51 protein-coding genes and 1 tRNA gene (1 of these 52 running past the window's edge) are annotated in these 55,955 nt (G+C 70.2%); 28 read left to right on the top strand and 24 right to left on the bottom strand.

Annotation, left to right across the window (positions count from 1 at the left end; genetic code table 11):
• Positions 1 to 135: 135 nt before the first annotated feature.
• The 5 genes from CQ393_RS08365 to CQ393_RS08385 all read right to left on the bottom strand — a co-directional run bounded on the left by CQ393_RS08365 (position 136) and on the right by CQ393_RS08385 (position 4,851).
• Positions 136 to 1,056 carry an RDD family protein gene (locus tag CQ393_RS08365; RefSeq protein WP_153191106.1) on the bottom strand — a complete coding sequence of 307 codons (921 nt, stop codon included), beginning with the start codon at positions 1,054 to 1,056 and terminating at the stop codon, positions 136 to 138.
• Positions 1,057 to 1,091: 35 nt separating this feature from the next.
• Positions 1,092 to 1,802: a pilin gene (locus CQ393_RS08370; protein ID WP_153191107.1), complete on the bottom strand. Its 711-nt coding sequence runs from the start codon at positions 1,800 to 1,802 to the stop codon at positions 1,092 to 1,094.
• Positions 1,803 to 1,969: 167 nt separating this feature from the next.
• Entirely contained in the window at positions 1,970 to 2,443 is a 474-nt protein-coding gene (locus CQ393_RS08375) for a DUF494 family protein (RefSeq protein WP_153191108.1), read from the bottom strand.
• Between the two features lie 44 nt (positions 2,444 to 2,487).
• Positions 2,488 to 3,636, bottom strand: coding sequence for a DNA-processing protein DprA (gene dprA, locus CQ393_RS08380; RefSeq protein WP_153191209.1), 1,149 nt, complete (start codon positions 3,634 to 3,636; stop codon positions 2,488 to 2,490).
• Positions 3,637 to 3,714: 78 nt separating this feature from the next.
• On the bottom strand, positions 3,715 to 4,851 hold the full coding sequence (locus CQ393_RS08385; protein ID WP_153191109.1) for a LysM peptidoglycan-binding domain-containing protein: 1,137 nt from the start codon (positions 4,849 to 4,851) through the stop codon (positions 3,715 to 3,717).
• Positions 4,852 to 4,982: 131 nt separating this feature from the next.
• Between CQ393_RS08385 and def the strand changes: the two genes are divergently transcribed.
• The 4 genes from def to CQ393_RS08405 all read left to right on the top strand — a co-directional run bounded on the left by def (position 4,983) and on the right by CQ393_RS08405 (position 8,858).
• A complete protein-coding gene (gene def / locus CQ393_RS08390; protein WP_153191110.1) occupies positions 4,983 to 5,498 on the top strand; it encodes a peptide deformylase in 516 nt (171 codons plus the stop codon).
• Positions 5,499 to 5,587: 89 nt separating this feature from the next.
• The gene (fmt, locus tag CQ393_RS08395) at positions 5,588 to 6,511 is read left to right on the top strand and encodes a methionyl-tRNA formyltransferase (protein WP_153191111.1); all 924 of its coding nucleotides are present in this window, start codon (positions 5,588 to 5,590) and stop codon (positions 6,509 to 6,511) included.
• Between the two features lie 4 nt (positions 6,512 to 6,515).
• Positions 6,516 to 7,862, top strand: coding sequence for a 16S rRNA (cytosine(967)-C(5))-methyltransferase RsmB (gene rsmB / locus CQ393_RS08400; protein ID WP_153191112.1), 1,347 nt, complete (start codon positions 6,516 to 6,518; stop codon positions 7,860 to 7,862).
• 231 nt (positions 7,863 to 8,093) lie between these two features.
• Entirely contained in the window at positions 8,094 to 8,858 is a 765-nt protein-coding gene (locus CQ393_RS08405; protein ID WP_194269623.1) for a glycosyltransferase family 25 protein, read from the top strand.
• Between the two features lie 43 nt (positions 8,859 to 8,901).
• Here the strand turns inward: CQ393_RS08405 and CQ393_RS08410 are convergent, their stop codons facing one another.
• Positions 8,902 to 9,825 carry a glycosyltransferase family 2 protein gene (locus CQ393_RS08410; protein WP_153191114.1) on the bottom strand — a complete coding sequence of 308 codons (924 nt, stop codon included), beginning with the start codon at positions 9,823 to 9,825 and terminating at the stop codon, positions 8,902 to 8,904.
• Positions 9,822 to 10,760: a UDP-glucuronic acid decarboxylase family protein gene (locus CQ393_RS08415; RefSeq protein ID WP_153191115.1), complete on the bottom strand. Its 939-nt coding sequence runs from the start codon at positions 10,758 to 10,760 to the stop codon at positions 9,822 to 9,824. The genes CQ393_RS08410 and CQ393_RS08415 overlap by 4 nt, the downstream gene beginning before the upstream one ends.
• A 173-nt stretch (positions 10,761 to 10,933) precedes the next feature.
• Here CQ393_RS08415 and CQ393_RS08420 point away from each other — a divergent pair, with 173 nt between their 5' ends.
• Entirely contained in the window at positions 10,934 to 12,205 is a 1,272-nt protein-coding gene (locus CQ393_RS08420) for an O-antigen ligase family protein (RefSeq protein WP_228114371.1), read from the top strand.
• Here the strand turns inward: CQ393_RS08420 and CQ393_RS08425 are convergent.
• A complete protein-coding gene (locus tag CQ393_RS08425; protein WP_153191116.1) occupies positions 12,196 to 13,008 on the bottom strand; it encodes a glycosyltransferase family 2 protein in 813 nt (270 codons plus the stop codon). The genes CQ393_RS08420 and CQ393_RS08425 overlap by 10 nt on opposite strands.
• A 1-nt stretch (position 13,009) precedes the next feature.
• On the opposite strand from CQ393_RS08425, the gene CQ393_RS08430 reads away from it, so the two are divergent.
• Complete coding sequence (locus tag CQ393_RS08430) at positions 13,010 to 14,068, top strand: CDP-glycerol glycerophosphotransferase family protein (protein WP_343199903.1); 1,059 nt, start codon at positions 13,010 to 13,012, stop codon at positions 14,066 to 14,068.
• 64 nt (positions 14,069 to 14,132) lie between these two features.
• On the opposite strand, the gene CQ393_RS08435 is transcribed toward CQ393_RS08430, so the two are convergent.
• The 4 genes from CQ393_RS08435 to CQ393_RS08450 form a co-directional block, all read right to left on the bottom strand.
• Positions 14,133 to 15,638, bottom strand: a complete 1,506-nt coding sequence (locus tag CQ393_RS08435) for a PH domain-containing protein (RefSeq protein WP_343199877.1) — start codon at positions 15,636 to 15,638, stop codon at positions 14,133 to 14,135.
• On the bottom strand, positions 15,635 to 16,153 hold the full coding sequence (locus tag CQ393_RS08440; protein WP_153191118.1) for a PH domain-containing protein: 519 nt from the start codon (positions 16,151 to 16,153) through the stop codon (positions 15,635 to 15,637). The genes CQ393_RS08435 and CQ393_RS08440 overlap by 4 nt, the downstream gene beginning before the upstream one ends.
• 55 nt (positions 16,154 to 16,208) lie before the next feature.
• Complete coding sequence (gene ribA, locus CQ393_RS08445; RefSeq protein ID WP_153191119.1) at positions 16,209 to 17,330, bottom strand: GTP cyclohydrolase II RibA; 1,122 nt, start codon at positions 17,328 to 17,330, stop codon at positions 16,209 to 16,211.
• 85 nt (positions 17,331 to 17,415) lie between these two features.
• Positions 17,416 to 18,336 (bottom strand): lauroyl acyltransferase, encoded by a 921-nt coding sequence (locus tag CQ393_RS08450; protein WP_153191120.1) that lies wholly within the window; start codon positions 18,334 to 18,336, stop codon positions 17,416 to 17,418.
• Between the two features lie 116 nt (positions 18,337 to 18,452).
• Between CQ393_RS08450 and dtd the strand changes: the two genes are divergently transcribed.
• From dtd to CQ393_RS08470, 4 genes are all read left to right on the top strand, one after another.
• Positions 18,453 to 18,893 (top strand): D-aminoacyl-tRNA deacylase, encoded by a 441-nt coding sequence (dtd, locus tag CQ393_RS08455; protein WP_153191121.1) that lies wholly within the window; start codon positions 18,453 to 18,455, stop codon positions 18,891 to 18,893.
• A gap of 93 nt (positions 18,894 to 18,986) precedes the next feature.
• Complete coding sequence (rpoD, locus tag CQ393_RS08460) at positions 18,987 to 20,840, top strand: RNA polymerase sigma factor RpoD (RefSeq protein ID WP_153191122.1); 1,854 nt, start codon at positions 18,987 to 18,989, stop codon at positions 20,838 to 20,840.
• Between the two features lie 165 nt (positions 20,841 to 21,005).
• The gene (locus CQ393_RS08465; protein WP_228114380.1) at positions 21,006 to 23,315 is read left to right on the top strand and encodes a GH92 family glycosyl hydrolase; all 2,310 of its coding nucleotides are present in this window, start codon (positions 21,006 to 21,008) and stop codon (positions 23,313 to 23,315) included.
• 70 nt (positions 23,316 to 23,385) lie between these two features.
• Positions 23,386 to 23,461, top strand: a tRNA-Ile gene (locus tag CQ393_RS08470).
• A gap of 634 nt (positions 23,462 to 24,095) precedes the next feature.
• Here the strand turns inward: CQ393_RS08470 and CQ393_RS08475 are convergent.
• Both CQ393_RS08475 and CQ393_RS08480 read right to left on the bottom strand, forming a co-directional pair.
• Entirely contained in the window at positions 24,096 to 24,386 is a 291-nt protein-coding gene (locus tag CQ393_RS08475; RefSeq protein ID WP_153191124.1) for a hypothetical protein, read from the bottom strand.
• 191 nt (positions 24,387 to 24,577) lie between these two features.
• Positions 24,578 to 24,823, bottom strand: coding sequence for a hypothetical protein (locus tag CQ393_RS08480; protein ID WP_153191125.1), 246 nt, complete (start codon positions 24,821 to 24,823; stop codon positions 24,578 to 24,580).
• A gap of 681 nt (positions 24,824 to 25,504) precedes the next feature.
• On the opposite strand from CQ393_RS08480, the gene CQ393_RS08485 reads away from it, so the two are divergent.
• Positions 25,505 to 28,192, top strand: coding sequence for an EAL domain-containing protein (locus CQ393_RS08485; RefSeq protein ID WP_153191126.1), 2,688 nt, complete (start codon positions 25,505 to 25,507; stop codon positions 28,190 to 28,192).
• A 6-nt stretch (positions 28,193 to 28,198) separates the two neighbouring features.
• Here the strand turns inward: CQ393_RS08485 and CQ393_RS08490 are convergent, their stop codons facing one another.
• Positions 28,199 to 29,041, bottom strand: coding sequence for an SAM-dependent methyltransferase (locus CQ393_RS08490; protein ID WP_153191127.1), 843 nt, complete (start codon positions 29,039 to 29,041; stop codon positions 28,199 to 28,201).
• Between the two features lie 166 nt (positions 29,042 to 29,207).
• Between CQ393_RS08490 and CQ393_RS08495 the strand changes: the two genes are divergently transcribed.
• Positions 29,208 to 30,140, top strand: coding sequence for a hypothetical protein (locus CQ393_RS08495; RefSeq protein WP_153191128.1), 933 nt, complete (start codon positions 29,208 to 29,210; stop codon positions 30,138 to 30,140).
• 309 nt (positions 30,141 to 30,449) lie between these two features.
• A complete protein-coding gene (locus tag CQ393_RS08500) occupies positions 30,450 to 31,460 on the top strand; it encodes a chitinase (protein ID WP_343199882.1) in 1,011 nt (336 codons plus the stop codon).
• Between the two features lie 78 nt (positions 31,461 to 31,538).
• On the opposite strand, the gene CQ393_RS08505 is transcribed toward CQ393_RS08500, so the two are convergent.
• Entirely contained in the window at positions 31,539 to 32,003 is a 465-nt protein-coding gene (locus CQ393_RS08505) for a hypothetical protein (RefSeq protein WP_153191130.1), read from the bottom strand.
• 95 nt (positions 32,004 to 32,098) lie between these two features.
• Between CQ393_RS08505 and CQ393_RS08510 the strand changes: the two genes are divergently transcribed.
• A complete protein-coding gene (locus CQ393_RS08510; protein ID WP_153191131.1) occupies positions 32,099 to 34,186 on the top strand; it encodes a gluconolaconase in 2,088 nt (695 codons plus the stop codon).
• 25 nt (positions 34,187 to 34,211) lie between these two features.
• Here the strand turns inward: CQ393_RS08510 and CQ393_RS08515 are convergent, their stop codons facing one another.
• Complete coding sequence (locus tag CQ393_RS08515; protein WP_153191132.1) at positions 34,212 to 34,586, bottom strand: YciI family protein; 375 nt, start codon at positions 34,584 to 34,586, stop codon at positions 34,212 to 34,214.
• A gap of 165 nt (positions 34,587 to 34,751) precedes the next feature.
• On the opposite strand from CQ393_RS08515, the gene CQ393_RS08520 reads away from it, so the two are divergent.
• From CQ393_RS08520 to CQ393_RS08560, 9 genes are all read left to right on the top strand, one after another.
• Positions 34,752 to 35,183 carry a YciI family protein gene (locus CQ393_RS08520; RefSeq protein WP_153191133.1) on the top strand — a complete coding sequence of 144 codons (432 nt, stop codon included), beginning with the start codon at positions 34,752 to 34,754 and terminating at the stop codon, positions 35,181 to 35,183.
• A gap of 22 nt (positions 35,184 to 35,205) precedes the next feature.
• Entirely contained in the window at positions 35,206 to 35,640 is a 435-nt protein-coding gene (locus CQ393_RS08525; RefSeq protein ID WP_153191134.1) for a VOC family protein, read from the top strand.
• The gene (locus CQ393_RS08530) at positions 35,637 to 36,047 is read left to right on the top strand and encodes a VOC family protein (RefSeq protein WP_343199888.1); all 411 of its coding nucleotides are present in this window, start codon (positions 35,637 to 35,639) and stop codon (positions 36,045 to 36,047) included. The genes CQ393_RS08525 and CQ393_RS08530 overlap by 4 nt, the downstream gene beginning before the upstream one ends.
• Before the next feature lie 60 nt (positions 36,048 to 36,107).
• Positions 36,108 to 36,464: a DUF1428 domain-containing protein gene (locus CQ393_RS08535; protein ID WP_153191136.1), complete on the top strand. Its 357-nt coding sequence runs from the start codon at positions 36,108 to 36,110 to the stop codon at positions 36,462 to 36,464.
• Between the two features lie 54 nt (positions 36,465 to 36,518).
• Positions 36,519 to 37,772, top strand: a complete 1,254-nt coding sequence (locus tag CQ393_RS08540) for an RNA polymerase sigma factor (RefSeq protein WP_228114372.1) — start codon at positions 36,519 to 36,521, stop codon at positions 37,770 to 37,772.
• A 337-nt stretch (positions 37,773 to 38,109) separates the two neighbouring features.
• Entirely contained in the window at positions 38,110 to 39,759 is a 1,650-nt protein-coding gene (locus CQ393_RS08545; protein ID WP_343199892.1) for a M28 family metallopeptidase, read from the top strand.
• 210 nt (positions 39,760 to 39,969) lie between these two features.
• Positions 39,970 to 41,241, top strand: coding sequence for a histidine kinase (locus CQ393_RS08550; RefSeq protein WP_153191138.1), 1,272 nt, complete (start codon positions 39,970 to 39,972; stop codon positions 41,239 to 41,241).
• Positions 41,231 to 42,004, top strand: a complete 774-nt coding sequence (locus tag CQ393_RS08555; protein WP_153191139.1) for a LytTR family DNA-binding domain-containing protein — start codon at positions 41,231 to 41,233, stop codon at positions 42,002 to 42,004. The genes CQ393_RS08550 and CQ393_RS08555 overlap by 11 nt, the downstream gene beginning before the upstream one ends.
• A 32-nt stretch (positions 42,005 to 42,036) precedes the next feature.
• Entirely contained in the window at positions 42,037 to 42,381 is a 345-nt protein-coding gene (locus tag CQ393_RS08560; RefSeq protein ID WP_228114373.1) for a hypothetical protein, read from the top strand.
• Positions 42,382 to 42,658: 277 nt separating this feature from the next.
• Here the strand turns inward: CQ393_RS08560 and CQ393_RS08565 are convergent, their stop codons facing one another.
• Positions 42,659 to 43,261 (bottom strand): hypothetical protein, encoded by a 603-nt coding sequence (locus tag CQ393_RS08565; RefSeq protein WP_153191140.1) that lies wholly within the window; start codon positions 43,259 to 43,261, stop codon positions 42,659 to 42,661.
• A 333-nt stretch (positions 43,262 to 43,594) separates the two neighbouring features.
• On the opposite strand from CQ393_RS08565, the gene CQ393_RS08570 reads away from it, so the two are divergent.
• Positions 43,595 to 44,515, top strand: coding sequence for an oxygenase MpaB family protein (locus CQ393_RS08570; RefSeq protein ID WP_153191141.1), 921 nt, complete (start codon positions 43,595 to 43,597; stop codon positions 44,513 to 44,515).
• A gap of 72 nt (positions 44,516 to 44,587) precedes the next feature.
• Here CQ393_RS08570 and CQ393_RS08575 read toward each other — a convergent pair whose 3' ends face one another.
• Positions 44,588 to 46,690 carry a M13 family metallopeptidase gene (locus CQ393_RS08575; RefSeq protein WP_153191142.1) on the bottom strand — a complete coding sequence of 701 codons (2,103 nt, stop codon included), beginning with the start codon at positions 46,688 to 46,690 and terminating at the stop codon, positions 44,588 to 44,590.
• A gap of 314 nt (positions 46,691 to 47,004) precedes the next feature.
• Between CQ393_RS08575 and CQ393_RS08580 the strand changes: the two genes are divergently transcribed.
• Complete coding sequence (locus CQ393_RS08580) at positions 47,005 to 49,938, top strand: EAL domain-containing protein (RefSeq protein WP_228114374.1); 2,934 nt, start codon at positions 47,005 to 47,007, stop codon at positions 49,936 to 49,938.
• Here the strand turns inward: CQ393_RS08580 and CQ393_RS08585 are convergent.
• The gene (locus CQ393_RS08585; protein WP_153191144.1) at positions 49,930 to 50,838 is read right to left on the bottom strand and encodes a LysR family transcriptional regulator; all 909 of its coding nucleotides are present in this window, start codon (positions 50,836 to 50,838) and stop codon (positions 49,930 to 49,932) included. The two genes, CQ393_RS08580 and CQ393_RS08585, sit on opposite strands and share 9 nt — an antisense overlap.
• Positions 50,839 to 50,939: 101 nt before the next feature.
• Here CQ393_RS08585 and CQ393_RS08590 point away from each other — a divergent pair, with 101 nt between their 5' ends.
• Positions 50,940 to 51,740, top strand: a complete 801-nt coding sequence (locus CQ393_RS08590) for a class III extradiol ring-cleavage dioxygenase (RefSeq protein WP_153191145.1) — start codon at positions 50,940 to 50,942, stop codon at positions 51,738 to 51,740.
• A 102-nt stretch (positions 51,741 to 51,842) separates the two neighbouring features.
• Complete coding sequence (locus CQ393_RS08595; protein ID WP_153191146.1) at positions 51,843 to 53,489, top strand: Na+/H+ antiporter; 1,647 nt, start codon at positions 51,843 to 51,845, stop codon at positions 53,487 to 53,489.
• Between the two features lie 118 nt (positions 53,490 to 53,607).
• On the opposite strand, the gene CQ393_RS08600 is transcribed toward CQ393_RS08595, so the two are convergent.
• On the bottom strand, positions 53,608 to 53,853 hold the full coding sequence (locus CQ393_RS08600; protein ID WP_153191147.1) for a DUF3297 family protein: 246 nt from the start codon (positions 53,851 to 53,853) through the stop codon (positions 53,608 to 53,610).
• A 117-nt stretch (positions 53,854 to 53,970) separates the two neighbouring features.
• On the opposite strand from CQ393_RS08600, the gene CQ393_RS08605 reads away from it, so the two are divergent.
• A complete protein-coding gene (locus CQ393_RS08605) occupies positions 53,971 to 54,513 on the top strand; it encodes a hypothetical protein (protein WP_153191148.1) in 543 nt (180 codons plus the stop codon).
• A 111-nt stretch (positions 54,514 to 54,624) separates the two neighbouring features.
• Here CQ393_RS08605 and CQ393_RS08610 read toward each other — a convergent pair whose 3' ends face one another.
• The 3 genes from CQ393_RS08610 to motB form a co-directional block, all read right to left on the bottom strand.
• A complete protein-coding gene (locus CQ393_RS08610; RefSeq protein ID WP_343199897.1) occupies positions 54,625 to 54,900 on the bottom strand; it encodes a DUF4031 domain-containing protein in 276 nt (91 codons plus the stop codon).
• A 14-nt stretch (positions 54,901 to 54,914) separates the two neighbouring features.
• Positions 54,915 to 55,400 carry a hypothetical protein gene (locus tag CQ393_RS08615; protein ID WP_153191150.1) on the bottom strand — a complete coding sequence of 162 codons (486 nt, stop codon included), beginning with the start codon at positions 55,398 to 55,400 and terminating at the stop codon, positions 54,915 to 54,917.
• A gap of 67 nt (positions 55,401 to 55,467) precedes the next feature.
• Positions 55,468 to 55,955: the 3' portion of a flagellar motor protein MotB gene (gene motB / locus CQ393_RS08620; RefSeq protein WP_153191151.1), read on the bottom strand. 475 nt of this gene lie beyond the right edge of the window; the window shows 488 of its 963 coding nt (coding positions 476-963); its start codon lies off the right edge, out of view; it ends in the stop codon at positions 55,468 to 55,470.

The following is a 55,955-nucleotide window of genomic DNA, read 5'->3' on the forward strand; positions in this document are numbered from 1 at the left end:
GCGCAAACGCGCCCTTTAGTGAAGCCGCGACGGCCGATCCGGATATGCCGACGCCCGGGCGGGGGCCCGGGCGTTCAGCTTTCCTGTCCAGAGAAATCACGGAGAGACCGCCGTTGTCAAGCGGCGGCGCGTGACTCAGCTGAAATTGGAGGCGGCGATGCCGATCACCGCCAGGAGCGCGACGATACCCACCACGACCAGCACGCCGAACAGCGACAGGATCACGATGGTCACCGTGCCCAGGCCGCGCTGCTGCCATTCCGGATGGTCGGTGAACGCCCATTTGTCCACCACCAGGGTGTCGCAGATCATGTCGTGCAGGCCCTGCTTGCGCTCGGTGAAGGCAGCCATCAGGTAGCCGATGCACAGGATCAGGCCGCTGAGCATGGCGGCGAAGTAGCGGCCGATGCCGCGGGCTATGGTGATCCGCTCGCCGTTGCTGCGCACCACCTTGATGCCCACCGCCATCTTGCCCAGCGTGGCCTTGCCCGACGAGGCGTGGAAGCCGGCGTAGTAGGCGGCCGACAGGCCGATGGAGATGAGGTTGGTCAGCAGCTGGATCGCGATGAAGCCGGCGCCCATGGCGTCGCTGCCGCCGCCCAGGCCGGCCATGCCGATGCCCAGCACCATGCCGATGACCATGGCGATCACGCCGCCGACCATGCCGACGACCAGGCTGTCGATGAAATAGGCCGCCACGCGCTTCCAGAAGCCGGCGTAGACGATCTCGCCGCCATTGACCACCGCCTCGCCCATCCCGGTGCTGGCGGGGGCGGCGTAGGGCGAATACGGGCTGGCGGCGGCCTTGGTTACGGCGGTGCCGTCCTCGATGGCCTGGTAGTCCGCGCGCAGGTCGATGCCGGTGCCGGCGTCCGCCTGCACCAGCAGCTGCAGTTCCTCGGCCATCGCCGAGAGCGGCTGCCACTGCGACATGCCCTCGCGCCAGACCAGGGTGGCCAGGTCCAGTTCGTTCCTGCGGAACTTGTCGCGGAGGATGTCGGCCTCGACCGGCCCATGCCGCTCGCGCTGGGCATCGGCGTAGTACCACTGACTCATCTAAATGTTCCCCGTAATGTTCTGTTCGTCCTGAATCAGCCGCGACAGTGGGCCGGCAGATGTTTGTCCGCCACGTCGGAGCTGCAGGACCAGGTGGCGGTCTGCGTATCGTAGTCGAGCCAGAGGTGCTTGCCGTCAAGCGCCGCTTTTCCGGGAACGTGGAAGCGCGCTTCCAGGCCGCAGTGGTCGTTGCCGAAGCGGCCGATGCGCACGGCCGCGATATCGCCGCCGGCGTAGCTTTCCGGGCTGTGGAAACCTTCGTCGCCGTTGACCGGGCAATGGCCGCCGGTCGTCAGGGAATGGGCGACGTCGGCGGCCAGCGGCTGCAGCTGGGCGTGCGCGGCCGTCACTTTCGCGCGCAGCAGGTAATCGTTGTAGGCCGGCACCGCGATCGCCGCGAGGATGCCGCCGACCGCCACCACTATCAGGCCGCCCACGGCGGCGACGATGCCGAAGATGGCGCAGCCGGACAATCCGGGCCTGGGCGCCGGTGCCGGTGCGACGACGTGCACATGCTGCACCTGGGGCGGCAGCGGCGGCACGGCCGGTTCCGGCGCGGGGCCGGCGGGCATGTCCAAGCCGAGCTCGGCGGCGAAGTCGCGCAGCGGACGCCAGTCGCCGGCGCCCTCGCGCCAGACCAGGGTATCGCCGGCGATGCGCCCGGAGCGGAACAGCGCGGCGATGTTCTCGGCGGGCAGCGGGCCGCGGCGTTCGCGGTTGCCCTCGGCATAGAACCACTGGCTCATGGGGATTTCCTTATGCGGGTGCCGTGGCGGCGGCGCGCCGCCTGCCTTCGTCATGATGCAGGGGTGGCCTCAGCCGCGACCGGCCTTGCCGCGAAGCGGCCGTTTCAACGGGGGCCATCGGGTGGAGGAGTAAAGGGCAGGCGAGGTGCCGCGGTCGACCCTCGCCCTCAATGCAGCGGTTCGGGCTCGTCGACGAACATCTGGGTTTCCATCCAGGCATAGGCCGCTTCGGCGCCCGGCTGGTTGAACAGCACCATCAATACGACCCACTTGAGGTCGTCCAGGTCCAGTTCGTCCTGGTCCAGCGCCATCGCGCGGTCCAGGACCAGCTCGCGCTGGTCGGCGTCGAGGATGCCGTGCTGTTCCAGGAACAGCAGGAAGCCGCGGCTCTCCACGTCCAGCTTGTCCAGCTCGGGGCCATGGAAGATGCGCACCGGCCCGTCCACGCGCGCCTGGCCCACGGCGGGGCGCTGCTCGGCCAGCGCATCGAGCCAGTCGAACGCCTTGTTGATCTCGGTGGGGCTGAAACCGGCCTGGATCAGGCCGTTCTGCAGCGAATCGCGGTCTCTTATGAGATCGGCGTCCTCGCTGAAATAGTGTTCGAACAGATACAGCAGGACGTCCAGGATGCTCTCTTTCATTGCCCTCGGCCTGCGCCAAGCGGCGCTGTGGAGGTGAAGGAACCTCAGGTTCGGGTGTAGCAGCCGTATGCGGACGACACCTTTCCCTCCAGTTCCATGGCCAGCAGCATGGATGACAGCCTGCTGGCCGTCAATCCGGTGCGTCTGATCAGTGAATCCATACCGGTTGGGTCGTGGCCCAGCGCATTCCACAAGCGCTGGTAGTCCGGGTCCGGTGGGGCGAAGGCCGGGCAGGGGGCGCCCGGCGCATCCGGAATGGGGGTCGACAACCGGTTTTGCAAGGCGCCCGCCAGTTCGCCGGCCAGATTGGCCACGCCTTCAAGGATGTCGGCCGCCTGTGTCACCAGTGTTGCGCCGTCGCGTATCAGCCGGTGGCAGCCGCGCGCCATAGGATTGCGGATGGAGCCGGGTACCGCGAACACCTCGCGGCCGGCCTCGGCGGCCAGCCGCGCGGTGATCAGGGCGCCGGAGCGTTCGGCCGCCTCGATCACCACCGTGCCCAGCGACAGCGCGGCCAGCAGCCGGTTGCGGGCGGGGAACTGACCATTGCGCGGCGGCGTGCCGGGCGGGTATTCGCTGACCACCGCGCCGCTGGCCGCGACCTGTTCCTGCAGGAGGGCATGCCGGCGGGGATAGGCCAGGTCCGGGCCGGTGCCGATCACGGCGAAGGTGGCGCCACCGCCATCGAGCGCGGCGCGGTGCGCCGCCGCGTCGATGCCCGCGGCCAGCCCGCTGCCGATGCACAGGCCCGTCGCCGACAGCGCGCGTGCGAGATCGTAGGCGTTGTCGCGCCCGCCCGCGCTGGGGTTGCGGCTGCCGACGATGGCGATCGCGGGCTGCCAGAGACAGGCCGGGTCGCCATCGACGAACAGCGCCAGCGGGGGATTCGGGCTGCTGCGCAACAGCGGCGGGTAGTCGGCATCCTGCCAGCCGATCAGGTGGTGGCGCGGATGTTCCAGCCAGCGGCGGGCCTGTTCCACGCGCTCCGGCCCGGGGGCGGCAAGGGCGTTGGCCGGGCGTGGGCCGAGGCCGGTCGCGGCCCAGGCCGTGGGGCCTGCCGCCAGCGCATCCGCGGCGTTGCCGAAGCGGTCGAGCAGATCGCGGGCCGCACGGGCCGGGCCGCCGGCCATGACCAGCGCCAGCAGGGCGTCGACTTCAGCGCGGCGGCGGTCATCGTCAGCAGGAGTAGGCATGCCCGGCATGCTGGCGCCGAAACGGCGACGGCGCCCTCGGGCGCCGTCGTGGTGCAACGTCGGTTTCTGCCGCGACGGCTACTGCGCGTCGGGATGCTTGAGCTCGTAACCGACGCGCGCCGGCTTGGTGCCTTCCATCACCAGCGCATAGCTGACCTTGTCGAAGGTGCGGAACACCATGGCATGGGCGGCGTACTCGTCGGGCAGCGACACGCGGCCGGCACCCGGCTTCAGCGCGTCGTCCGTGCGCGAGGTCGCCATGCCGGTCACGCGGTCGTTGACGTGGCGCCCGCTGCGCCAGACCGAGAACACGGTGCCGTTGTCGATGCCGTCGCGGCTGCCGCCGGAAATGGCGATGACGTCGCGCGGGCCGCCGGAGGTAAGAGCGTCGGCTACAGCCAGCACGCGCAGGTGGCCGTCGGTGAACGACGCGGCCGGCGCATGCGGAACGAACTGGAGGTCGTAGGGATTGGCCTGCACCGGCACCAGGCGGTCGCCGGCGCGGACCTCGCGGCCACTGTCCTGCAACAGCAGGGTGGACGCCTCGCGCTCGCCGCTGCCGACATGGCTTACGGTGCCGACGGCGACCTGGGCCAGTTCGTAGCCGAGCAGTTCATGGCGGTCGCTGCTGGCGACATAGCTCTTCCACAGGTTGCCGGTGAGCGGCGTGGTGTCGCCACGGACGTCCAGGTCGTCGCTGGGCTTGGGCTGGCCGTAACGGACCGTGGGCCGCAGCAGCGCGTAGCGCTGGCCCGGCTGGGCGCCCTGCAGGCCGCGCACGTAGGCCTGCTGGCCGGCGCTGCCGCGCAGGCGGTTGTCCTCCAGGCCGACGACATAGGGCAGCTCCTTGAAGCTGTCCATGATGGACAGGTTCTTCAGGAACGGTTCAATCTCGGACAGCGGCACCGCGTTGATCGGCGCCTCGTCGCGCCTGCCCGGCTGGACCGTGGCCCGCGGGGTCACGCGGTCCAGGTAGGCCAGGCTCAGCACGTCGCCCGGATAGATCAGGTGCGGATTGCTGACCTGCGGGTTGGCCTGCCAGATTTCCGGCCAAAGCCACGGCTTCTTCAGGAAACGGGCGGCGATGTCCCACAGCGTGTCGCCCTTCCGCACCACATAGGTGTCGGGATGGGTGGCGCCCGATTCCACCGCCACGGCATAGGTCGTCACGGTCAGCAACGCGACGGCGGCGACCGTACGTAATTGTTTCAGCATGGCTGCGATCTGCCTGATTCCCCAACAGGTTCGCGCACTATAGTGCAGAACCCGGGGCGCCGGGCAAGCGCAGGCGCTAGAATTGGGACGTCCTGCCGGATTGCGCGGCATATCCCCTATCGGTGTACCCCATGGCCCTCCTGCCCATTCTCGAATTCCCCGACCCGCGGCTGCGTACCAAGGCCGCTGCCGTCGACGCCGCCGAAGTGACCACGCCGGCCTTCCAGCAGCTGCTCGACGACATGTTCCAGACCATGTACGACGCGCCCGGCATTGGACTGGCCGCCAGCCAGGTGGACGTGCACAAGCGCTTCATGGTCATCGACGTCAGCGAGGAGCACGACGCGCCGCAGGTGTTCATCAACCCGCGGATCGCCAGCGCCAGCGAAAGCGGCCGCGTCTACCAGGAAGGCTGCCTGTCGGTGCCCGGCATCTATGCCGACGTGACCCGCGCCGACAGCATCGTCGTGCATTTCCTCGACCGCGAGGGCAAGGAGCGCGAACTGGCCGCCGACGGCCTGCTGGCCACCTGCATCCAGCACGAGATGGACCACCTGGACGGCAAGCTGTTCATCGACTACCTCTCGCCGCTCAAGCGCGAGATGGTGCGCAAGAAGCTGGCCAAGCAGCGCAAGCACGTCGCCTGAGGCGGGCCGCCCGGCCTGTCCGGGCCTTCCGTCCGCGCATCGCACGGCGCCGTCCTCGGCGCCGTCGTTCTTTCCGGGAGTTGAATCGCATGAGAATCGTTTTTGCCGGTACGCCGGAATTCGCCGTCGCTTCGCTCGGGGCCGCCGCGCGCCACCATGAAGTGGTTGCCGTCTACACCCAGCCCGACCGCCCGGCCGGCCGCGGCCGCGGCCTGATGCCGTCGCCGGTCAAGCTCGAGGCCATCGCCCGCGGCATCCCGGTGTTCCAGCCGGAGAGCCTGAAGACCCCGGAAGCCCAGCAGCAGCTGCGCGACCTGCAGCCGGACCTGATGATCGTGGTCGCCTACGGGCTGATCCTGCCGCGGGCGGTGCTCGCCATTCCCACCCACGGCTGCTGGAACGTGCATGCCTCGCTGCTGCCGCGCTGGCGCGGCGCCGCGCCGATCCAGCGTGCGATCGAGGCCGGCGACAGCGAGACCGGCGTCTGCCTGATGCAGATGGAAGCCGGGCTGGATACCGGTCCGGTGCTGCTGAGCCAGCGCACCCCGATCGCCGACACCGATACCGGCGGCCTGCTGCACGACCGCCTCGCCGAGATGGGCGCGCGGGTGCTGGCCGATGGCCTGGGCCTGCTGCGCGCGGGCCTCAAGCCGGTGGCGCAGGCCCAGCCGGAGGCCGGGGTCACCTATGCGCACAAGCTCGACAAGGCCGAAGCCCGGCTGGACTGGAACCAGGACGCCGCCGCGCTGGCGCGGCGGGTGCGCGCGTTCAACCCATGGCCGGTGGCCGAGGCGACGCTGGCCGGCGAGCGCGTGCGCATCCATGGCGCCGTGGCCATCGACGGCGACCAGGGCAAGGCGCCCGGCACGGTGATCGGCGCGTCCCGCGACGGCATCGACATCGCCTGCGGACAGGGCGCGCTGCGCCTGCGCGTGGTGCAGCGCGAGGGCGGCAAGGCGATCACCGCCGCCGACTACCTCAACGCCCGGCGCGACCTGCCGGTCGGGGGCTGAGCCGATGGCGGTTTCGGCATCCGGTCCGTGGAAGGGCGGCGCAAAGCAGCAGCCGGGGGTGCAGACGCGCGTACTGGCGGCCAAGGTGCTGGCCGCGGTCATCGGCCGCGGCCGCTCGTTGAAGGCGGAGCTGGCGGCCACGTTGCCCAGGCTGGACGACAGCCGCGACCGCGCCCTGCTCGAGGCGATCAGCTTCGCCACGCTGCGCCGCCGTTCCGTCTACGAACAGGCGCTGCGGCAGTGGCTGCAGAAACCGCTGGGACCACGCGACGGCGAACTGAAGGGGCTGCTGCTGGCCGGCTTCGCCCAGCTCGACGCGCTGGAACTGCCGGCGCACGCTGCGTTGTCGGCCACGGTCGAGGCGGCGCGCGCGCTGGGACGCGAGCGCCAGGCCGGCCTGGTCAACGCGGTGCTGCGCCGCGCCCAGCGCGAAGGATTCCCCGCCGCCCGCGCCGAGGACGCCTGGCCGGATTGGTTGCTGGAGCAGGTGCGGCGGGACTGGCCCGCGCAGGCCGAGGCGGTGTTCGCCGCCAGCCTGCAGCCCGCGCCGCTGTGGCTGCGGGTCAACCGCCAACGCCATGCGCGCGACGCCTATCTGCAGCGCCTGCGGGAGGCGGGCATCGAGGGCGAGGCGTCGGCGCTGGCCGCCGATGCGATCCGCCTGCCGGTTGCGGTACCGGTCGCCAGCCTGCCGGATTTCGGCGAGGGCGGGGTATCGGTACAGGACCTGTCGGCGCAGCAGGTGGCCGATGCGCTGGCGCCGGCGCCCGGCGCCCGGGTGCTGGACGCCTGCGCCGCCCCGGGCGGCAAGTCCGCGCACCTGCTCGAACGTGATCCGGCCCTGCGCCTGCTGGCGCTGGACGTGGACGCGCGGCGTCTGCAGCGGATCCGCGAGACCTTCGCCCGCACCGGCGTGGGCGCGGCGGCGCAGGTACGCGCGGTGGATGCGGCCGACCTGGGCGCATGGTGGGACGGCGAGCCCTTCGACGCGGTGCTGCTGGACGCGCCGTGCTCGGCCACCGGTGTCGTCCGCCGCCAGCCCGACGTGCTGCTGCACCGCCGCCCTGGCGACATCGACGCGCTGGCCGCCCAGCAGGCGCGGCTGCTCGATGCCCTGTGGCGGGTGGTGGCGCCCGGCGGGGTGCTGCTGTACGCCACCTGCTCGATCCTGCGGCGCGAGAACCAGCAACAGATTGCCGCCTTCCTGGCGCGGACTCCGGACGCCCGTATCGACGCGTTGCCGGAGGCTTTCGGCCATGGCGACGCGGGCACGCGCCAGCGCCTGCCGGGACAGCAAGGCGGCGACGGTTTCTTCCAGGCGCGGCTGGTGAAGGCGGCAGCGGACGCCTGATCGACGCCTTCCCTGGCTGAATGGCGGCCTTGCGGCCGGGATTCCCGTTCACATGGGCGCACGGGTGCGTGTGCAATCCTTGTGAAAATTTCCGCCTGTACCGTGACGGTCCCGTCCCGCCAATCTTGGCGGTGGCCACACCGGGATATGCGATTGGGGACGGGGTTGTTCCGTCTCCGTCGGCAGGCGCGTCCCGCCATTCGTGCCTCACCAAACCCAGAAGTGTCCCGCATGCCTCGGCCCACGACCGAACTGCCGATCTACGTGATCAACCTGCCCGCTTCGACCGACCGACGGTCGTCGATGGAGCGCCAGGGGGCCGCTCTGGGACTGCGGTTGCAATTCTTCGAAGCGGTGAACGGGCGCCAGCCGCATCCGTTGTTCGGTCACGTGGCCGAGAAGAAGCGGCTGTTGCGCAAGGGCCGGCCGTTCCGCCCCGGCGAAATCGGCTGCTGGGCGAGCCACTACCTGCTCTGGCGGCGTTGCCTGGAAAGCGGGCAGCCCATGATCGTCCTGGAGGACGACATCGCAATCGATCCGGCGCTGCCCGCGTTGCTGGCCGACCTGCGGCAGTTGCCGGACGAGGTGGGGTATTTCCGCCTGCATGCGGCCGACAGGCCGAGCGAACCCTGGCTCTGTTTCGGCGACCATGTCCTCCACCGCTACTGGCGCAGCCCCCTGTGCACGTTCGGCTATTACCTCGCGCCGGAGGCGGCCGTGCGCTTTCTGCGGCATGCCGACGAATGGGTGGTGGCAGTCGACGACTACATGGACCTGGCCTGGCTGCACGGCGTGGAATGCCTGGGCCTGAAACGCGGCCTGGTGAGCAGCGACGAATCGTTCGATTCGATCATCCAGGCCCGCGAGGGGGAGAAGGAATCCGTCGGGCCGTGGCGCTGGCTGGCGCGGGAGGGCTACCGGTTGAGGCTCGACGTCCGCCGGCTCCTGCACGACCTGCCGGAGCGCTTCCGTACGCGGGCCGAGAGCTGCTCCTGACGCGCCGGCGCGCGCCGCGTCCCGTGGTGACGCTCTGCCGAGATCAGCCGCGCTTGCGCCCGAACAGGATGCTGACGGCGCGTTCGCAGCGCTTCCACCACGGGGCGTCGCCGCGCAGCGCCAACGACGCGTAGCGCTTCCGTTCCTTGCGCGTGGGCGCCGGCTTGGTGCGGTACTCGTTCTTGCTCAGCACGCAGCAACCGTCGTCCAGCCCGCTGCGCCATGCGTAATGGCGGACGATGCCGTAGTTGCGCAGGCCGTTGAGATGCAGTGAGGCCGCCTGTTGCCGGGTCGCCCACCAGCCGTTGCTGCCGTGGGTGCGGTACTCGACGCAGCCGGTGGGCAGGTAGAACTTGCGGGCTCCCAGGATGCTGGCGCCATGCACCACGCAGGCATCGGCGCACAGCTTCCACTGCCTGCGGAAGCTGTGCGGCAGGTCCAGCACGTTGTCCGCCCAGCGGCGGCGCAGGGACAGCGCCGAGGTCGGGGCGCCGTACCAGGTGACGAAGAAATAGGTGCTGATCGCGGTATAGCCCAGGTCGATCGGCGTCCTGCTGTCCTCGTAGAGGATGTCCTGGTTGTCGATGCCGAAGGTCCGCAGGTCGCTGAACACGAAATCGACGTCGCGCCGTTCGTCGTAGACGGTACCGACCTTCTCCAGGTACTGCGGCTTCCAGCGGTCGTCGGCGTCCAGGAAGCAGACCACGTCGGCCGTGGCGGCGCCTACGCCGCGCTGGAACGCCGCCAGCTGCCCTTCGTTCTCGCCGAACAGCAAGGTCACGCGCGGATCGGCGCCGTAGCGCTCCTGCAGCATGGCTGGCGAGCCATCGGTCGAACCGTCGTCCACCACGATGACCTGTGCGGCCGGCCGGGTCTGCGCGAGCGCGCTTTCCACGGCCTCGACGACGAACTGGAGGTAGTTGTAGCTGGTGATGACGACGGAGAAGGTGGTGGTTGCGGTGCTCATGCCGCCAGCACCTGGCGGAAGTAGGCGATGGTTTCCTTCAGTCCGTCGTCCAGCGCCACCTTCGGCTCCCAGTCCAGGGCCGAGCGGGCGAGCGCGATGTCCGGCTGCCGCTGCTTCGGGTCGTCCTCCGGCAGCGGCTGGAAGACCAGCCGCGAGCCGCCTCCGACCAGCGAGATCACCTTCTCGGCCAGTTCCAGCATGGTGAACTCGCCGGGATTGCCGATATTGACCGGCCCGGTGAAGCCGCGTTCGCTTTCCATCATGCGCACCATGGCCTCGATCAGGTCGTCCACGTAGCAGAAGCTGCGGGTCTGGCTGCCGTCGCCATAGATGGTGATGTCCTCGCCCTTGAGCGCCTGCACGATGAAGTTGCTGACCACCCGGCCGTCGCTGGGGTGCATGCGCGGCCCATAGGTGTTGAAGATGCGCACGACCTTGATGTCCAGCCCGTGCTGGCGGAAGTAATCGAAGAACAGCGTTTCCGCGCAGCGCTTGCCCTCGTCGTAGCAGCTGCGCAGGCCGATCGGGTTGACCCGGCCCCAATAGCCTTCCTGCTGCGGATGCACTTCCGGATCCCCGTATACCTCGCTGGTGGAGGCCTGCAGGATGCGTGCGTCCAGCCGCTTGGCCAGGCCCAGCATGTTGATCGCCCCGTGCACGCTGGTCTTGGTGGTCTGGACCGGATCGTGCTGGTAGTGGATGGGCGAGGCCGGACAGGCGAGATTGAAGATGCGGTCCACTTCGACGTACAGCGGGAAGGTGACGTCGTGGCGCATCAGCTCGAAGCCGGGATTGCCCAGCAGGTGCGCGACGTTGCGTTTGCTGCCGGTGAAGAAATTGTCGACGCAGAGCACGTCGTGGCCGTTTCCGACCAGGCGGTCGCACAGGTGCGAGCCGAGAAAGCCGGCGCCGCCGGTTACCAGGATGCGTTTCATGAGGAGGTGGGCGGTACGGGAGGCGGAGCAGAAAGAAATTATACAGGCGTGATATCGTCCGCCCGGTTGCCGCATCCGGCGGCCGTTTCCACAAGCCCGGGGGCCGACATACCCCGCCTCCGTGGTCTGTCTGGTAGGGAATGATTCATGGCTCCGGCCCCAGAGTTGCCACGATGGCACGCAATCTGACGTATACCGGGGCCGCCGGTCTCGAGCGGAACGACGCACTGGGCATGCTGGCTTCGGTGGGGTTGTTCCTGTTGCCGGCCGCGATGGTCAGTACGCCATACAACGTGCTTCCCTTTGCCGTGGTGCTGCTCGTGACCAGCGTTGTGGGCGTTTCAAGCCTGTGGCGGGCGCGGGAGCGCGCCGGTACCTTCGGTTACCTGCTGCTGGCGTTGGCGGTCGCGGTGCTGGTCTCTGCCGTGGTGTCGACGTGGCATTTCGAAAGCGCTTTCAGGGACGAGGGCTACCGCACCCGGTTCCTGGCCATGCCCTGGGCGCTGCTCTGGGTATGCGCGTTCCGTCCGCGCCTGGAAGCCCTGTGGTGGGGTGCGCTGGCCGGCCTGTTCGCCACGCTTGCCGTTGCCGGCTACCAGGTCGTCCAGGGCTGGCCGCGTGCGCAGGCCTGGACCAACTCCATCGTCCTGGCCGACGTCTCCCTGGTATTCATGGCGCTGCTGGTGTTCTGCCGTCCTCCCGGGCGCTGGGGCTGGATCGCGCTGGGCATGGCGGCCGGTGGTGGCGTGATCCTGCTCAGCGGCAGCCGTGGTGCATGGCCGGCATTGCTCGCGCTGCTGCTGGCGATGGCGTTGTCGATACGCCGCGGCAGCGGGCGCGTCCGCCTGGGCGCGCTGGCCGGCCTGGTGGTGGTGGCGGCCGCGCTGGTCCTGGCCGTTCCGCAGCTGCGCGAGCGCACCCGGTTGAGCGAACTGCACGAGGACGTGCAACGCATCGAGGTCGGCGATGTGGACTCCTCTGCCGGCGCACGCCTGGAGCGGTTGCAGGTGGCCTGGGATACGTTCCTGGAACGTCCATGGGCGGGCGTGGGCATCGGTCATTTCGATACCGCCATGCAGCGCCTGCCGGACTGCAGGAAACCGGGCGCGGTCGAGGAGCGCTGCCATCTGGGGCATGCGCACAACGACATCGCCGAGTGGGCCGCTACCCAGGGGATACCCGGCCTGTTGCTGCTGCTGTGCGTCTACGGGCTGCCATTGTGGATGTTCATCCATCTGCATCGCCGCAGCGGCGAAGGGGGATTCCGCGGGCCGGCGGCGGCCGGGGTGATGGTCGTGGTTGCCTATGTACTGTGCGGCGTGACCCAGTCGATGTTCGCCCATCAGATCACCGCGAGCACCTATGCCACGCTGGTCGGCGTGCTGGCCGGCCTGTCGCTGGTCGCCACGCCCGGGCGGCACCGGCCGCACCTGGCTCAGGACTGATCGCGGGGCGGATCGGCCACGTTCCGGCCGTTCTGCAGCAGCCACAGCATGATGGTCTTCTGCCGCACATAGTTGGCGCGCACATAGGCGTAGACCAGGCCGTGCCAGCCATCGCGGAAGCCGCCGCGCAGCAGCCAGCCGCGCCAGAAGCGCCAGGTCGGCGCCAGTACCAGCTTGCCCAGGGTCGCGCGTTTGCCGCGGGCGAATTCGTGTTCGGCCATCATGCGGGCATAGCGCTGGGTCTTGGCCAGCTGTTGTTCGAACGAGCGGTAGGGGTAGTGGATCAGGTCGCCCGCCAGCGTGCGGACGGCGCCGTCGACACTGGCCGCTTCGTGGATCTCGCGCGCGCCGCGCCAGCCACCGTGGCGGCGGTCGAACAGGCGCAGCACGCGGTCCGGATAGGCATTGCCATGGCGCAGGAACCGGCCGAAATACTCGGACAGGCGCGCGAAGCGGTAGCCGGCGGCACCGGAAAATCCCGCGTCGCGTGCCTGTTCGATGGCATGGCGCAGCTCCTGGCTCACACGCTCGTCGGCGTCCAGGCACAGCACCCAGTCGTGGCGCGCCTGCGCGACGCAGTACGCCTTCTGGCTGCGGAACCCGTCGAATGGCCGCTGCAGCACGCGCGCGCCTGCCGCCTCGGCGATCGCCACGGTGGCGTCCGTGGAATACGAATCCACCACCACGATCTCGTCGCAGAACGCCAGCGAGGCCAGGCAGTCGCCGATGCGCGCGGCTTCGTTGAACGCGATAATGCAGGCCGTGATGCGAGGCCGTTCGGTGGGAGCGGTCGAAGAGGACATGGTGATGGCCGGATACCTGCTGTTTGCGACGGAGCGCTATGCGCTGCCTATTCTCGCGCCTCTGGCGCAGGCGTTGCACGCGGGCGGCCACGAGGTCGCGGCCTGGTTCCAGGACGGCGCGGCCGGCGCCGTCCTGGAAGGCGTGCCGTCCATCGGACTGGAGCAGGCGCTGGCGATGCGCCCGCGTGCGGTGCTGAGCGCGGCCAACTGGGTGCCGCCGTTCGTCGCCGGCGCCAAGGTGCAGCTGTTCCATGGCTTCAACGTGCAGAAGCGCGAGGATGCGCGCGGGCACTTCCGGGTGCGTGGCCTGTTCGACCTGTACTGCACGCAGGGGCCGGCGACGACGCGTCCGTTCCAGGAACTGGCCGCGCGCGAAGGCCATTTCGCGGTGAAGGAAACCGGCTGGCCCAAGCTCGACCCGCTGTTCCGCGACGATGGCGGGCAGGCTGCCGCCCTGCGCGCGCCGGCCGGCGGCCGGCCGGTGGTGCTGTTCGGTTCCACCTTCACCGAGCGCCTGAGCGCGGCGCCACACCTGTACGACCGGATCGCCGCGGACATCGCCGGTGGCGGACGCTACTGGTTGCTGACCCTGCACCCCAAGTGCGCCCCGGACCTGTTCGAGCGCTACCGCGCGCTGGCTGGCGACAACGCCCGCTTCGTCGAGCCGGAACAGGTGATGGCCGCGCAGCGCGCCGCCGACGTGCTGGTTTCCGATACCTCGTCGATCGTTTCGGAGTTCATCGTCCAGCACAAACCGGTGGTGACCTTCCGCAACCGCGTACCGCAGCCGCATATGCTCGATTTCGACGATCCGGCCCGGCTGCCGGAGATGCTGGCGCGCGCGTTGTCGCCGGAGCCGGCGCTGATGGCGGAAATCGTGCGTTACGCCGATTCGATCCATCCCTACCGCGATGGGCGTTCGTCCGAGCGGGTGGTCGCCGCGACCGAGGACTTCATCGCCGGCCGCCTCGGAACGCTGTCGCGCAAGCCGCTGGGTGCGCTGTGGCGGGGGCTGCAGATCCGCCGCGATCTTGGCTATTGGGGACCGTCGCGGTCGTAGGAGCGCACCTTGGTGCGCGATGGAGCTTTCCCGGTGAAGCCTCATCGCGCACCAAGGTGCGCTCCTACCAGCGCAGCCGGCGCCGCGCCATTTCCCGTCCCAGCTGCGCCATCAGTTCGCGGGCGCGCGCTTCTTCGAGGAAGCGGAGCCGCAACGGCGGCGCGCCGAAGGCGCCGGCGGTGTCCAGCGTCAGCGTGGCGGTGCCGAAGTGGCGATCCAGCGGCGAGCGGTCCAGCCGCAGCGCCTGCAGCTTGTCCAGTTCGGCGACGCGCCACCAGCGGTTCCACCAGCCGCCGCGCATCGCCACCCGTTGCGGGTCGATGCTGTAGCCCATGCGCGAAACCTGTCGGTGCGCCTTGAATGCGGACCACGGCAGCCACAGCAGGGGCAGCAGGCCCCAGGCGCCGAACTTGTGCCAGCCCAGCGCCGTCGCCGCGGCCACGACGGGCAGCGCCGGCAGGCACAGCCGCCACCAGCCGCGCATGGACACGGCCTGCCACTGCGACGGCGGCCACTGCACGTCGGGCAGCAGGTGTTGCAGCAGGCGGTCGCAGTCGTCGGGCGTGGCCAGGGGCGCCAGCTCCTTCAGCGCGCGACCCTCCTGTTCCCGGCCACCGCCGGCGGCGATGTCCACACGCAGCTGGCGGCGTCGGAACAGGCGGTGCAGCACGCCTTCGCGCAGGGTCCAGGCCTGGATGCGGCGGTGCGCGACGCTGCTGCGCAGCCGCGTGAGCAGCCCACGCTCGACGGTGAGGCGCCGCTCGGCTTCGCCGAGGTGGAAACCGTGGTACTGCACGATCGCCAGGGCGATGGACGCCAGCCACATCAGCAGCAGCGCCAGCAGCAGGAGAACGAGCCCGGTGCCGATCCAGGTGGAGGCGCCCAGCTGCAGCTGGCTGGCATAGCCGAATACCTGGCGGCCCTGGTCGCGGACGAAATCCTCGGCCATGTCGCGCGGGAACATCTGCCAGAGCGCGCCCAGGGCGGCGGCGGCCACCACCAGCGCGCGGTTGGAGATCAGTCCCAGCCGTACCAGTTCCGGCAGCGGCAGCGTGAGCAGCGGGGACGCGCCGTCCTGCGGCTCCTGCCCGCCGGGAACGGTGTCGCCGCCCCGGTGGCGGATCAGCCGTTCCAGTTCGAGCGCCTGCGCCAGCCGCAGCACGCGCATCTGCGCTTCGGGCTTGTCGCCGGCGGCCGACTCCAGGCGCAGCTCGGCCACGCCGAACAGACGGTGCAGCAGGTTCTGGTGCACGACGACGTTGTGGATGCGCGCGAACGGGATCTCGCGGCGCGTGCGTTCGAGGATGCCGCTGCGGATGGTCAGCGCGTCGTCACCGATCCGGTAGCGGTAGGTGAGGTAGTGCAGCAGCGCGCTGGCCGCCATGGCCGCCAGCACGGCCAGGGTGATCAGGTGGAACAGCCACTCGTGGTCCTGGCGGCGGCTGCCGAAGAACAGCAGGGCCACCAGCGGCAGCAGGAACTGCTGCAGATGCTGCTGCAGCTCGAACAGCCACGACCAGGGATGCAGGCGCTGTTCCTGCGCTGGCGTCGGGAGATCGGGAAGGGTCACAGCGCGTCGTCGTGGTCGAGCTGGCGGGAGAGCCGGTCGCGCAGGCGCTCGGCGTCTTCATGGTCGAGGCCGGCGATGGCGACGGTGTTCATCCGCGTGCCGGCGGTATGCACGACCAGCGTCGCCAGCCCGGCGGCGCGCTGCAGCGGGCCGCGGCGCAGGTCCATGTGCTGCACGCGCGATACGGGGACATGGCTTTCGCTCCGCCACAGGTGCCCGCGGCGCACGCCCAGCGCCTGCGCGTCCAGCCGCCAGAAGGTGCGGCGATGGCGCCGCCAGCCGGTCCAGGCGCCGCCCAGCAGGCCCGCGCCGGCGGCGGCCAGCGTGGTCGCCAGCGTCCAGGGATTGTGCAGCGCCAGCGACAGCGCGCCACAGGCCAGCAGCAGGGTGAACATCGACGCCAGTCCGGTACCGATGGCGGCGAACGGCGCGCCGCGGCGCGGCAGCTGTCGCCAATCGCCGGTGGTGGCAGCGTCGGCAGTGGGAATGGAGAGAAGGCTTGGGGGCTCGGTCATGCCGCGACCTTACAGGGGCACCGGGAGTTCCGTCATCCGTGCCGCGTGCCCGCGATCACTGCGCCGACATGATCAGCGCATCGACATCCAGGTGGTGGCCGGCGCGCGCGGCCTTGGTGCGCAGGTACTGTTCGTTCTCGGCGGTGATCTCGCCGGTCACCGGGATGCTGCCCAGCACCTCGATGCCGGCATTGCGCAGGTGCTGCACCTTGGTGGGGTTGTTGGTCAGCAGCTGGATGCGCTCCACCCCCAGGCCGCGCAGCATGGCGATCGCGCTGCCGTAGCGGCGCTCGTCGGCGCCGAAACCCAGCTGCGTGTCGGCGTCGATGGTGTCCAGCCCTTCGTGCTGGTAGCCATAGGCGCGCATCTTGGCGGCGATGCCGGTGCCGCGCCCTTCCTGGTCCAGGTACAGCAGGATGCCGCCGCCCAGTTCCTTCAGCGCGCGCAGGCCGCGCCGCAGCTGGTCGCCGCAGTCGCACTTGAGCGAGCCGAACAGGTCGCCGGTCAGGCACGAGGAGTGCACGCGCACCGGCACCACGCCCTGCAGGTCGGGAGTGCCGACGATCACCGCCACCTGGTCGCGCTGCGCCACGCCGCCGCGGAACACGGCGAATTCGGTCATGCCGACCTCGCGCAGCGGCACCGGCGAACGCGTCACCAGTTCGTAGTCCTGGCCGGCCTGCGCCGCGCCGCAGCGCAGGTCGTCCAGCGTGAGGTGCAGGCAGCCGTCGAACGGGGTGGTGCCGGCCGGCAGGACCGCCGATACCAGCGCCGGCAACAGCAGGCCGAGCCGGGCGACTTCCACCGCGGCGGCATCCAGCGCGTCGCCTTCGGTGGGGATGCCGGCCGGTACCGGGGTGTCGCGCAGGTAGGCCAGCGCTGGCAGGTCATCGAAACCCTGCCCGGCCAAGGCGATGCGGATGCCGTGGGCGCTGTCGACGCCCAGCGTGCGTGCGCGCGGCGTGGTCAGGAACAGGTAGTGCCGCTCGTCCGCGGCCCGGGCGAAGGCGGCGAAGCCCGCCGGAGAGGCACTGTCCAGCGCCATCGTGGCCAGGCGGCGGCCGCCGTCGGCGATCACCACCGGCCGCCCCGCACGCAGTTCGGCGGCGGCACGTTCGCAGCGGATCGCCGCGGTTTCGCCGAAGCTGGGGGAAGCGGATGCAGGGGAGAGGGACATGGCGTTCATCGGCAAGCTAATGGGGCCGGCGGTCGCGGATTCAAACGACCGCCGGGGTGACGCAGTGTTGCGCAAAGGCGCGCGTTCAATGCGGGTGGCGTTCCGTCGCGTAGGGGTCGCCCTCGCCGCTGCCGGGCGGGCGCAGCGTATAGCGCTTGTAGGTCCACTGGTACTGCGCCGGGTCGCGCCGGGCGATGCGCTCGATGCCGGCGTTCAGCGCGCCGGCGGCGACCAGCGGGTCGGGATCTGCGATCCGCGCCGACGCCGGCTCAACGTGCAGGGCGAATTCGATGTCCGGGCCGGTCCGCTCGCACCAAGCATGGAGCACGGTGGCGCCGGTGCGCTCGGCCAGGCGGTTGACCAGGGTCATGGTCAGCGCCTGCACGCCGAAGAAGGGGACGAACACGCCATCGCCGTTCTTCGGCTGCTGGTCGGGCAGGATGCCGACCGCGCCGCCTTCCTTGAGCACCTTGAACAGCTGCCGCACCGCCGGGCCTTCGGCCCGCACCTGGCGCACGTTGTCGCCGCCGCGCACCAGCTGCAGGAATTCATCGCCGGCCGGATTCTCCGGCGGCGCGTAGACGATGGCGATCGGTCCGCGCGAGGCCAGCCACTGGTTCAGCAGTTCCCAGTTGCCGTAATGCGGGGCGACCACGATTACGCCCTTGCCGGCGGCCAGCGCCGCGTCGTACAGGTCCTGCCCGTGGCGCTCGCGCAGGTGGCCGGCCAGGTTGGTGGCCGGATCGTGGGTCCACAGGTACAGGGTCTCCATCGCCTGGCGGGCGGTGGCGCGCAGTACGTCGCGGTGCAGGCCGGCACGCTGCGCGGCGGGCAGTTCCGGGAAGGCCAGTTCGAGATTGCGGCGCGTCACCCGGCTCTCGCGGGCGTCCAGGCGCTGCCACAGGCGGGCCAGGGCGTCGGCCAGGGTCCGCTGCCAGGACCAGGGCAGCCGGGTCAGGGCGGTGGCGAGACGGTGGTACAGCTTGGCGGCGCGTTCCGGTTTCATCCGGGCAAGTTTAGTACGCCGGGGCGGACGGCTTCCCGGCGCATCCGCCCGCGGGTGCCGACCGGATACGGCGTCCCCGGTATATGGTGCGGCCTTCCATCCCTGCAGGAGTGCCCATGCTTTCCCTCATCCAGCGCGTCGCCCAGGCTTCGGTCACGGTGGAAGGGGAGGTGGTCGGCAAGATCGGCCCGGGCCTGCTGGCGCTGGTCGGGGTGGAGCCGGGCGATGACGAGGCCGGCTTGGCGCGCATGGCCGATCGCCTGCTCGGTTATCGTGTTTTCGCCGACGATGCCGGCAAAATGAACCGTTCGTTGCGCGATACCGAGGGCGGCCTGCTGCTGGTCAGCCAGTTCACCCTGGCCGCCGATACCCGCTCGGGCATGCGCCCGAGCTTCACCAGCGCGGCGCCGCCGGCCGAGGCTGAACGGCTTTTCAACCGTCTAGTGGCGATCTGCCGCGAAAAGCATGCCCAAGGGGTGGAAACCGGCCGCTTCGGGGCCCATATGATCGTCAGCCTGGTCAACGATGGACCGGTGACCTTCCTGCTCAGACCCTGACGCGCCGTGAAACCACCGCCCGGCAAGCGTTATGCTGCGCTGGTATAATAGTAGGTTCTCTATCTTTCCCCACGCCGGTGGCGCGAGCACTACATGGCCAACGAACGTCCTGCCCAGCAGTCCGATATCAAACAACTGATCAGCAAGGGCCTGGAACAGGGCTACCTGACCTACGCCGAAGTCAATGACCACCTGCCCGACGACATGGTCGACCCGGAGCAGATCGAGGACATCATCGGCCTGATCACCGGCATGGGCATCGATGTCCATGAGGTGGCGCCCGATGCCGACACGCTGATCCTGAGCGACGGCAACACCGGCAACCGCGAGGTGGATGATACCGCCGCCGAGGAAGCCGCGGCCGCGCTGACCGCGCTCGATACCGAAGGTGGCCGCACCACCGACCCGGTGCGCATGTACATGCGCGAGATGGGCACGGTCGAGTTGCTGACCCGCGAAGGCGAAATCGCCATCGCCAAGCGCATCGAGGAAGGCCTGGGCCAGGTGCAGGCCGCGCTCGGCACCTTCCCGCCGGCGGTCGAATCCGTGCTGGCCGATTACGAGCTGCACAAGGAAGGCAAGAAGCGCCTTGCCGAGATCATCGTCGGCTTCAACGACCTGGTCGAGGACGTGCCGGCGCCGGCCTCCGCCGAGAGCGACGACGCCTCGGACGACAGCGATGCCGAGGCCGACGAGGACGAGGACGACGTCGGCGGCGACGAGGATACCGGCCCGACCGGCCCGGATCCGGTCGAGGTCGCCAACCGCATGGAACAGCTGGCCAGCGACATGGCCAAGTTCAAGAAGGCCCATGCCAAGGGCGACACCAAGGCGCAGGCCAAGCTGCGCGAGGAACTGTCGGCGACCTTCGTGACCCTGAAGCTGCCGCTGCCGCTGACCGACGTGCTGGTCCGGCTGCTGCGCGACACCATGGGCCGGATCAAGGCCCAGGAGCGCCGCGTGCTGCACCTGGCCACGGTCACCGCGCGCATGCCGCGCAAGGACTTCATCCGTTCCTGGGAAGGCAACCAGACCAACCTGGAATGGGTCGAGGACGCGATCAAGCGCAAGCAGAAGTGGTCGTCGGCGCTGCGCGACGTCAAGGACCAGATCGTCGCCGAGCAGCAGGCCACGCTCGACGTGGAGAAGGATTCGCACCTGAGCCTGGACGAGCTGAAGGAAATCAGCCGCGTCATGGCCTATGGCGAAGCCAAGGCGCGCAAGGCCAAGAAGGAAATGGTCGAGGCCAACCTGCGCCTGGTGATCTCCATCGCCAAGAAGTATACCAACCGCGGCCTGCAGTTCCTGGACCTGATCCAGGAAGGCAACATCGGCCTGATGAAGGCCGTGGACAAGTTCGAATACCGCCGCGGCTACAAGTTCTCGACCTATGCCACCTGGTGGATCCGCCAGGCGATCACCCGCTCGATCGCCGACCAGGCGCGCACCATCCGCATCCCGGTGCACATGATCGAGACGATCAACAAGCTCAACCGCATTTCCCGCCAGATGCTCCAGCAGTACGGCCGCGAGGCCACGCCGGAGGAGCTGGCCAAGGAAATGGACATGCCGGAAGACAAGATCCGCAAGGTGATGAAGATCGCCAAGGAGCCGATCTCGATGGAAACCCCGATCGGCGACGACGAGGATTCGCATCTGGGCGACTTCATCGAGGACACCAACGTGGAGTCCCCGATCGACAACACCACCAACATCAACCTGTCCGAGACCGTGCGCGACGTGCTGGCCGGCCTCACCCCGAGGGAAGCCAAGGTGCTGCGCATGCGCTTCGGCATCGACATGAACACCGACCACACCCTGGAAGAGGTCGGCAAGCAGTTCGACGTCACCCGCGAGCGCATCCGCCAGATCGAGGCCAAGGCGCTGCGCAAGCTGCGCCACCCGAGCCGCTCCGAGCAGCTGCGCAGCTTCCTGGACATCGACTGACCGTTCCGCAGCGCCATCGCGGTACGGAAGAGAGGCCCCGCATCGCGGGGCCTTTTTGTTTTGCGGTGCCGCGCCATCCCCTGCGGCGACGGCGGGTGGTATTTTCGACGCCTGCATTGGATCGGTCCAAAGGGGCAGGCGATGGCGGTCGGACAGGCGAAGTGGATGATGGCGCTGGTGCTGCTGGCGGGCACCGCGGTGGCGGGCGAGAGCGTCGGCGAGCGCGCGGTGGCGGCGGTCGATCCGTTCATCGGCACCGGCGGCGAGGGCCACACCTATCCGGGGGCGACGGTGCCGCACGGCATGATCCAGCTCAGCCCTGACACCCAGATCAGGTCGCGCAAGGACGGCTACGGCTGGGCGGCCGGCTACCGCCACGACGACACCACCATCGCCGGCTTCTCGCACACCCACTTCTCCGGCACCGGCCATTCCGACCTCGGCGACGTGCTGCTGATGCCGATCGCCGGCGAGGTGAAGTACGAGCGCGGCGACATCGGCAAACCCGGCAGCGGCTACACCTCGCGCTTCCGCCACGAGGACGAGACGGCGCAGCCGGGCTATTACGCCGTCACCCTCGACGATTACGGCGTGCGCGCCGAACTGACCGCCAGCGCGCGCGTCGGCATGCACCGCTACGCCTTTCCCGCGAACCAACCGGCGCATGTGCTGATCGACCTGCGCACCAGCATGTACGACTACCCGGGCAAGATCCTGTGGTCGCGCCTGCGGCTGCGCGCGGACGGCACCGTGACCGGCTTCCGCGAAACACGCGGCTGGGCGCCCGGCCGCCAGCTGTATTTCGCCATGCGCTTCTCGCGGCCCGTCCGCGGGCATGCCTTCCACGACACCGAGACCGACGTCGTCTACCGCGGCTTCCCGCCGCCGGCGGAGAAGGCCCCCGGCGCACGTGCGCAGATCGAAGGACGGCAGCTCGTCGGCAGTTTCGATTTCGGCGCGGACGGGCGCGAGCCGCTGCTGGTGAAGGTGTCGATCTCGCCGGTCAGCGAGGACAACGCCCTCGCCAACCTCGACGCCGAAGCGCCCGGCTGGGACTTCGACGGCATGCGCGCCGCCGCAAGTGCGCAGTGGGTGCAGGCATTGGCTGCAGTGGACGTGGACGCGCCGCCGGCGCAGCGCACCGGTTTCTACACCGCGCTGTACCACAGCATGCTCGGCCCGACGCTGTTCATGGACAGCGATGGCCGCTACCGCGGCCCGGACAATGCCGTGCACCAGGCAAAGGGCTGGACCAACTACTCGACCTTCTCGCTGTGGGACACCTACCGTGCGCTGCATCCGCTGATGACCCTGCTGCAGCCGCCGCAGCGCAGCAGCGACATGGTCAACTCGCTGCTGGCTGCGCGCCGCGAAAGCCCGTACGGCATCCTGCCGGTGTGGTCGTTCCACGGCCTGGAGACGTGGTGCATGATCGGCTACCACGGCGTACCGGTAATCGCCGATGCCTACATGAAGGGCATCGGCGGCTTCGACGCGGACGAGGCGCTGCAGGCGATGGTCGCCAGCGCCGACTACGGCCCCTACGATGGCATCGCCGAGTACCGCGAACTCGGCTGGGTGCCGATCGACGAGGAAGGTGAGGCGGCGAGCAAGACGCTGGAATACGCCTACGACGACTGGAGCATCGCGCGCATGGCCAAGGCGATGGGGCGCGACGACATCGCTGCGGAATTCGCGAAGCGCTCCGGCAACTGGAAACACGCCTTCGATCCGTCCACCGGCTTCATGCGCGCCCGCAGGCGCGACGGCAGCTTCCGCGAACCGTTCGATCCCGCCGCCAGCGGCTACGGCAGCGACTACACCGAAGGCAATGCATGGCAGTACTCGTGGTACGTGCCGCAGGACGTGGCCGGCTTGGCCGCCGCGCACGGCGGCGCGGACAAGCTGCTGCAGCGGCTCGACCAGGTGTTCGAGGCGAAGGTGGATCCGGCGGTGTTCGAGCACATGGAAGACATCACCGGCCTGATCGGCTGGTACGCGCATGGCAACGAACCCAGCCACCACGTCGCCTATCTCTACGCCTACGCCGGCCAGCCGTGGCGTACACAGGCGCGGCTCAAGCGGATCATGGACACCCAGTACGCGCCGCGCCCGGACGGACTGGCCGGCAACGACGACCTGGGCCAGATGTCGGCGTGGTACGTGTTCACCGCGCTGGGGTTCTACCCGGTCACGCCGGGCAGCAACGAATACATCATCGGCCGCCCGTTCCTGCCGCGCGCCACCTTGAACCTGCCCAACGGCAAGCGTTTCACCATCGTCGCCGACGGCTTGGACGACGCCCATCCCTACATCGGCGGCGCCACCCTCGACGGCAAGCCGCTGGACCGCGCGTTCCTGCGTCACGAGCAGATCATGGCCGGTGGCGAACTGCGCTTCATCATGCAGGCCGAACCCAACCGCGAATGGGGCACGCGCCCCGACGCGAGGCCGTACTCGCAGTCGACGCACTGACGCGCCTGCGAGGGCGGAACCGGGCGGTGGCCGCCCGCGCCGGCCTCCACTACACTTGCGCACCGGCAGCGGGCCTATAGCTCAACGGTTAGAGCAGAGGACTCATAATCCTTTGGTTCCAGGTTCGAATCCTGGTGGGCCCACCATATGTATCAGCGGCTTGTGGCGGTTTCCTGCCCTTGCCGCGATGACTGCAAAATTCTTTGGTGTCCGTTTCGTTTTCTCGAAACGCGCAAACCTCGGCCGCGATCCAAGCTTGGATCGCGCTCATCAGCCAGAGGACCGCTTGCCGACATTGATCTGCCGGGGAAAGATCTTCTCCCAGATGCAGCGGGGAACCTGTGCGGCAAGAATGTTCGGGGCGTCGAGTGGACTCGGTCCGAACGAGACGAGGTAGTAGCCGTTACACGACAATGCAAAGCCAGCCCCCGCGGGGAGGGCTGGCTACCGAGCTATAGGGAATTTCAGGGGATGACACACCCTGAGCCTCTCATGCATCGAGAGTAGAGGCCATAGCAGTAGACATCGGTGTGTCCTTTGGCCAGGCAGTTCTGGTAGTTCGTAAAGCAGACATCACACGGCGTGTTGTCTTGAGCGGTTGCGGCTCCGATGCCAAGAGTCAGACCGAGGGTTGCGATAGCAGTAGCCAGCTTGAGCCGAATCTTCATGCCATTCCTCTATTGTTTGCCCTTCAATGGGCAGCCGTGACGCTACACATGCCTCCAGGGCCATTCAATGTGCGCTGCCGCAACCGGTGGAGATGGCGGGGCTTACCCAGCCTCACTCCGCCGACGGCTGTTCCGACGCGGCCTGCTCGCGGGCCAGCGTGGTGAGCAGGCGCACGTGCTGCTTGGCCCAGCGCGCGCCCCAGCGCATGCCGGCGCTGGCCGAACGGACGGCGATGATCGGCAACGGGCGCGAAGGCTCGTGCAGGTACACCTCGACGATCCATCCCTGGTGCCGCCGGCAGATCTCCAGCACCCGCACGCCGCCCAGGCACAGGCGTTTCCGCTCGGGCTCCTCGACCCAGTGGAAGGGCGGAGGCAGGCGGCTCGGGACGGCTTTGGGCATGGAAGGCTCCTTGTATGTCTGCCGGACGGAATCCCAGCGTTTCGTCCGGACCGGTTTGCAGGGTAACGACAGCGCGACCCTCGGATTGCTTCGGCCGAGCCCGTATCGCGCAGCCTTCTTGTGCGCGGTCGATCGCGTGGTCGCGCCGATGTCGCGGCGTGGGTCACGAACGGCGCTGTGGGACGCGCGCGTCAGCTGACGACCAGCACCCAGGACGCGTTCGAATCGTTGAACCGGTAACGCAAGCCTTCGTGGTCGATCTGGCGCGCGAGATTGCCGTGCTCGTCCACCAGGACATGCACGTCGACGAGCACGCCGGGCCGGCCATTGACCGCGCGGCTGACCAGCGTTTCCAGCGGAACCTGTTCGGTGGCCAGCACGGTGACGGCGCGCCGCTCCTGGCCGGGTCCCTGCAGGAACATGTTCACTTCTTTCAAGACCGCTCTCCTTGACGATGGTCCTACGGGGTGGAGCAACGACTCCGCTTCCCTTGCCACGCCGGCCAGGCGGCCGCGTCACGCCGGTCTCGAAGGCGCACCGCTGGAAACCCGGCACCCCTGTGATGGGTGCGGGTGTCGCATGTGTCCTGTCTCGACGCGCACCGGTCCCGCGCGGGCGTCCCCGGACGTGCCCGTGGAGGTCGGTGGCGGTTCCCGGTTGCCGTTGCCGGCGGTGGGCTTCTGGCCTGGCGCTTGCTTGTGCAGGCAGCGCGCAGGTCGCAGGGATGCTTCATCCTGCCGACGAGGTATACACCGGATGAAGTTAAGAGAAAGGGATGAACGCGGAACCCGTGGCGCGGTGCGCGTGCGCGGCGATCTGCGCCTGCGCGGTGCTGCAGTGCGGAATGCGCGAGGGTGCGGACCGGCTCAGGGTAGCGGGCCGGAACGGTGCGTAGAATCGTGGCGTTCCGCGGGTCATGGCTGCCGCATATATGGTTGTGGTGCGGCAGGGGGCCGTTCGTGATGCGCGTCGCCGGGGGCGTTGCTGCCGGCGGCAATCAGGGGACCGGATACAGGACATGGGCCGTATGGACGATGGTGGGGCGATGGCGGATCGGGCAACCATGACGGCGGCGGGAAACCGGCGGCGTGCCGTGGCCGCTGCCCGGGGATGCGTGCATGCAGCGTGAGCGCCCCGCCGCACCTGGCGACGGCGGCGTGCCGCGCTACATGTTCACCACGCCGCTCTGGGCCGTGCTGGTGCTGGTATCGGGCCTGCTGCTGACGGCGTGGATGGCGTGGGGCGAGTGGAAGAGCGAGCGCGACCGCGTGCAGTCCCTGCAGCGGTCGCTGGCCGACGCGGCGCCTGCGCGCCTGCGCGAACCGCTGGCCGGCGCCGCGCTGGGACTGCGCGCCATGCAGACCGTGCTGCTGGCCGGTACGGAGCAACTGGACCAGGCCACCTTCGACAGCTACCAGCGCAACCTGCGCTCGCAGGAATGGATCCACGGCTACGTGCTGATCGCCTTCGCGCAGCGGCGCGGCAACGCCGGCGACGACAGTGAGGCCACCTACCGCTACCAGTACGTCGCGCCGCTGGGCGGGAACGAGGTGCTGGTGGGCTTCGACATCGCCCGGCAGCCGGAGAACATGGAAGCGCTGCGGCGCGCGCGCGATGCCGACGCGCCGGCCATGTCCGCGCCGTTCCCGTTGCTGCAGTTCCGCGGCCAGCAGGGAGCGAGCGACATGGGCATCACCGTGCGGCTGCCCGCCTACGCGGCGGGCGCCATGCCGGCCACGGTGAACGAACGGCGCGCGCGCGAACTGGGGGCGCTGGCGGTCAGCGTGCGCCTGGAGCCGATGGTGCGCGAGGCGCTGTATGGAAGGATCCTGGACTACATGGACGTGGACATCCGCGACCTGGGCGCGCTGCCCGCGCACGCGCGGGTGTTCGCCAGCGCGCCGCTGCCGGCCGACGCCGGCCAGGTGCAGGTGCGCAGGATGGAGTTCGGCGGCAGGACCTGGGAGCTGCGCCTGTGGCCGCGTACGCCGATGGGCGCGTGGGGGCAGCTGCGGCTGATCGTCATCGGCGGCAGCTCGATCAGCGTGCTGCTGGCATTGTTCCTGTGGTCGCAGGCGACCCTGCACCGCCGCGCGGTCGAGCTCGGCCGCCGCATGAGCGCCCGCTTCGGCGAAAGCGAGGCGCGTTTCCAGGCATTGAACGAGATGCTGCCGGCGCTGGTGCTGGTGGCCGATGCGCGCGACGGGCGCATCACCTATGCCAACCGGGCCGCGCGGACGCAGCTGGGCGACGTGGCCGGCGAGCCGCTGGCGGAGCTGTTCGCCGACGCCGCGCTGGGCCGGGCGGCGGTCGCCGCCACGCTCGGGGAGGGCACGTGGAGCAGCCGGGAGGCGTTCGTGGTGCGTGGCGCTGGCGCTGCGCTCTGGGTGAACGCGTCGCTGGCGATGCTGGACATGGACCACGTACCGCACCTGCTGATGGTGGCCGGCGACACCAGCGCGCAGCGCGAGATGACCGAGCGGTTGCGCTACCAGGCCGCGCACGACGAGCTCACCGGGCTGTGCAACCGCCGCGAGTTCGAGCGCTGCCTGCGCCAGGCCCTGGCCGACGGCAGCGACGACGCCGGCGCCAGGCCGTTCGCGTTGATGTACATCGACCTGGACCAGTTCAAGCTCATCAACGATCTGTCCGGACACACCGCCGGCGACCAACTGCTGGTGCAGCTGTCGCAGGCGATGCGCCACCACATCCGCGACGGCGACCTGCTGGCGCGCCTGGGCGGCGACGAGTTCGGCCTGCTGGCGTTCGGCGTGGACCGTGAGCAGGCCGACCTGCTGGCCGAGCAGGTGCGCGCCTGCATCGAACGTTCGACCTTCTGCTGGCTGGGACGCAGCTACACGGTGAGCGCCAGCATCGGCCTGGTGCTGGTCGACCGCCACGGCTGCACGCTGAAGGACCTGCTGGCGTGGGCGGACAGCGCCTGTTACCAGGCCAAGGAGGACGGCCGCAACCGCGTGTGCGTGTACCGCGACGACGCCGACGCCACCCGCCGCATGGGCGAGATGGAATGGGCCAGCCACCTGCGCCGGGCGCTGGAACAGGACCGCCTGCTGCTGGACTACCAGGAGATCGTGCCGCTGTCGGCCGGCGCCAACCCGGTCACGCGCGTGGAACTGCTGCTGCGCATGCGCGCCGACGACGGCAGCGTGATCGCGCCGGGCGTGTTCCTGGTGGCGGCCGAGCGCTACGGGCTGATGCCCGCGGTGGACCGCTGGGTGATCCGCACCGCGCTGGCCAACTTCGCCCACCTGCATCCCTGCGGCGACCGCCTGCAGAGCTGCGCCATCAACCTGTCCGGCGCCAGCCTGGAGGACGAGGGACTGGCCGATTTCATCCTCGACGCCATCGCCCGCCATGGCGTGCCGCCGCAGCGGCTGTGCCTGGAGATCACCGAGACCGTGGCGGTGCGCGACCTGCTGCGCGTGGTGCGGGTGATCGAACGGCTGCGCGCGGTTGGCTGCCGCATCGCGCTGGACGATTTCGGCGCCGGCATGGCCTCGTTCGGTTACCTGAAGAACCTGCCGGTGGACGTGATCAAGATCGACGGCAGTTTCGTGCGCGACCTCGGCCGCGATCCGATGAGCCGGACCATCGTCGATGCCGTCACCCGCATCGGCCACCAGCGCGGCGCCAAGGTGGTGGCCGAATGGGTGGACGATCTGCGCACCCTGGACCTGCTGCGCGAGTTGGGCATCGACAGCGCGCAGGGCTTCGCCCTGCATCGTCCCGAGCGCGTGGTGTTCCAGCGCGGGGATGCGGAGCGGCCGGAAGGGCGCGGCGCCTAGCGCCGGTCAGCCGCGGACGGCGAATACCCCGTCCAGTTCCGGCCGCGCGCGGAAGCCCGCTTTTGCCAGGCGTGTGGCGACCTCGCGGGGAACGTCGCGGCCGCTGGTGAGTTTGTTGGGCGTGCCGGTGTAGTGGAACAACTGGCCGCCCCGGCGCAGCACGCGCGCCAGCTGGTCGTAGAACGCCTGCGAATACAGTTCGCCGGCGATGCCGAAGCGCGGCGGGTCGTGCAGCACGGCGTCGACCGAGGCGTCGGCGATGTCCGCGATGGCCAGCGAGACGTCGCCGTGGGTGAGCGTCAGGCGTCCGCCCGCGGCGTCCGATTCCGGGTCCGGCGACCAGGGATTGAGCGTGCGCAGCCACAGCACTTCCGGGCTCTTCTCGAACGAACGCACCGCCGCCACGCCGGCTTCCAGGCAGCAGGCGGCGAAGTAGCCCATGCCGCCGCAGGTGTCGAGCACCTGCTTGCCGTGCGGCGCGACCAGGGCGACCTTGCGGCGCGCGTCCTCCATCGGCGACAGCTGCGCGCTGACCAGCATCTTGATGCCGTCGATCTCGAAGGTCGGCACGCCCCACTCGGTCGGCACCAGCTTGTACAGGCCGGTGCCGAAGCGCGAGGCCGGCGCGAAATCCTCGCCGTCCCAGTAATAGACGGTGCGGTCCTTCAGCCGCTCCGGCCACGGGTAGTCGCTGCCGCGCCACCGCCAGTGACCCGCTTCCAGCAGCGCCTCATCCTCGCTGCGCCCCAGGTCGAACGAACCGGTCCAGGCCGGGCTGCCGCGCCGGTGCGCGTCGCGCATGGCGTCGAGCAGCGCGTGGGTGAGCAGGGGACCGGAGTAGTGGGTCATGCGCTGGGAGTGCCCGCGTGGGAGCATCGGTGTCGGAAAGGGCGGCCATCGTAACCCGGGCGTCCGCGCGCGACGGCGGCCATGGAACTCGCCGCGCCGGTTCCGGTCTAGTTGCCACGGTGCACCGCGGGGCTCCCGCCCGCGTGCAGGTCTGCGATGGAGAGGCATGCACGATTCCCGCGTCAGTGAACCCCTGTCCCACCGCATCGGCGCCGGCCTGGCGACCGCGGCGATCCTCTGTCTGGTCGGGCGCGTGCTGTGGCAGGTGCCCGAAACCGCCCCGGAGCAGCGGCAGCAGCGCCTGCAGGTACGCTGGCTGCCGCGCGAACCGGGTGCGCCGCCGCCGCCTCCACCGCTCCCGGTGCAGGCCCACGCTCCTGGGACCGCGCCCGTCGTTCCGCTCCTGCCGTCGCCGGCCGAGGCCATGCGCCCTTCCACACCGCCGCCGGCCGCATCCGCGCCGCCGGCTTCTTCCGCCGACTGGTCGCGCCGCCTCTATGCCGCCGATGGCGGGGTCGACCTGCCCGACGCCGTCGCGGGCGACGGGCGCATCCCCGGCAAGGACGAGCGGGTGTTCGAGCACCGCGACGAACTGGCGACGGGCGTGGGCGAGCGCGCCACCGCCGGCCTGTTCTCCAGGCGTGCAGCCGGGACGCGGCAGTCGCGCAAGGAGAAGTGGCTTTATGGCGAGGACATCCAGGCGGCCGAAGCGCGCCGCCCACCGGAGGTTGCGTTCAACCCGTCGCTGCACGAACGCGGGTCAGACCTGGGCAGCGAGGCGACCGGCGATGCCTACAAGGCCGCGCCGATCCGCCACGAGCCGCTGCCCGGCCTCGACGGCGAGGCCAGCCGCCGCCTCCGTGCCGCCATCGGCGAACTGGAGCGGCGCTATCCGCAGTGCGACGGGCAGGCGCGCCGCCGCTGGTTCGCCACCGCGCTGCAGCATCTGGACGCGCTGGAGCGGCTGGAATACCGCTACCGCCACGGCGCCGATCCGGTCGAGGCCGAACACACGCTGCCCTCAGCGGCCGACAGCGCCTATGACCTGGCGCGGCGCGCGTTGTGGGATGCCGAGCGACGCATGAAGACCTGCGGCTGAGCGCGGCCGCCAGCGCGGGGCAGGTCCGGGGCGCCGCGCCCGCGTCCGGCGGTCCGGCGATGTCCTCCGCGACGGGAGCGCCGGTGCGATGCGACAACGCGCCGACAGCCGCCGGGCAGGGCTGCCGGACATCGGCCGGACCGCCCGGGTCATTACCGGACAACTTCGCCAACATCATGTTCCGGAAGGGTTTTTCGCGCCGGCGCCTGTCTAGAATCGGGCTCCCCTCCACCGCATGGGATTGCGATGAAGCCGACCAGCCTGTTGTCGTGCGCGTTTGTCCTCCTCACCAGTTTCGGTTGCCAGGCCGTGCAGAAAGAACCCGCCGAACCGCGCGCCGGGGTGACGCCGGGCTACAGCCACCCGCTTCCGCGCCACGCGCTGGTCGGCTACCTGCACAACTTCGACAACGGCTCGGGCGTGCTGCCGCTCGGGCAGGTGGACGACAGCTGGGACGTGATCGTGCTGGCGTTCGCCGACGACATGGGCGAGGGCCGGATCGCGCTCAACCCCGCGCCGGGGCTGGACCGGGCCCGCCTGGTCGCCGACATCGCCGCCCGGCGCGCGCGCGGCGGGATCGTGGCGCTGTCCTTCGGCGGCGAACTGGGCACGGTGACCCTGCAGACGCAGCGCGACGAGGACAACTTCGTGCGCACCACCGCGCAGGCCATCGATGCCTACGGGCTGGATGGCATCGACATCGACCTGGAGAAGATCGCCGGCGTGGTGCACGGCGCGCCGGTGACCGGCCACCTCGTCTCCGCGGTCAAGCGCCTGCATGCCATGTACCCGAACCTGTACGTGTCGATGGCGCCGGAGCACCCCTACGTGCAGGGCGGCTGGGTGTCGATGGAAGGCATCTGGGGCGCCTACCTGCCGCTGCTCGACGGGCTGCGCGAGGAGCTGGACCTGCTGCACGTGCAGCTCTACAACAACGGCGGCCTGCCCACGCCCTACCGCGCGGACACGCTGCCGGCCGGCAGCGTGGACATGCTGGTGGGCTCGGCGAAGATGCTGATCGAAGGCTTCCAGCTCGCCGACGGCAAGGGCCGCTTCGATGGCCTGCGCCCGGACCAGGTGGCGCTGGCCCTGCCTTCCGGCCCGCGTGCGGCCGGCAACGGCTACGCCACGCCGGCCGACATCAACCGCGCCTTCGACTGCCTGACCCGCGCCACCGCCTGCGACAACGTGAAGCCGGCGCAACCGTATCCGGATTTCCGCGGCGTCATGACCTGGTCGATCAACTGGGACGTGGCCGATGGCGGTGCGTTCTCGGTGCCGGTCGGCACGCACCTGCGCCAGGCGCGCGCGAAGCGGTGACCGCGCGGGCGTGAGGGGTCGCCGAGCCGGGCCTGCACGCGTTCGGCCACGCTTGATGCCAGAAGCCTGCGGCAGGCGTCAGTCCGCCGCAGGCAGCACGCGCAGCGCCGGGAGCCCGACGTGGTGCAGCAGTTCGCGCACCACCAACAGCGCCGCGGCGAAGCGGGGTTGTCCAAGCAGGCCCAGGCTGCGCGCGGGAACGCCGGCCGCCACCTGTGCAAGGCGGTCGAAGACGTCCTCGACCTCGGCGATGGAAAGCGTGGCCGCCGCCAGGGGATCGCGTCCGGCCGCCGGCAGCAACGGCGCCAGCACCGGGTCCGCGCATTCCAGCAGCGTCGCCGGCCGATGGCGCAGGGCGGGGATGGCTGGCATCAGCGCATCCTCGACCTGCTGGATGGCCTGCTCGAGCGCCGCGCCACCCGGCGGAAAGCTCTCCAATCCCGCTGCCAGCAGGCCATCCAGCGACAGCGGCAGCACGACCGCCGCGCCCTGTGGCGGTTGCAGGCGGATCGGATCTTCTTCCAGGTGCAGTCGCAGGTCCATGGGGACTCCATTGGTGGCGGTGCCGGGTGCGGCGGGTGGGTCCGCGCCGGCCGGCGAGCGTCTATGGTGCCGGGTCCGCAACCGCTGGGATGTACATGGAACGCAGGCATTGGGTGATGGTCGTGGCGGCGCTGACGGCGGGCGCGCTGGCGGCCAGCTATCTGTGGGCGCCGCGGACGCCGCTGCCGCAGGCGCCGGCCGCCACGCCGCTGGGCTGGCGCGCGCAGGTCGACCTGCTGGCGGGCGATGGCATCGAAGGCGACAGCGTCGGCGCCGGTGCGCAGAGCCGCTTCAGCGATCCCTGGGGCGTGGCGATGGACGCCGGCGGCACGCTCTACGTGGCCGATGCGGGCGACAACAACCGCATCCTCTACCGCTGGCTGGACGGCGCGTTCCATGTACTGGCCGGCGGCCGCGAGGGCTTCGCCGACGGCCGCGGCGAAGCCGCCGCGTTCAATACGCCCTCGGGTCTCGCGCTGGACCGGCACGGCAACCTGTACGTCGCCGACACCGGCAACCATGCGATCCGCAAGGTCACCCCGCTGGGCGAGGTGAGCACCCTGGCCGGGGACGGCACGCCCGGTTTCGCCGACGGCATCGGGCGGCAGGCGCGCTTCGACGGCCCGATGGGCGTGGCGGTGGACGCGCAGGGGCGCGTCTACGTGGCAGATACCTGGAACGACCGCATCCGCGTGATCGAGCCGGACGGCCGGGTGTGGACGCTGGCCGGCGGCGACCGCCCAGGCTGGGTCGATGGCCAGGGCGGCGCGGCGCGCTTCGATACCCCGACCGACCTCAAGCTCGACGCCGACGGCGTGCTGTGGGTGGCGGACCTGCGCAACGACGCGCTGCGTACCGTCACCGCGTCGGGCCAGGTCGCCACGCGGATCGGCGGACCCGACGGCGAGCGGCGGCTGTGGGGACCGATGACCCTGGCGCTCACCCATGATGGCGTCGCCTACGTCGGCGAGCGCATCACCGGCCGCGTGGTGCAGGTCTCGCCGACGGGACACGTGATGGCCGTGGCCGGCGACGCGCAACGGTTCGCGCGGCCGGCGGGCATCGCGCTGGCGCCGGACGGAAGCCTGCTGCTCGGCGACGCCGATGCCTACCGCATCCACCACCTGCGGCCGCAGGCCGCCGGGACGGCGCAGGCGCAGGCGCAGGCGCAGGTCGGCCCGGCGATGGACAATCCGCTGCCGCGCAACGAAGGGCGCTGGCCGCTGGCGCCGCAGCTGGGCTGGCACGAAGTGGTGGGCACGCTGGGCGAGGTGCGCGGCAACTTCAGCGGCGAGAGCCGCCACCACTTGCACGGCGGCTTCGACATCCGCGGCGACGTCGGGCAGACGGTGCTGGCCGTCGCCGCCGCCAAGGTCGGCAGCCCGGTGGCGACCTGGAGCCTGGGCGGGCAGGCCGAAGGCCTGTCGCTGGACACGCTGGACTACATCCACATGAAGGTGGGCCGGGATGCGGCCGGCCGGCCGCTCGATCCCGCGCGCTTCCAGCTGGTGTACGACGAGGCCGGGCAGCTGGAACGCGTGCGCGTGCGCCGCGGCACGCGCTTCAACCCCGGCGACGCGCTGGGCAGCATCAACAGCCAGGCCCACGTGCACCTGGCGGTCGGGCCATCCGGCTACGAGCGCAACGCCGTGCGGCTGGGCTTCGCCAACTATGCCGACCATGTGCCGCCGCGCATCGACGACATCGCCCTGCTCGATGCCCAGGGCCAACGGCTGCGCGAAAGCCGCGACGGCCGCCTGGCGGTGCCGCGCGATGCCGGTGGGTTGCAACTGGTGGTCGAGGCCTGGGACCAGGTGGACGACAACCTGCCGCGCCGCCGGCTCGGCCTGTACGCGCTGGGCTACCAGATCCTCGATGCCGGCGGGCGGCCGCTGCCCGGCTACGAGCAGCCGCGCATGAACATCGAGTTCAACCGAATGCCGCCGCAGTCCGACGCGGCGAAGGTCGCCTACGCCGAGGACAGCGGCATCACCGTCCACGGCAGCGCGGTGACGCGGTTCCGCTACGTGCTCACCAACACCGTGCGCGATGGGCAGCTGGCGACCGGCGCGTTGCAGACCGAAGCGTTGCCGCCCGGGGAGTACGTGATTCGCATCACCGCCAGGGACTACAGCGGCAACGAGGCGGTCGCGCGCCGGGAGCTGCCGATCACCGTGTCCTGAGCGGTCGCGCGCCGGAGGCGGGTGCTCAGGCGTCCAGCCGCTCCCGCTCGGCCTGCAGGTCCTCGACCTCGCGCACCTCGATGCTGCCGTAGGCCGCCCATGGGAACTGGCGGGCGATGCGCATCGCCTCCTCGGCATTGGCGGCCTCGATCAGGTTGAAGCCGGCCAGGATCTCGCGGGTCTCGGCGAACGGGCCGTCGATGATGCGCGGCTGGCCGCCGCGCGTGCGTAGGGTGCGGGCGCTGGCCGGGGGCTGCAGCTTCTGCGACATCAGCAGGGTGCCCTGCGCCTGCAGGGCATCGGCGTGGACCAGGCACGAACGCATCTGCGCGTCGTACTCGTGCGGCGGCAGCGACTGCAGCAGTTCCGGGTCGATGTAGATCAGCAGCAGGAATTTCATGGAAGGGGCCGGTCGGAGTGAGCCGCCATGATGGCGCAGGGAGCCGGTCGCGCGGCGATCATTAACGCGTTCATGAAAAAGATCTGCCGCATTGTCGATTCCGCCGGCGCCGGTTCGTCGTACCGGGTGTGAAGCGGATCGTCCGGTCCGCAACCGGGAAACACGATGAAAGTGATGGTGATCGTGAAGGCGACGGCCGACAGCGAGGCCGGCGTCATGCCGACCCAGGCCGAACTGGCGGCGATGGGCGCCTACAACGAGCGGCTGGTGGAGGCCGGCATCATGCTGGCCGGCGAGGGCCTGCACCCGAGCCGGCGCGGCGCGCGGGTGCGCTTCGACGGCGCCCAGCGCCGGGTCATCGACGGCCCGTTCGCCGAGACCAGGGAACTCATCGCCGGCTTCTGGCTGTGGCAGGTCCGCTCCATGGACGAGGCGGTGGAGTGGCTCACCCGCGCCCCGTTCGATGCCGACGGCGCGGCGCCGGTGGAAGTGGAGATCCGCCCGCTGTTCGAGGCCGAGGATTTCGGCGAAGCCTTCACCCCCGAGCTGCGCGCGCAGGAGCAACGTCTGCGCGAACGCATCGAACGCAACGACTGATCCGACTACGAGGAGACGCACGATGAAACTGATTCCCTTCCTGGGCTTCAACGGCAATACCCACGAGGCGATGGCGTTCTACGCCAGGGCGCTGGGCGGCAAGGTGGTATCGGAAATGAAATACGGCGACATGCCGCCCGGCGACATGGACGGCGACGGCTGCGGCGGCTTCAGTCCCACGCCCGACCAGGTGGCGCACTGCCAGGTCGAGGCCGGCGGCGCGATCCTGATGGCGGCCGATGGCCCGCCGGCGGAAGGACCGTGCGCCACCACCATCAACGTCGACGTGGACAGCATCGAGGAAGCCGAACGCGTGTTCGCTGCGCTGGCCGAAGGCGGCCAGGTACAGATGCCGCTGGCCGAGACGTTCTGGGCCAGACGCTGGGGCATGCTGGTGGACCGCTACGGCAAGCCGTGGATGGTCAACTGCATGAAGCCGATGGACGGGGGGCAGTGACGATGGCCACGCCGCAGATGATCTTCGTCAACCTGCCGGTGCGCGACCTGGACGCGTCCAAGACGTTCTTCGCCGCGCTCGGCTATGCCTTCAACCCGCAGTTCACCAACCAGGACGCGGCCTGCATGGTCGTCAGCGAGAGCATCTACGTGATGCTGCTGATGGAGCCGTTCTTCCAGACCTTCACTCCGCAGCCGGTGTGCGACGCGCGCCGGCAGACCGAGGTCATCACCTGCCTGTCGGTGGCCGACCGTGCGGCGGTGGACGAGCTGGTGGACAAGGCGCTGGCCGCCGGCGCGAGCGAACCGATGCCGGCGCGCGACTACGGCTTCATGTACCAGCGCGGCTTCCAGGACCTGGACGGTCACCTGTGGGAAATCGCCTACATGGACGGCGAACCGCGCTGATCCGCCGGCGGCCGCGCCCCGCGCGGCCGCTTCCGTGTTCCCCATAGCCAGGAGACGACGATGAGTTACGTGGATGGTTTCGTACTGCCGGTGCCGCAGGCGCGGCTGGCCGAGTACCGGCGCATGGCCCGCCTGGGCGGCAAGGTGTGGAAGGAGCATGGCGCGCTGGCCTATCTGGAAGCGGTGGCCGACGACGTCAAGCCGGGCAAGCGCACCTCGTTCCCGCAGGCGGTCAAGCTCAAGCCCGGCGAAGTGGTGATCTTCGCCTACATCCTCTACCGCTCGCGCGCGCACCGCGACCGGGTCAACGCCAAGGCCATGGCCGATCCGCGCCTGGCCGGCATGGACGCCAAGACCGTGCCGTTCGACGGCAAGCGCATGTTCTGGGGTGGATTCAAGGCCTTCGTCGAGCTGTGACGCACGGCGCGCGCGCTTGCACGCGCCGTGGCGCGGTGGTGTGATCGCGGGTCGATGGAAACCCGCGAACTCCAGCGCAGGCTCGACACGGTGTGGCGCATGGAGTCGCCGCGTCTGATCGCGCGGCTGGCGCGCATGCTGGGCGACCTGGACAGCGCCGAGGAACTGGCCCAGGACGCGCTGGTCGCCGCGCTGGAACACTGGCCCTCGCACGGCGTGCCCGACAACCCCGCCGCGTGGCTGATGACCACCGCCCAGCGCCGGGCGATCGACCTGCTGCGCCAGCGCCGCCTGCATGCCGGCAAGCACGAGGCGATGGCGCAGGAACCGGACCATCGGGGGAGCGTGGTGCGCGACCACGAGCGCGAAGTGGAAGACGACATCGGCGACGACCTGCTGCGCCTGCTGTTCGTCGCCTGCCATCCCGCGCTGCCGGCCGACGCGCGCGTGGCGCTGACCCTGCGCCTGCTGTGCGGCCTGAGCACGGCCGAGATCGCGCGCGCGTTCCTGCTGCCGGAACCGACCATCGCCCAGCGCATCGTGCGCGCCAAGCGCACGCTGGCCGAGCGCGGCGTGGCATTCGAGGTGCCGCGGCGCAAGGCGCTGCCGCAGCGCCTGCGGTCGGTGCTGGAAGTGCTCTACCTGGTCTTCAACGAAGGCTATGCCGCCAGCCACGGCGACGACTGGATGCGCCCGGCGCTGTGCGGGGAAGCACTGCGCCTGGGGCGCGTGCTGGCCGGGCTGATGCCCGCCTCGGCGCCGGTGCTGGGGCTGCTGGCGCTGATGGAACTGCAGGCCTCGCGCATGAACGCGCGCACCGGCGCCGACGGCGCCGCGGTGCTGCTGATGGACCAGGACCGCGGCCGCTGGGACTGGCTGCAGATCGGCCGCGGCCAGGCCGCGCTGGAAAAGGCGCTGGCCCTGGGAGGCGAGGACGACGCCTACGTGCTGCAGGCGGCCATCGCCGGCTGCCATGCGCGGGCGCGCCGCGCCGCGCAGACCGACTGGCCGCGCATCGCGCAGCTATACGCGCAGCTGGCGGCGGTCATGCCCTCGCCGGTGGTCGAACTGAACCGCACCGTCGCGGTGGCGCGCGCGCAGGGGCCGCAGGCTGCATGGCCGCTGCTGGAAGCCCTGCAGGAAGACGGCCGGCTGGACGACTACGCGCCGCTGCAGGCCGTGCGCGGCGACCTGCTCGAACAGCTGGGCCGCCGCGACGAAGCGCGCGGCGCGTTCGAGCGCGCCGCCGGCCTGAGCGGCAATGCGCGCGAACGCGACGCCCTGCTGGCGCGCGCGGCGAACCTGTAATCGCGACACGCGGTTGCCGGTCCGCAGGTGCCGGGTTTGCCGGGCACGGCTTCTGCAAAGCTTCATGCGCGGGCAGGCGCTGCATCCAAGGAGCACGCAGGTTGCGGGAACGCGCCCGCAGGTGCCGTCTCGCCCGGCACGGGGCTTCGCGGGAAGGCCCATGCGGGGCGAGCCCCGCATCTGCGACCTGCAAAGCTCCATGCGGCACAAGCCCCGCCTCTACGGCGGCTGGTTTCCTCCTTGCCGACGCGGGCAACCGCCTGTGCTTTCCGGCACTGCCCGCCTGGCCGCGGTGCTGGCTACACTCCAGCGGTTGTTCGATCCCTTGGAGATGGATGTGAAACGAATCGTGATCAGCCTGCTGGCGATGTCGGTGTCCACCGCATTGATGGCCGCGCCGCCGAAGTTCGACGGCGCGCGCATTTCCGCCGACGTGAAGGAACTGGCTTCCGATGCCTATGAAGGCCGTTCGCCGGCCACCGCCGGCGAGGAGAAGACCGTCGCCTACCTGAGCCGGCAGTTCGCCGATGCCGGGCTGCAGCCCGGGGGCGACCTGCAGGACGGCAAGCGCCTGTGGACCCAGGCGGTGCCGCTGCTCAAGGGCGACATCGTCGGCAAGCCGCAGCTGTCGCTGTCCAGCAAGGGCAAGCCGCAGGCGCTGACCCAGGGCCAGGAGATCGCCGTGCGCGCGGCCATGAACGGCGACAGCGCGGTGGCGATCGAGGACGCGCCGCTGGTGTTCGTCGGCTATGGCGTCAAGGCGCCGGAGCGCGACTGGGACGACTTCAAGGGCGTGGACCTGAAGGGCAAGATCGCGGTGATGCTGATCAACGACCCGGACTTCGAGAGCGGCGTCGGCGATTTCGACGGCAAGGGCATGACCTACTACGGCCGCTGGACCTACAAGTACGAGGAAGGCGCGCGCCAGGGCGCGGCCGGCGTGCTGATCGTGCACGAGACCGCGCCGGCCTCCTACGGCTGGGCGACGGTGGCCGGTTCCAACACCAACACCATGTTCGACGTGGTGCGCGACGACCCGGCCGCGGCGCACCCGCCGCTGGAAGGCTGGATCCAGCGCGACCTGGCGGTGGACCTGTTCAAGCGCGCCGGCCTGGACTTCGAGGCGCTGAAGAAACAGGCGCAGTCGCGCGACTTCCGTCCGGTGGAGCTGAAGGGCGAGACCTTCTCGGCCAACTACGCGGTCAAGACCGAGGTCATCACCTCGCACAACGTGGTCGCGCGCCTGGAGGGCGGCAGCCATCCGGACGAGACCGTGCTCTATTCCGCGCACTGGGACCACATCGGCGTCGGCGAGCCGGACGCGCGCGGCGACCGCATCTTCAATGGCGCGCTGGACAACGCCAGCGGCACCGCCGCGCTGCTGGAACTGGCCCGCGGCTTCGCCAAGGCGCCGCGTCCGCAGCGTTCGGTGGTGTTCCTGGCGGTCACCGCCGAAGAGAAGGGTCTGCTCGGTTCGGAGTACTACGCCAGCCATCCGCTGTACCCGCTGGGCAAGACCGTGGCGCTGATCAACATGGACGGCATGGCGCCGTTCGGCCCGTCGCGCGATTTCGGCATCTACGGCTCGGCGCGTTTCGAGCTGCTGGACCAGCTCAAGGACGTGGCCAAGGGCTGGGACATCCGCTACACCCCGGATCCAAAGCCGGAAGCCGGCCTGTTCTTCCGCTCCGACCACTTCCCGTTCGCCAAGCGCGGCGTGCCGGCGCTGTCGTACTCGGCCGGGCAGGACTGGATCGACGGCGGCGTGACAGCCGGCAAGAAGGCCTCCGACGACTACACCGCCAAGCGCTACCACCAGCAGGGCGACGAATGGCAGGCCGACTGGACCTTCGCCGGCGCCGCGCGCGACCTGGAAGTGGTCTACACGCTGGGCGAGCAGCTGGCCAACTCCCGCGCCTGGCCGAACTGGAGCGCCGACGAGCCGTTCCGCGCCGTCCGCGACGCCAGCGCCGACGAGCGCCGCTGAAGGCGCCACTGGCCGCGCCCATCCCGTGGGGATGGGCGCGGCCACTCTCTGGACGCCGCCCGCAACGGGCGGCGTCCGCGTTTTGCGCCGGTGGATTCCGGCCGCCGGCAGCGGCATTCGTGCCCCCGATTCCTGCCTTCGTCACACACCGCTTGTAAGCCCCGGTCCAGCGCCTATGCTCGCCACCACTGTCCAGCCGGGAACGCCGCCATGATCGCCAGCCTGTGGTTCTGCTTCCGCATCCTCGTGGCCTGGGTGCTGGCGCTGATCGTGCTCGGCGTGCTCTGGTCCAACCTGTTCGGCGGCCCGGGCGCGGTGTTCGTGCTGCTGGTGGTCGGCCTGCTGGTGCTGGCGGTGGTGAACACCGCCAGCCACCTGCGTCGGGTCAAGCTGGTGGCCGGGCGCCTGGACCACGACAGCCTGTCCAGCCGCCAGCAGCGCCGGATCGAACTGCCGCTCGATGCCGGGCAGGCCTTCGCGTTGGTCGAGTCGGTCGTCGCCGGCCTGCCGCGGGTCATGAACATCGAAAGCTCGCCCGGCAGCCTGCAGGTGCGGGCGCGGATCGCGCGCGCCGATTCCCGCAGCGCGCCGCCGTCGCGCTGGAACCCGCTGGCGTGGCTGGCGGTCAAGCACGACCGGGTGCTGGCGACGGTTACGCCGGGCCAGGGCACCAGCAGCGTCGCGCTCCTGTTCGAGCCCGATGCCGGCGCGTGGGTGGACCTGCTGCTGGCCGACGAGGGCAGCAACCGCGAGAACGCCGAGGCGCTCAGCCGGGCGATGAGCCGCCGCGTGGCCGAGCAGCGCCGCGACGAGCGCGAGTCGGCCGCGCGCACCGAGGCCGAGAAGGAACTGAGCGTGGCGCGCCTGAACCTGCTGCACGCGCAGGTCGAGCCGCACTTCCTCTACAACACGCTGGCCAACGCGCAGGTGCTGACCCGCACCGATCCCGAACGCGCCGACCGCATGCTCGGCCACCTGATCCAGTACCTGCGCAGCTCGCTGCCGGGCATCGACCAGTCCGTGTCCACGCTCGGGCAGGAACTGGAGCGGGTGCAGGCCTACCTGGAAATCCTGCGCATCCGCATGGGCGCGCGGCTGGCGGTGCAGGTCGACGTGCCCGAATCGCTGCACGATGTCGCGCTGCCGTCGATGGCCCTGCAGACGCTGGTGGAGAACGCGATCAAGCATGGGCTGGAACCCAAGCCCGGCGGCGGCACGATCTGGCTGCTGGCGCGCGAATCGGACGGGCAGGTCAACCTCACCGTGGCCGACGACGGCCAGGGCTTCGGCGGCACCAGCAGTGGCACCGGCATCGGCCTGAAGAACCTGCGCGAACGCCTGCGCCTGACCTGCGGAGCGGACACCGCCTTCGCCCTGGTCTCCAACTTCCCCAGCGGCGCGGCCGCGACCCTCACCCTGCCGCGCAGGAGCGTCGCACCGCCGGCCGTTCCGCCCATGCTGGAGCCGCGCCATGCACCTTGATGCCCTGATCGCCGAAGACGAACCGCTGCTGCGCCAAGCGCTGGCCGCGCAGCTGCAGCGGCTGTGGCCGGAGCTGCGCATCGTGGCCGAGTGCGAGGACGGCGCCGCCGCGCTGGAAGCGCTGGAAACGCTGAAGCCGGACCTGGCCTTCCTCGACATCCGCATGCCCGGCGTCACCGGCATCGACGTTGCCCGCGCGCTGGAAACGCTCAGCCCGCAGACCCAGGTGGTGTTCATCACCGCCTACGACCAGTACGCCATCGACGCCTTCGAGCGCGGCGCGGTCGATTACCTGCTCAAGCCGGTGGCCGACGAGCGTCTGCTGGCCACGCGCCAGCGCCTGCTCGCGCGCCTGCAGGCCGGCGCGCCGGACCGGCGCCTGCTGGACCAGCTGCTGGAGCAGCTGGCGCGGCGGCCGGCCGGCAAGAGCGACGCGCCGCCGCTGGCCTGGATCACCGCCAGCAACGGCCGCGAGACGCGGCTGGTGATGCTGGAGGAGGTGCTGTATTTCCGCGCCGACAGCAAATACACCGCGGTGGTCACCGCCGGCGAGGAACTGCTGCTGCGCAGCTCGCTGCGCGAGCTGGCCGAAGCGCTCGACCCGCAGTGTTTCCGCCAGGTGCACCGCTCCACCATCGTCAACATGAAGGCGGTGGCGGCGGTGAGCCGCGACGACAGCGGGCGCGGCGTGCTGCGCCTGAAGGACCGCAGCGAGACGCTGGTGGTCAGCCAACCCTTCATGAGCCTGTTCCGCGGCATGTAAGTTCCGGCCGTGGCCGTACAAGGAGAAGTGCCATGCAGTACCTGACTTTCCTGCTCGGCAGCCTGCTGGCGATGCTGGGCTACCGCGAACCGCACGGACAGACCTCGATCGTCCGCGTCAGCGGCGAGCAGTCCGTGCTCAGCCGCACCACGGTGTCCGGCGGCCTGGCCCGCTTCCAGTGCCTGCAGAGCGACAGCGGCAACTGTTTCTACCGGCTCTACCGCGAGCAGTGCAGCGACGAGGCGGCCGGCGAACTGTGCCGGCGGCAACCGCTGGACGATTTCAGCGTGATGGTCGGCGGCGTGCGCGAAGTGCACGGGTTGCCGGCCGGTTTCGGCCAGCAGGTGCGCGCCCGGGAAGCGCAGCGCCGCGATTGAGATCTTCCTTCTCCCATCGGGAGACAGCCCGGCAGGACTGCCGGGCTGCACGGCGAAGCCGCCCGAAGGGTGAGGCACATGGATGTGCCGAATGCAGGTGCCCCGAAGGGGCGGATGTGAGGTACGGGGCCGCGTGCACCCTGCTCATTCAGGCGACGGCGCCCGATTGTTCTCCATCCGGGCGCATGGCGACGCGTTCATCATCGCAATTACCCGCGACTCTTACGGCACCTCACCGCGACCCCTCACCCCGGAGGGAGAGGGGCCTGGTTCCGCGTCAGAACGCCGGCTGCAGCCGCAGCCCGTCGTCGCCGATGTGGTTGAGCTTGCCGACCAGTTCCGAATGCTGCCGCATGCGGCCCAGCTCGCGCATGATTCGGATGTCCTCGTGGCGCAGTTCGCGCCGGGACGCCACCGCCTGCTTGTAATCCAGAACTTCCGGATAGTGCTGGGCCATTTCCAGCGCGTCGGCCACGGTTTCCACGCTGTCGGCGTCGGAACTGATGCGGGCGCGGCTGTTGAAGGCCTTCATCCAGCGCTCGAAGCCGGCGGTGTGGTCGAACATGTTGGCCATGAACCAGATCACGAACAGGATCGACACCCACGAGCCGAACACGATGACCACGCGGGTGAAGGTGATGTGGAAATCGTCGCGCCAGAGGTAGTTGGTGATCAGGCCCAGGATCAGCAGCGAGGACGCCTGCCAGAGCACGATCGACGCCATCAGCCACTGGCACTTGGCCTTGGCCAGCACGCCCACCTCGTCGCGTATCTGCTCGTCGCTCAGGTTCTTCCAGTGCTCGACCTGCTTCTCGAACGGACTGCTGTACAACTCATTGTCCTGCAGCAACAAACCCAAACCCTTGAACAGCGCGATCATGTGGAGCTCCTTGCAGATACCTGGCTGGAACGAGCGACGGATACGGCGTGGAACGATCTGGCGCTTCCAGTTCTAGCACTTTCGTCCGGCTTGGCAATGGGGGCGGCGCGAAGAACCGGCAGCCGTGCGCATGGGGGGCAGGGCGGTGTGGCGCGGCTTTTTGCGCTGCGTCATGGCGCAAGTGGCGGAATTGGAAATCGAAAACGCGCCTGCATGCTGCATGCGCACAAGGCGTGCGTGAATGCCGCGTATTTTCAGTTCGGACACAGGCAGGCGGGGCGATGCACGTCCCGCGCGGGGAGCATGCGCGGACGCTCCGCTAGGATGGCCTCCATGCCGCTCCTGCCCGGACCCGTTTCCGCCATCGCCACCGCCCGGATCCGGCGCTGGGTGCTCGATGCCTTCCCGCGCGACCGCAGCGGCATCGCGTACGACGCGCCGCCGGGCGACCCGGGCTGGTTCGGCCCGGACAGCGTGACCTGGCGCATCCATTCCGAATTCCCGGGCATGCTCGCCGGCGGCCTGTGCGCGCTGATGCTGCAGCTGCTGCACCCGCGCGCGCTGGCCGGCGTGCACGACCACTCCAATTTCCGCGAGGATCTGGTCGGGCGCCTGCGCCGCACCACCGGCTTCGTCGCCGGCACCAGCTACGCACCGGCGGCGGAAGTGGAAAAGCTGGTGGAGCGGGTGCGGCGCATCCATGCGCGCATCGCCGGCACGCTGCCCGACGGCCGCGGCTATGCCGCCGACGATCCGGAACTGCTCACCTGGGTGCACGTCACCGAGGCCTACGGTTTCCTCGAAGGCTGCCGCCGCTACTGCCGCGAGGTGCCGGCGGACATCGCCGACCGCTACTACGACGAATACCGGCGCGTGGCCGAGGCGCTGGGCGCGCGTGAGGTGCCGGCCAGCGAGGCGCAGGTGCGCGACTACTTCGCCGCGCAGCAGCCGCAGCTGTGCATGGATGCGCGCTCGCGCGACGTGCTGGAGGTGCTCGAGGCCATACGCCTGCCGGTGCCGCTGCCGGGCGTGTCGCGCGACCTGTTCCTGTCCGCCGGCGCGGCGCTGCTGCCGGAATGGGCGCAGCGGCTGCTCGGCCACAGCCGCGGCCAGCGCCTGCGCGCGAAGCTGGCCGCGCGCGTGCTGCGCGGGTCGGCGCCGCTGTTCCGCGCCGCGCTCGGCGACGGCATCGCCACCCGCGCCTGCCGGCGCATGGGGCGCGATCCATGCTCGTTGCTGCAGTGGCCGCCATAACGGGGCCTTCTGGCGGGGAAAAGAAAAACGGGCGCCGCGGCGCCCGTTTCCCGCCCGCCTGCCGGCGGCGCGTTACCAGACCTTGACCCGCTTCTCCGGCGTCAGGTACAGCTTCTGGCCTTGTTTGACCTCGAAGGCCGGATACCACGCATCGAGGTTGCGCACGGTCAGCGCGCGGAACTGGCCCGGCGCATGCACGTTGGTCAGCAGCGAGTTGCGCAGCGCCTGCTCGCGCATCTTGCTGCGCCAGGCCTGGGCGAAGCCGAGGAAGAAGCGCTGGTCCGGGGTGAAGCCTTCCAGGTCCTGCGCCGGCTTGCCCTGCTGCGCCATCCGATAGGCGTCGTGCGCGGTCGCCAGGCCGGCCACGTCGGCGATGTTCTCGCCCAGGGTCAGGCGGCCGTTGACGTGCACGCCCGGGAAAGGCTCGTAGCTGCCGAACTGCGCGGCCAGCGCGTCGCCGGCGGCGTTGAACTGCTTCAGGTCTTCGGCCGTCCACCAGTTGTGCAGCCTGCCGGTCTCGTCGAACAGCGCGCCGGCGTTGTCGAAGCCGTGGCTGATCTCGTGGCCGATCACCGCGCCGATGGCGCCGTAGTTGACCGCGTCGTCGGCCGCGCCGTCGAAGAACGGCGGCTGCAGGATCGCGGCCGGGAACACCAGGCGGTTTTCCAGCGGCACGTTCATCGCGTTGATGGTCTGCGGCAGCATCGCCCATTCGCCGTGGTCCACCGGCTGGCCGAGCTTGGCGATGTTGCGCCGGTATTCGAACAGCGCCGCGCGCTGCGCGTTGCCCAGCGCGTCGTCGCGCTTGACCTCCAGCGCGCCGTAGTCGCGCCACGTGTCGGGATAACCCATGCCGACCTTGAGCCCGGCGACCTTGGCCTTGGCGTGCGCCTTGGTCTCCGGCGACATCCATTCCAGCGCGTCGATGCGTCGGGCGAAGGCGGCGATGATGTTCTTCGCCATCTCGTCGGCGCGCGCCTTGGTGGCGGCGTCGAAGTGGCGCTCGACGTAGATCTTGCCGACCGCTTCGCCGATGGCGTTGTTGGTCTCGTTGACGGCGCGCTTCCAGCGCTCGCTCTGCTGCGGGGTGCCGCTCATCGCGGTGCCGTGGAAGGCGAAGTGCGCGTCGGCGAAGGCCTTGGGCAGGTAGGGCGCGGCCTCGTCCAGCGCGTGGAAGGCGAGGTAGTCCTTCCATGCGTCCAGCGGCTCGCTGGCGACCAGCTTCGACAGCCCGGCCACGGCCCTGGGCTGCCAGACGATGAAGTCCTGCTGCGCCGACAGGCCGGCCGCGTCGAGGAACGCGGTCCAGTCCATGCCCGGCGCCCTGGCCGCAAGGTCGGCCTGCTTCCAGGCGTTGGCGCCCTTCTCGACGTCGTTGGTCTCTTCCTGGGTGGCGTGGGCGCGGGCGATCTTCGTTTCCAGCGCGACGATGCGCGCGGCCTTGGCCGCGGCGTCGGCGTCGCCGGACAGTTCCAGCAGCCGCGCGACATAGCCTTCGTAGGCCTTGCGCAGCTCGGCCATGCGCCCGCCTTCCAGGTAGAAGTCGCGATCGGGCATGCCCAGGCCGCCCTGCACCAGATAGGGCGCGTTGCGCTCCGGCTGCAGCAGGTCCACCGACACCCATACGCCGAACAGGTGCGGCGTATAGAAATTGGTGGCGTTGAGCAGGTCCACGTCGGCGCGCAGGCTGGCGCCCAGCGCCGTGGCCAGCGCCTGCCGGTCGGCGATGCCGGCGATGGCCTGCAGCTGCGGCTGCACCGGCGCCGCCCCGCGCGCCTCGATGCCGGCCTCGTCCATGAACGCGGCGTAGTAGTCGCCGATCTTGCGCGCCTCGCCGTCGCCGCCCTTGCCGGCTTCCTCCATGATCGCGCGGGTGTCGGCCAGGGTCTTCTCGTAGATCACGTTGAAGCTGCCGAAGCTGGAACGGTCGGCCGGGATCTCGGTGCGCTGCACCCACTGGCCGTTGGCGAAGTCGAAGAAGTTGTCGCCGGCGGCCACGCTGCGGTCCATGCCGGAGACGTCGAAGCCGAAACTGCCCAGCTGCGCCTTGGCGGCGGCTTCGGCGGGCGCCTTGGCCGGTGTGCCGCCGCTGGCCGCGGGCTTGTCGCCTCCGCAGCCGCCCAGCGACAGCGCGGCACCGAGAGCGAGTGCAAGGATCGAACGTTGCAGGGCCATGACGGCTCCGGGATCGGGAAGGAAGGCGCAGTCTAGTCCCGCGGCCTGCGGCGCGCGCCCTCGATTCCGGCACTTGCCGCTCCTGCACGGATATGCCGCGCACGTCTTCCCGTCGGGGGCGTTTGTGCTGCATGCTGTGAAACGGACATCGATGGCGGCTCCGGGGGGACGGGGCGCATGCATGCTGCGCGCCTGCGCGGATCGCGCGCAGCGGCCGCGGCCTGTGGTTTCCGGTGGCAAGGCGACAAACGACGGAACGAGACCATGCATGCAGACCGACCGCTGACGCAGAGGGGATGCCGGTGCACCGGGCCATGACCCACCCGCTGCGCCAGGTCGTCGCGTTCGGGATCGTGATCGCGCTGCTGCTCGCGGCGGCGTTGGTGATCATGCTGTGGAACGACCGCGACAGCCGCCTGCAGGCGGCGCAGCGGCAGAGCATGGCGCTGGCGACCGGCAGCGACCGCCTGCTGCGCGCGGAACTGACCACGATGGAGCGCGCGCTGCGCGGCGCGGCCCGCGACGGACGCGAGTACTACCGGCAGGTGCCGGAGCAGGCGCCGGCGCTGCTGGCGGCCAGCCTCCGCGGCACGCTCGAGCGCAATACCGACCTGGCCGCGATCACCCTGGTCGACGACACCGGCACGCCGCTGTCCGAAGGCCGCGGCGATCCGACGCTGGCGCGGTGGACGGTGCCGCGCAACCGCGTGCTGGCCGGCGAGCTGTATGTCGGCGGACTGGAAGCCCAGGCCGGCGGCGGCATGGTGCTGGTGACGGCGGTGCCGGTGCAGCCGGGCCAATGGCTGCTGGCACGGGTACGGCTGGCAGTGTTCCAGCGCGTGGTCAGCGGCCTGGATACCGGCCGCCGCGGCGTGGTCTCCATCGGCAGCCGCCACGGCCAGCTGCTGGCGCACAGCCTGGATCCTTCGGCGGTGGAGCGCACGCTGCCGCGCCCGATGCACGTGCCGCGCCAGGCCGACACGGTCCAGGCGCTGGGGGTGGCGACCAGCCCGATGGACGGCGTGCGCCGCGTCGTGGCGGTGAGCGCACCGCGCGACTATCCGCTGATCCTGTTCGCCGGCCTGTCCTACGACGAGGTCATGGCGCCGTGGCGCACCTATTTCTACGTCGCCACCGGCATCTACCTGCTGTACCTGTGCGGGTTCGCCTACCTGTACGGCAGCATGCGCCGCAGCGCGTCGCGCCAGGCGCGGCTGGCCGAGGAACTGCGCACGGGCGCGGCCGAACTGGCGCTGGCCCACCAGGTCGGCAAGGTGGGCACCTGGTCGATCGACAGGAAGGGCGAGAGCGTGCGCTGGTCGGCGCTGACCCGGCGCATGTTCTCCCTGCCCGCGCGGCAGGCGCGCCTGGAGGAGTTCTACGCGCACGTGCACGAGGAGGACCGGCCGTGGCTGCGCCAGCAGGTGGAGCAGGCGACGAAGGCCGGGCGTGCGCTGAACGCGCTGTTCCGGCTGGTGCTGCACGACGGCACCGTGCGCTGGCTGTCGGCGCGCGGCGAGCGCGTGCACGGGCTGGGGCCGCAGCCGCGCATGACCGGTGCGGTGACCGACATCACCGAACGGGTGCGCAACGAGGCGCGCGTGCAGCGCGCCGAGCACCAGTTCCGCCTCGTGTTCGACCGCAATCCGGCGCCGTTCTGGATCTTCGACCTGGCCACGCTGCAGTTCCTGGAGGTGAACCAGGCCGCGATCGACCAGTACGGCTACAGCCGCGAGGAATTCCTGTCCATGACCATCCTCGACATCCGCCCGCGCGAGGGATGGGAGGAGATCCAGCGCACGCTGGAGGAATCCCGCGACGGCAGGATGCCGGCGCCGCAGGTGCGCATGCACCGGCGCCGCGACGGCACCGTGTTCGAGGCGCTGGGGCACCTGGCGCGGCTGGAGTTCGACGGACGCCCGGCCTGCCTGGTGCTGGCCGAGGACGTCAGCCAGCGGCTGGCCTACGAACGCGACCTGGCCTGGCGCGCCAGCCATCATCCCGGCACCGGCCTGCTGACCATAGAGGCGCTGGCCGAGCGGCTGGATGCCGGCGCGGCGGGCTACACCATCGTCCACGCGCAGCTGCGCGGCCTGCAGATGGTGGCCGATACGCTGGGCCGCGAGGCCGGCGACGAAGTGCTGCAGGCGATGGTCGCCCGGCTTGCCACGCTGGGCATGCGCTATGGCCTGCTGGCCTACCAGCCGGCGGAGGATTTCGTGCTGGCCGTCGCCGGCGGGCACGATCCGCAGCAGGCGCTGGAGGCGCTGCGCGAGGCCGTGTCCGAGCCGGTGCGCGGGCGCGATTCCTTCCACCAGCTGGAGCCGCGCATCGGCATGGCGGCCTGCCCGGGCGACGGCGAACGGGCCGACCTGGTGCTGGGGCGCGCGGCGCAGGCGGCCCACGCCGCACGCGAGAACGGCGTGGTCGTGCTGCGTTTCGACCATGCGCTGGCGCAGCGCCATGCCGACAGGCTGCAACTGGCCGGGCGCATCCACCTGGCCATCGAGCGCGACGAGTTCGAGCTCTACTTCCAGCCGATCCGCCACGCCGCCGACGGCTCGCCGGCCGTGCTGGAGGCGCTGCTGCGCTGGCCGCAGCCCGACGGCAGCTTCGTCCCGCCGTCGGATTTCATCCAGCTGTGCGAAGACACCGGCCAGATCATCGCGCTGGGGCGCTGGGTGATCCGCGCCGCCGCGCACGCCGCGCGCGCGCTGGCCGACGCCGGCTGGGACGAGCTGCCGGTCGCGGTCAACGTGTCGGCGGTGCAGTTGTTCAACAGCGACCTGGTGGGCGAATTCGCGGCCGCCTCGGCTGCCTTCGGGCTGCCCTCCGGCGCGCTGCAGATGGAACTGACCGAGAGCAGCCTGATGCGCAATCCCGTCCAGGCCATGCAGATGCTGGAGAGCCTGAGCGCCAGCGGCATCGCCGTGGCGCTGGACGACTTCGGCACCGGTTTCTCCAGCATGTCCTACCTGCAGCACCTGCCGCTGGATTCGCTGAAGATCGACCGCGCCTTCGTCGCCGACGTCGAGCGCAACCCGCGCAACGCCGCCATCTGCCGCGCGCTGCTGTCGCTGGGGCACAGCATGGGCCTGGTGGTGATCGCCGAGGGCGTGGAAACCGAAGGCCAGCTCGACTGGCTGGTCGCGCATGGCTGCGACCAGGTGCAGGGCTACCTGCTGGGCCGGCCGATGCCGCTGCGCGAACTGCTGGCGCTGTTGGCGCTGGCGCGCGATTCAGGGTGAGGGCGGGGCGGCGGCGTCCGTGCCGAGCTGCTCGACCAGGTAGTCGATGAAGCTGCGCACCTTCGGCGCCAGGTGGCTGCGGCTGGCATAGACCGCGTGGATGCCGACCGGCGGCAGGCGCCAGTCCGGCAGCACCGGCACCAGCCGGCCGTCGGACAGGGCCTGGCCGACGATGAAATCGGGCTGGGCGATGATGCCCATGCCGGCGATGGCCGCCTCGCGCAGCACCTCGCCGTTGTTGGCGCGCATGCGCGCCCTGACCGGAACGCTCACTTCTCCCTGTGGGCCCTGCAGCTGCCAGCTGTCGCCGCCGGCCCAGTAGCTGTAGGCCAGGCAGGCGTGCCGCGCCAGGTCGTCCGGTCGCGCCGGCGTGCCGTGGCGCGCCAGATAGGCCGGCGCCGCGCACAGCACGATCGCGGCCTCGGCCAGGCGGCGGGCGATCAGCGCCGGCGCCGGCTGGCGGGTGATGCGGATCGCCAGGTCGAAGCCCTCCTCGACCATGTCCACCTGCCGGTCGGACAGCGACAGGTCCAGCTCCACGTCCGGATGGCGCCCGGCGTAGCCGGGCAGCAGCGGCGCCAGCCGGGCGATGCCGTAGCTGACCGGCGCGTTGATCCGCAGCCGGCCCGAAGGCTGCAGCGCCTGCGCGCCGACCGAGGCCTCCAGCGCGTCGAATTCGGCCAGCAGCTGCACGCAGCGCTGGTAGTAGGCCGCGCCGATGCTGGTCGGGCTTACCCGCCGCGTGGTGCGGTTGAGCAGGCGCGCGGACAGGCGTTTTTCCAGTGCGGCGATCTGCCGGGTGACCGCGGCGGTGGACAGGTCCAGCGCGTCGGCCGCGGCGCTGAAGCCATTGCGCTCGACCACCGCGACGAACACCCGCATGGCATCGATGGTGTCCATTGTTTCGGCTTCGGCAATAAAACGTTGAGGGCGAGGTTATTTGTTGCCCCGCGCCGGGGCAATAACCTGAGCGGCATCGATCTTTACGCGTGGAGACCGCCATGCAATCCCTGCCTACCCTGTACATCTCCCATGGGTCGCCGATGACCGCGCTGCAGCCCGGCCCGATGGGGCCGCGCCTGGCCGAACTGGCCGCGGCGCTGCCGCGCCCGCGCGCCATCGTGATGGCCTCGGCGCACTGGCTGGGCCGCGCGCCGATGGTGTCGGCGGCGGTGCGGCCGGAGACCATCCACGATTTCGGCGGCTTCCCCGACGCGCTGTACCAGTTGCAATACCCGGCCCCCGGCGCGCCGGAACTGGCGCAGGACGTGGCCGCGCGGCTGGCCGCCGCCGGGCTGTCGCCGGCGGTCGATCCGCGGCGCGGGCTCGACCACGGTGCCTGGGTGCCGCTGCGTTTCCTCTATCCGCAGGCCGACGTCCCGGTGCTGCAGCTGTCGATCCAGCCATCGCTGGGGCCGGCGCACCAGTGGGCGATGGGCCGCGCGCTGGCGCCGCTGCGCGAGGACGGCGTGCTGCTGGTCGGCTCGGGCAGCATCACCCACAACCTGCACGACTGGCGCAGCTACGCGCAGGGCGGGGAGGCGCCGTACGTGCGTCCCTTCATCGAATGGGTGGAACGGAAACTGCAGGCCGACGACGTGCCGGCGCTGCTGGACTACCGCCGGCAGGCGCCGTTCGCCGCGCAGGCGCATCCCACCGACGAACACCTGCTGCCGCTGCATTTCGCCATGGGCGCGGCCGGCAGCGACCGGCTCGGCGCGCGGCGCATCGACGCCGGCATCGACATGGGCTTCCTGGCCATGGACATCTACCGCTTCGACGGCGCGGCCGCAGCCGCGTAGCGGATGCGGTGCATGGCGCGTCGATGGCGGCGTGCGGCGCTGTGGTAATTTCCCCGCGTTGTTCCAACCGTCGCTGCCCTGGTGGTGACTTCGCGGGGAAGCATGCACACGATCGAAGTCGTTCTGGCGATGCTGGTGGCCGTGGTCGCCAGCGGCTATCTGGTGAGGATCCTTCCGTTTTCCCTGCCGCTGCCGCTGGTGCAGATCGGCCTGGGCGCGCTGATCTCCGGCGTGTTCAAGCGCGGCCACGCGCTCGAGCCGGACATGTTCTTCCTGCTGTTCCTGCCGCCGCTGCTGTTCCTGGACGGCTGGCGCATTCCCAAGCAGGGCCTGTTCCGCGACAAGGGCGCGATCCTGGAGCTGGCCTTCGGCCTGGTGGTGTTCACCGTGGTCGGCGCCGGCCTGCTGCTGCACTGGCTGATTCCGGCCATGCCGCTGGCGGTGGCGTTCGCGCTGGCGGCGATCGTCTCGCCCACCGATCCGGTGGCGGTGGGCGCCATCGCCTCGCGCGCGCCGATCCCCAAGCGGCTGATGCACATCCTGGAAGGCGAGTCGCTGCTCAACGACGCCTCCGGCCTGGTCTGCTTCCGTTTCGCGGTGGCGGCGGTGATGACCGGCAGCTTCTCGCTGGCGCAGGCCTCGCTGACCTTCCTGTGGGTGGCCTTCGCCGGCCTGGCCATCGGCGTGGCGGTGACCCTGGGCGTGTCCACCTTCCAGCGCTGGCTGTGGCGCAGCTTCGGCGAGGAGCCGGGCGCGGCGCTGCTGGTCAACCTGCTGATTCCCTTCGCCGCCTACCTGCTGGCCGAGGAATTCAACGCGTCGGGCATCCTCGCCGCGGTCGCCGCCGGCATCGCCATGAGCTACGTGGAACTGACCGGCCGCATCAGCGGCAGCATGCGCGTGCAGCGCGCGGCGGTGTGGAACACGGTGCAGTTCAGCTTCAACGGCATCATGTTCGTGCTGCTGGGCGAGCAGCTGCCGGGCATCGTCCAGCGCGCGGTGGACACCATCGCGGTCACCGGCCACAGCCAATGGTGGTGGCTGGCGGTCTACGTGGTGGCGATCAACGCGATGCTGGTGGTGCTGCGCCTGGCCTGGGTATGGCTGTCGCTGCGCTGGAACCTGCTGCGCGCGCGCTGGCGCGGCGAGGAACGCGCCAGCGCGACCTCGTGGCGCGTGGTGCTGGCGATGTCGGTGGCCGGCGTGCGCGGCGCCATCACCCTGGCCGGCGTGCTGACCCTGCCGCTGATGGTGCCCGGCGGCGAGCCGTTCCCGGCGCGCGATCTGGTGATCTTCCTGGCCGCGTCGGTGATCCTGGTGTCGCTGGTCGGCGCCAGCCTGCTGCTGCCGCGGCTGCTGCGCGGGTTGGAACTGCCCAAGGACGACGACAGCCGGCGGGTGGAGGACCTGGCCCGCAAGCTGTCGTCCAAGGCCGCGCTGGCGGCGGTGGAGAAAACGCGCCAGCAGCTGGTGGACGGCCAGACCACCACCAACGTGCAGCTCTACAACGATGCCGCCGCGCGGGTCAGCCTGCTGTACCAGCGCAATCTGGAGAAGGGGCAGGGGCCGGACGAGGACCCGGAGAAGGTGCGGCGCATGGAACAGGCCTACCGCAGCCTGCGCTCGGCCGGGCTCACCGCCGAGCGCGAGGAACTGTTCCGGCTGACGCGGCACGGGCAGATACCCGACGAGGTCGCGCGCAAGCTGATCCGCAACCTGGACCTGCTGGAAAGCCGGCAGCGGGATTGAGGCAGGAACCGGGGAGCAGGAACCGGGAACCGGGAACCGAGGGAAGCGGCGGCGACGGCAGGAACCGCTGCGGTGACTGCTTCCGCTCCTGCCGTTGCCGGTTCCTGCCCTGAACCCCTTACTTGTTCAATTCGAGGAAATACGCCTCGACCGCGCCGTTGATCTTCAGCGTCATCGGGTTGCCGCGGCGGTCGCGGGCCTTGCCGGCCTGGACGCGGATCCAGCCTTCGCTGACCGAGTATTCCTCCACGTCATCGCGCTCGACGCCGTTGAAGCGGATGCCGACGCCGCGCTCGAGGATGGCCGGGTCGTGGAACGGGCTGGTGGGGTTGACCGCCAGGCGATCGGGAGGGGTATCGCTCATGTCACTGTTCGCTGAAGGCCACCGCGGCCCTCTTCAGGGCACAAGGATAACCGCTGCGGCTTCCGCTGCCGCGCGCGCGGCGGCAGAATGCGCGCCATCACGCAGTGGAGAGCCGCCATGCCCGACAACAGTGCCGACTACGAGGATTCCGACGAACTGCTGCCCACCTTCGACGAGGACGACCATCCGGCGCGGGTGTGGAACCTGCTGTGGCTGATCAATCCCGGCGACGAGGAGACGGCGCTGCAGCAGTTCGACGCCTGGCGCGAGGCGCGGGCCGGCGCCGAGGACGAAGCCGGCGACGAGCAGTGGCTGTGGGACCTGAAGGACGCCATCGATTGGCGCGCCGGTTTCTACGTGGACTGGAAGGACGTGGACGCGTTCGTGGCCGCGCTCGACGAACTGGCCGCGCGCTGGAACCTGCGCATCGACTGGGGCGGCGACCTGGACGACGAGGACTTCGCGCAGGACCTGGACGTGCCCGCGCTGATGGCGACCGCACACGACCGCCTGCGTGAGCATGGCTACACGCTGTGGAACTGGAACACCGGCGGCGACGGCTACGCCGGCTGGATCGCGCTCAGCCGCGACGACGAGGCGATGCTGGCGCTGTGCTCGCTGCTGGGCGTGGAAGTGCGGCCAGGCAGCGACCCGTTCTGAGCACCGCCGTAGGAGCGCACCTTGGTGCGCGATGGGGCTTTCCCGGTAGTGCCCCATCGCGCACCAAGGTGCGCTCCTACGGGGCGGCCCCACGGGAAGCGAGCCCCGCGTCTACGGGTGATATTGCGCCCGCGCGTTGGCGATGACCCGCCGCACCAGGTCGCGGTCGCCATGCCGCGAGATGGCGACCGCGCCCAGGGCGATGGCGGTTTCGCGCAGCGGCGCCGGCACGTCGTAGTGCGCGCCGCTGGCGCGGTTCTGGAACGCCCGCCGCGGAATCCCGAGCTGCTGCGCCATGGCGTGCAGCTCGGGCAGGGTGTCGGCCATCAGATGCGCCCAGCGCTCGCCGCGCCAGGGGTGTACCGCATCGTCGACATAGACCGTCACCGCGGGGCCGCCGCTCAGGCCTGCGGCTTGTCGCCGGCGTCGTCGGCCGCCGCTTCGGTACCGCCGGCTTCATCCGCGGTTTCGCCGCCTTCGGCCGGCGCCGCCGCTTCTTCGCCTTCGACGCCCTCGAACTCGGCGACCAGGCCGGCCAGGTAGTCGTCGGCGCTCTTGCCTTCGGCCGCGGCAGTGGCGTCGATCAGCTGCTGCAGGTGCTCCGAATACTCCAGGGCGACCTTGCGGCCTTCCTTCTCCTGCACGTTGGCCAGGTGCTTGAGCATGGCCAGCATCGGCACCGGGTTGTCGGCGTTGCCCATGGTCTGGCCGCCGATGGACAGCAGCCACTGCCGGCCCTGCAGGCCGATGGCGGCGACCACCTGGCCTTCCTCGTTCACCAGCACGGCGTGGTTCTGGACCTGCTGCTGCGCGTCCAGGCGCAGGAACGGGCGGCGGGGCTGCTGCTTCTTGCGCTGGTCGCGCTTGGCTTTGGACTGCTTGGACATGATCGTTCGGCAAAAGGAAACGGCCGCCATTGTAGGCGGCCGTTCCGGTCGTTGCCGAACCCGCGGCTCAGTGGGCGCCGACGCCCGGCGTGGCGCCCGCCTCGTCGTCGGCCGGGGGCGGTGCGGGCGGGGCGGCGGCCGGCAGCGGCAGCGCGGCGGTGGCCGACAGCGCGGCGGCCTCGGCGTCCTTGGTCATCACCACGATGCTGATGCGGCGGTTGATCGGGTTCTGCGGGTCGGTCTTGTCGAACAGCACCGAGGACGACAGCCCGATCACCCGCGCCACCTTGTCCTCGCTCATGCCGCCCTCCAGCAGGGCGCGGCGCGCGGCGTTGGCGCGGTCCGCGCTCAGTTCCCAGTTGCTGTAGCCCAGCTGCGTGGAATAGGCGGTGATGTCGGTGTGGCCGGTGATGCTGATGTGGTTGGGCACCTGGTTGATGAAGCGCGACAGCTCGCCCAGGATCTGGCGCGTGTACGGCATCAGCTTGGCGCTGCCCATGTCGAACATCGGCCGGTTCTGCTTGTCCACGATCTGGATGCGCAGCCCCTCGGGCG

Source organism: Stenotrophomonas sp. MYb238, assembly GCF_009496535.1.
GTDB lineage: Bacteria > Pseudomonadota > Gammaproteobacteria > Xanthomonadales > Xanthomonadaceae > Stenotrophomonas.

Bases quoted from the DNA above. Each gene is read 5' to 3' on its own strand.
- CQ393_RS08365 (WP_153191106.1), bottom strand. From the start codon at position 1,056: ATGAGTCAGTGGTACTACGCCGATGCCCAGCGCGAGCGGCATGGGCCG.
- CQ393_RS08370 (WP_153191107.1), bottom strand. From the start codon at position 1,802: ATGAGCCAGTGGTTCTATGCCGAGGGCAACCGCGAACGCCGCGGCCCG.
- CQ393_RS08375 (WP_153191108.1), bottom strand. From the start codon at position 2,443: ATGAAAGAGAGCATCCTGGACGTCCTGCTGTATCTGTTCGAACACTAT.
- dprA (WP_153191209.1), bottom strand. From the start codon at position 3,636: ATGCCTACTCCTGCTGACGATGACCGCCGCCGCGCTGAAGTCGACGCC.
- CQ393_RS08385 (WP_153191109.1), bottom strand. From the start codon at position 4,851: ATGCTGAAACAATTACGTACGGTCGCCGCCGTCGCGTTGCTGACCGTG.
- def (WP_153191110.1), top strand. From the start codon at position 4,983: ATGGCCCTCCTGCCCATTCTCGAATTCCCCGACCCGCGGCTGCGTACC.
- fmt (WP_153191111.1), top strand. From the start codon at position 5,588: ATGAGAATCGTTTTTGCCGGTACGCCGGAATTCGCCGTCGCTTCGCTC.
- rsmB (WP_153191112.1), top strand. From the start codon at position 6,516: ATGGCGGTTTCGGCATCCGGTCCGTGGAAGGGCGGCGCAAAGCAGCAG.
- CQ393_RS08405 (WP_194269623.1), top strand. From the start codon at position 8,094: ATGCCTCGGCCCACGACCGAACTGCCGATCTACGTGATCAACCTGCCC.
- CQ393_RS08410 (WP_153191114.1), bottom strand. From the start codon at position 9,825: ATGAGCACCGCAACCACCACCTTCTCCGTCGTCATCACCAGCTACAAC.
- CQ393_RS08415 (WP_153191115.1), bottom strand. From the start codon at position 10,760: ATGAAACGCATCCTGGTAACCGGCGGCGCCGGCTTTCTCGGCTCGCAC.
- CQ393_RS08420 (WP_228114371.1), top strand. From the start codon at position 10,934: ATGGCACGCAATCTGACGTATACCGGGGCCGCCGGTCTCGAGCGGAAC.
- CQ393_RS08425 (WP_153191116.1), bottom strand. From the start codon at position 13,008: ATGTCCTCTTCGACCGCTCCCACCGAACGGCCTCGCATCACGGCCTGC.
- CQ393_RS08440 (WP_153191118.1), bottom strand. From the start codon at position 16,153: ATGACCGAGCCCCCAAGCCTTCTCTCCATTCCCACTGCCGACGCTGCC.
- ribA (WP_153191119.1), bottom strand. From the start codon at position 17,330: ATGTCCCTCTCCCCTGCATCCGCTTCCCCCAGCTTCGGCGAAACCGCG.
- CQ393_RS08450 (WP_153191120.1), bottom strand. From the start codon at position 18,336: ATGAAACCGGAACGCGCCGCCAAGCTGTACCACCGTCTCGCCACCGCC.
- dtd (WP_153191121.1), top strand. From the start codon at position 18,453: ATGCTTTCCCTCATCCAGCGCGTCGCCCAGGCTTCGGTCACGGTGGAA.
- rpoD (WP_153191122.1), top strand. From the start codon at position 18,987: ATGGCCAACGAACGTCCTGCCCAGCAGTCCGATATCAAACAACTGATC.
- CQ393_RS08465 (WP_228114380.1), top strand. From the start codon at position 21,006: ATGATGGCGCTGGTGCTGCTGGCGGGCACCGCGGTGGCGGGCGAGAGC.
- CQ393_RS08475 (WP_153191124.1), bottom strand. From the start codon at position 24,386: ATGCCCAAAGCCGTCCCGAGCCGCCTGCCTCCGCCCTTCCACTGGGTC.
- CQ393_RS08485 (WP_153191126.1), top strand. From the start codon at position 25,505: ATGCAGCGTGAGCGCCCCGCCGCACCTGGCGACGGCGGCGTGCCGCGC.
- CQ393_RS08490 (WP_153191127.1), bottom strand. From the start codon at position 29,041: ATGACCCACTACTCCGGTCCCCTGCTCACCCACGCGCTGCTCGACGCC.
- CQ393_RS08495 (WP_153191128.1), top strand. From the start codon at position 29,208: ATGCACGATTCCCGCGTCAGTGAACCCCTGTCCCACCGCATCGGCGCC.
- CQ393_RS08505 (WP_153191130.1), bottom strand. From the start codon at position 32,003: ATGGACCTGCGACTGCACCTGGAAGAAGATCCGATCCGCCTGCAACCG.
- CQ393_RS08510 (WP_153191131.1), top strand. From the start codon at position 32,099: ATGGAACGCAGGCATTGGGTGATGGTCGTGGCGGCGCTGACGGCGGGC.
- CQ393_RS08515 (WP_153191132.1), bottom strand. From the start codon at position 34,586: ATGAAATTCCTGCTGCTGATCTACATCGACCCGGAACTGCTGCAGTCG.
- CQ393_RS08520 (WP_153191133.1), top strand. From the start codon at position 34,752: ATGAAAGTGATGGTGATCGTGAAGGCGACGGCCGACAGCGAGGCCGGC.
- CQ393_RS08525 (WP_153191134.1), top strand. From the start codon at position 35,206: ATGAAACTGATTCCCTTCCTGGGCTTCAACGGCAATACCCACGAGGCG.
- CQ393_RS08535 (WP_153191136.1), top strand. From the start codon at position 36,108: ATGAGTTACGTGGATGGTTTCGTACTGCCGGTGCCGCAGGCGCGGCTG.
- CQ393_RS08540 (WP_228114372.1), top strand. From the start codon at position 36,519: ATGGAAACCCGCGAACTCCAGCGCAGGCTCGACACGGTGTGGCGCATG.
- CQ393_RS08550 (WP_153191138.1), top strand. From the start codon at position 39,970: ATGATCGCCAGCCTGTGGTTCTGCTTCCGCATCCTCGTGGCCTGGGTG.
- CQ393_RS08555 (WP_153191139.1), top strand. From the start codon at position 41,231: ATGCACCTTGATGCCCTGATCGCCGAAGACGAACCGCTGCTGCGCCAA.
- CQ393_RS08560 (WP_228114373.1), top strand. From the start codon at position 42,037: ATGCAGTACCTGACTTTCCTGCTCGGCAGCCTGCTGGCGATGCTGGGC.
- CQ393_RS08565 (WP_153191140.1), bottom strand. From the start codon at position 43,261: ATGATCGCGCTGTTCAAGGGTTTGGGTTTGTTGCTGCAGGACAATGAG.
- CQ393_RS08570 (WP_153191141.1), top strand. From the start codon at position 43,595: ATGCCGCTCCTGCCCGGACCCGTTTCCGCCATCGCCACCGCCCGGATC.
- CQ393_RS08575 (WP_153191142.1), bottom strand. From the start codon at position 46,690: ATGGCCCTGCAACGTTCGATCCTTGCACTCGCTCTCGGTGCCGCGCTG.
- CQ393_RS08580 (WP_228114374.1), top strand. From the start codon at position 47,005: ATGACCCACCCGCTGCGCCAGGTCGTCGCGTTCGGGATCGTGATCGCG.
- CQ393_RS08585 (WP_153191144.1), bottom strand. From the start codon at position 50,838: ATGGACACCATCGATGCCATGCGGGTGTTCGTCGCGGTGGTCGAGCGC.
- CQ393_RS08590 (WP_153191145.1), top strand. From the start codon at position 50,940: ATGCAATCCCTGCCTACCCTGTACATCTCCCATGGGTCGCCGATGACC.
- CQ393_RS08595 (WP_153191146.1), top strand. From the start codon at position 51,843: ATGCACACGATCGAAGTCGTTCTGGCGATGCTGGTGGCCGTGGTCGCC.
- CQ393_RS08600 (WP_153191147.1), bottom strand. From the start codon at position 53,853: ATGAGCGATACCCCTCCCGATCGCCTGGCGGTCAACCCCACCAGCCCG.
- CQ393_RS08605 (WP_153191148.1), top strand. From the start codon at position 53,971: ATGCCCGACAACAGTGCCGACTACGAGGATTCCGACGAACTGCTGCCC.
- CQ393_RS08615 (WP_153191150.1), bottom strand. From the start codon at position 55,400: ATGTCCAAGCAGTCCAAAGCCAAGCGCGACCAGCGCAAGAAGCAGCAG.